Origin of the sequence: Paenibacillus favisporus, from assembly GCF_040545415.1 — a bacterium.
Taxonomy (GTDB): Bacteria; Bacillota; Bacilli; order Paenibacillales; family Paenibacillaceae; genus Paenibacillus_AQ; species Paenibacillus_AQ favisporus.
The window spans coordinates 1-57,257 of the sequence record NZ_JBEPLV010000010.1; the positions used below are offsets into that span (position 1 = coordinate 1).

A 57,257-nucleotide genomic window follows, 5' to 3' on the forward strand; every position below is an offset into this window, starting at 1 on the left:
TCTGACGAGATTGATTTAATCTCAATCGCTCCGGTCATAAGACCATCGCGTTTATACTCACTCGTTGTTCAGTTTTCAAAGATCAAACTTCGTTTTGTTGTCATCGCCGTGTTTCAGCGGCGACTTTTATAATATATCATATTGCCCATCTTTTCGTCAAGCATTTTTTTAATTTCTTTTAAAATCTTGTCGAATTATCAGGTTTCAAGGAAACCGTCATTGAATGGGGCGAGATATAATTTAACACATAAACAATAATGGAGTCAACCACTTTTTAAAATCCGCATGTCTTTTCAAATTTCCCCAATCTTCCCCTAACTATACCCTTAGAGAAGTATTAAACCGATATACACAGTGAGCCTGCATTTCCCGAACGCTTCACAGCTACACGCGATTGTTCGCAGCACTTCTTTGCCTTTGGATAACAAAAAAAGAGGGATCATCCCCTCTCTTCCGGACCTTCATATATGCCCTTACTAAAAACAGTTACTCGGCGGAATAGCGAATCCCCTGATTCCCGTAAGTCGCCCCTTCGCTCCAGACCGCCGTTTCGCGTACCAACGACCGGTTGACCAGCGTCCGCAGTACCAGCGGCAGCTTGTTGCTGATCATATCGAGCTCGGGATGATGAGCCAGCTCTTCCACGCTCCAGGGCTTCGGCCGGCTTCTCAAAATGTTCAGCAGCAGCACCGTGCACTCGGCCATTTTGGACATGACTGAAAACTCACAGGCAAGCATGACCAGCTCGACACGCTGAGCGAGCGTTTCCGTACTCTGGGTTAGTTCTTCATACAGTTTATGAATGGCCGTGTTAAGTCCGCGCACCTGCTCCCATACAGCTTTCTCCGGGAGAACCTTCTGCTCGATCAGCTCGATCTTGGCCCAATGCTTCAACGAATTCAGCACACTGTGGTAAGCATCCGTGTAAAAGCCCTCCTGCATATAGCGTTTGGCTTCCACGTACATCCATAGAAAATGGGAAAATTCATACAGCATCTTCCGGTCCCTCAGCGGCTGCCTGAATTCAATGAAATCCTGGCGAAGCTGCGCCAGCCGGGCATACGGATCGTGAACGATCTCTCCCTCCATGAAACATTTCACCAGGTCCCCCTTCTCGCCGGCCACCAGCCAACGCCGAAGCGAGCCCAAACTGACATGCAGCACTTGGCAGCGCAGTTCCCCTGCCATCGTATGTTCTACGGTTAACGGTTTATCTTCTTGTTCGCGAACGATTAGTATAATAAGATCAAAGTCATGTAGCAGCGATCCATCAAATTTATGACCCTCTTGGCGAAAAATAATAGTTCCCATGGCATCGACATAAACCGACTCTCCATAAAAAAAGGACAAATTGGACAAATTCACGTCTCCCTCCATGCATTCCTTGGCGAAAATGAGCCAATTCAGTTATAATATACTTCTACATGTCCATGTCAGTTCCTTCTTTTTGTAAATACAACAAATTTGATGATAGGAGCTAAAGATTCATGATTTTCAATCAAGCGAAAATTAACGCTTTTCGTCTTTGGGGCCTGCTGCTGACGATGCTGGGTATGGGTCTGATGGTTCTGGGGACGGCCGGTATCGTATTTTGGGGACATGCCGGTAAGGTGTTCGCAGCCATCGGTCTTGTGATTGGCCTGATTTCCATGATGGGCAGCCTCGGAATATATTTCTGGGCCGGCATGCTGTCGACCAGCGCGCTGCAGCTCGAATGTCCGGAATGTCACAAATTGACCAAAATGCTCGGAAAAACCGACCGCTGCATGTTCTGCCGCACGATCCTGACGTTGGATCCCAACCAGGCGAATATGACTCCCGAAGAGCTGCAAGCCGCTCAGCAAGGCCAGGGAGCCCAAGCAACGCCGCATCATCATTAAATACAAAAAATCGGTACGACCTGATCACAGGCTGTACCGGTTTTTTATTACATAAAGTATAAGTGCTGATCCAATGAGGTAATTACTGCTGTATTCCTTTTAACACTTTCCAGGCATCCTCCGTCCCGAAGCTTCGCGTCCAAGCCGCAACGCCGCCCAATTTGAGCGACTTGGCCAAGTCCACTCTCGCTTGCAGGGACACTGCGTCCTCAATCCATATTTTTTTCAGGACTCCGTCTTCCTTATACTCCACATAATGCTGCTTCACGTCTTTCAGGTATTTCGGCTTCAGTTTCTTTTCGGCCAAAATATCTTTGACGGTCTTCATGCCGACCGCTTTGGAGGACACTTCGACCTTTCCGTTCTTGCTCGCTTCCGACCAGATCCGCGTATACAGCGGCACGGCCAGTATCAGCTTCTGCGGCGGCACGTCGTCCTCATCCAAGATCTTTCTCGCAGCCGCTTCCGCCCATGGCAGGGAAGAAACTGAGCCGGCTTCGGGACTTGATGCCCAATGCTCATCGTAAGCCATCAGCATAATAAAATCCGCGGCTTCGCTCAGTGCACTGCGGTCCAGAAATTTGGACCACAGCTCGCTGCTCGATTTCGGCGTGACGTCAACCGATAAGATCAGTCCTCTATCCTGCGCCAGCGGCTTCAATTCACGCACAAACTGCGTAATATTCGGGCCGTCCTTCGTTTTTACATTTTCAAAATCGATGTTGATCCCGTCCAAATGATACATCTGCGCCAGCTCCAGCAGCTGGCTGATCGTATTCAGCCGCGTTTCGTAGGTGGCCATCGCGCTCGTAGTTATGTCGGCATCGAAGCTGTTATTGATCAGCCCCCATACCTCCATCTTAAGGGCATGGGCTTTATTCACATAAGCCATATCCGCATTGCTGCGCACGTTGCCCTTGCCGTCGATAATGCTGAACCAGGTCGGGCTGACGACGTTGACACCGTCCAGTCCGTCCAATACGGCCGGATCGGGTTTGTTCTGATAGACTGCTTCCCACGCCAGGTTGACGGGTTTGCCTTTCCAGCTGCGCTCCGCCCGGGTTGGCGGGATAGGCGGAATTTCGATCGTCTTTTTGTCCCCAAGTGAGACTTCATCCTTGCGGACATACCCGCTGTAGCCGTTATCCATCTGGGCGAAATACCAAGATCCCTCCGAATCCCAAATCCGCAGAGGAGTACCGCCCTTCATGTCAGCCAGAATCGGCGAATGGATGGAATCCCCCTTTCGGAGCTTCACCTTATCGTCAGGCTGACCTTTGGCCGCCCCCATCTGTATGGTATCCCCGGCTTTCATCAAAATGACGGCACCCGTAGCGGCATCCTCATGGATGTTAACCCCGTACAGTTCCTTAAGCGGCTGAATCGGCATGTACGGCACGCCGTCCTTTTCCTCCGGAGCAAACCGGAGCTCAACCGGCTTGTTGTTCAGCTGCGCCTTTTTCTGTCCTGTCTGCAGCCGCATGACCCGCACTGGCGTCGTCAAAATGATGGACTGGGTCCCTGATTCATATCGAATCGTCGGATCGACCACCTTCTGCAGTACCGGCAGCGGAAGCATCAGCTGTTCACCGGCTCCTTCGGCTGGTTCTGCCTGAAGCTTCCCTTCCACGAAAATAGGCTTGTCCATGCCGCGCCAATCCGGTTTTTCATGCAAAGGGTTCGGTAGAATTTCGGTCACCGTCAGATAGGCCCCGGCTATGATCAGGCACAAGCCCAGGAATATCGTAAAGCGCCTCCCCGCTGAGGGGCGGCGTCTGCGTCTTCTTCTGCTCACTCGCTAATCCTCCGTCATTTTATTCAATTCACGCCTTCCGGTATGTTCCGGATGTTCAGAAAGGTTCTGCCTGAAAAACAAAAACGTGAAGAATCCTTTGCAGGAGTCCGCACGTTTCAAAAATCATTGTTCTTTGCAAGAACTGCATATCCCATAAAGCTCCATCCTCAAGTCCTTGACCTTGAATCCAGTGCTCTGTTCCGCTGTATGCTCTACATCCTTCAGAGAAGGATATATGAAATCTTCAATTTTGCCGCATTTCTCGCAGATCACGTGGAAGTGATCCGACACGTTGGCATCAAAGCGGCTCGAATTATCTCCATAGGTCAGCTCATGGACCATTCCCGCTTCCATAAACATCTTCAAATTGTTATATACGGTCGCGACGCTCATGCTCGGAAACTTGGGCTCGAGCGCGCGGTATATCTCATCCGCCGTCGGATGGTTCATGGACTCCATCAAATAGGCCAAAATCGCATGACGTTGGGGCGTAATCCGAACACCTGTTGCCTTCAGTTGTTCTAGTGCATGTTGGACTCGCGTAGACATGATTCCCACCGCCTTTAATGTTTTAACATAGTCGTTAATAACTTTATTGTACGTTTATCTTTTGAGCTTTGTCAACGGACCCCGCCCCACAGAAGCCGTTAAATCTTCCATGTTCATCCTTTTTTAATATTTATTCACATTCAGTTCGCTGTTGCCTTCGACATGGATCGTATAGTCACCGGTGCCGATCTCGCCGGTTATGCTCTTCTTGTCTACGACAAACTCGGGGAACATATTATGAATATCGCCATAGCTGATCGTTCCGTCAATGGCGTAGTTGCCATCCCCAGGCAGATCAAGGATAAGCTCCCCGACAGCGCTGTAGATGTCCCAGTTTCCGCCGACGGAGTTCGATCTTGCCGTAATATCGCCGTTGAGCGACTCTGCCGTCAAATCCGATTTGATGTCATCCACATAAATGTTGCCGTTCTTGGTGCTTACATTGATTTTACCCTGGGCCCGAATGACCGACAGATTCCCGACCTGGGATGTCAGCGCAACAGAATCGGAAACATCGATCGCCTCCATATTCCCCCGGTTGGTCGAGAGATCAACCGAGCCGGTAACGTTCGCAGCCTGAACGGCCCCGTTCAGCGTTTTTCCTTTAACCTGCCCAAGAATATGATTCAGCTTAAGTTCGCCATTTGCACTTTCCAGCGTAATTTGCTCAATGGCCTCTACATGATTCAAGGTAATACCGCCGTTCATCGTCCGGATGGAAAAATTAAAGCGGCGGTCTTCCGGCAGCGTAATAGTCAGGTTCATCCGCGGCTGTCTTTTGCCGGATTGCCCGTAAGCCTTGCCTTTGGTTTGGATCGTAACGGTGGTTCCGTCGCTGACGTCAACCGTGGATTCCTGCCCGATCACATCCGCTTCCGGCCCCGTAATCTGATCCACCCACATCTCGGTATCCACCCGAATGTCGTCCACAGGTCCCCGCTGCAGCAAAATATCGCCGTTAATATTGTCGACATTCACCGCTTGGGTCTCGAAGGCGACAGGAATCGAAATCGGGTCCTTATCAAACCGCTTACCCTTAGCCTCACTGTAGTCCACACCAGCCGCCGTCAAATTCAAACTGACCTTATTCCACAAGTGCAGGTAGTGGTCCTGTTCGGTGACGACAAAGACGGAAGCCGACAGCAGTACAGCCACCAGCACTCCGCGAATATCCAGCCGGAAACGCCCCCAGCCGGGTGTTCGCGATTTCCGCATAAACCAGTACAGTACAATATATTCGGCACCCCACAGGACGGCCAGCAGCGGCCACCATTTTAGCAGGAGCAGCATGTATTCGGTCCCTTGAACCGCATCCGTCAACAGCAGTGCACCGGTCACAACCAGCAGCAGCACAGCAGTAAAACGCCCCACCCGCAATTTGGGTTTTCGGTTCACGTTGTCGATCACCTCTTTCCACGCTGCAGCACAGCCATAAACCAGGCTATGGCGCAGCGGTTCATCTTCCGCGTCTTTGGTTTAAAAACAGGAGCGTCTCCCGAAGCCCGAAAAACAAACCAAGGACGATCAAAACGACCGCAGCCGCGGTTTGTCCGTACTGTTCAATAAACATGCCAAGCCATTTGGGCTTCTGATAAAAGGCGATCATCAGCAGCCCGCCGGCAACCAGATATACGCCGAAAGCGATGCTGCGTTCCAAGGCAAAGGGATGCGCCCGTTCCGTCTCCTCTTCATCCGGCAGCTCAAGCCCAGCCCTTCTCCGGTGATAAATCACATAATCCGCAGCTTGAAGCACATCATAAACGCTATAAAAATAAGCGACAGGAAATAAAAGCGCGAGCAAAATAAGCAATGGTACGTTGATCTGGATGCCGATGGAAGAAAAATAGAGCAGCGCCGACGCATCCAGCATCAGTGCGAATATAAGAGAAACCCCTTTACGGTACAATCCCAGATAAATATGGCCGAGTCCCGGACAAATCGCTGCAAGAAGCCCTGCGGTAAATTTGCGCTTGCGGGAATACAGCCGGCGCTTGCGGACTCCCCGCTCCGCCTTGGAATGAATGCGTAACCGACGTTTACCTTTCTGCGGTTCGTCCGCTGAATTTGTTGAGTGATGTCCGGCAGAATGCATGCTTGCAGCTCCTTTCTTTAAATGGTTTGGCCGAGTCCTTTTTCCTGATAGTACCCTATTCTGTCCCCTAATTAACAGGTCAATATCTGGATTATCCGGCCTGTCAAAGCAAAAACCCCCGGTCACCCGGGAGCTTTCGGCGTTTTCGTCAGTCTAGGGACACCAGTGTAATTCCTTCCAGCTTCCGGATTTGCGAAGCCAGCTGCAGCGGATCAAAGGAATGCTTGATCAGGACGTGCATCGAGATCTCAAGCGTGGTGGAGGGAGGCTCCAGCTCAAAGGGCGCGGCCGCACTCCGTTCATTGATAATCAATTTTTTCACGGCGATGCCTTCCGCCTGCACCAATTCCGAGATCGATTCAAGCAGCCCCGGAACCGAAACGGCGTGGAACGTGAACAAGTGGAGCTTGCTCCCTTTGATATAACGCTGCTCCAGCTTATTAAATACCACGAGCGTCAGTAATATAAGCAGCGTGGCAGCGACGGACGCGAAATAAAACCCGGCGCCGACAGACAAGCCGACAGCAGCGACGACCCATACGGAAGCAGCCGTTGTTAAACCGGTAATGGATTTACCGGTAAACAGAATCGTTCCGGCTCCCAGGAATCCGATCCCCGTAATGACGGCCGATGCCAAACGGGCAGGGTCGATCCGGATGTTCACCTCGTGAACGAATTCGGAGAAGCCGTAAATAGACAGCATAATAATTAACGCCGATCCCATGCACACTAAAATATGAGTTCGGAGTCCAGCCGCGTGGTTGGACCGCTCCCGCTCCAGACCGACCAATCCGCCGAGCAGCATAGACAGCAGCAAACGCAGCAAAATATGCACATTATCGATATACCATGGATCCTGCAAGGGTCAACCTCTCCCATTCTGCTGAGGTATTTATTGTGACGAATCGGACGCTCTGTGAAAGGTCGTCAGTTCCACGCCCGGAGCTACCTCATACCGGTCAAAAGGAACAAAGCCATACTTGGTGTACAGCGCCACGGCCGGCGTGTTTTTGGTTCCTGTGGACACGATGAATAAGGGAACATCCGGATGAAGATCCAGCACGTGCTGAATCAGGCTGCCGGCAATCCCCTTGCGGAAATGACCGGGATGAACCATCATCCGGCTGATCGTAATCGTATCCGGCGCTTCCTGCTCCGTTGCTACCGCTCCGATTAGTTCTCCGTCCTCATTTAAGCATCCGTAAAAATCCTCTTTACACTTGCGTATCGTTTCATGGGTATCCATCAGCGGCGGAATATCGCGGAAACCGATCCGCTCCGCCTCCAGCCGGTAAGCCATATGCTGCAGACGCCAGATCTGATCGACCATGTCCTCGTCATCCAGAAACAGTCTGTTTATCATATTCGGAACCACCTCGAGCGCATGCGCGAAAATGAAAATGAATGCTAAATCAAAGGGGCTTGTCACACGGACAAGCCCCTAGGGAAGCTCAAGCTTTTATTGGCTCAATATTTCGGCCAGCAGCTTGTTGACAAGCGCAGGGTTGGCTTTGCCCTTGCTCTCCTTCATGACCTGGCCGACCAGGAAGCCGATCGCTTTCTGCTTGCCCGCCTTGAAGTCCTCAACGGATTGCGGATTTGCCGCGACAACCTGCTCGACGATCGTTTTGATCGCACCTTCGTCGCTGATCTGCACAAGTCCTTTTTCCTCGACGATCTGCTGTGGCAGCTTGCCGGATTCGAGCATTTCCTTGAATACCGTTTTGGCGATTTTGCTGCTGATCGTGCCCTTCTCGATCAATCCGATCATTTCGCCGAGACCGCGGCCGGTAATTTTGAGGGCCGGCAGTTCCAGGCCGGTACTGTTCAAGTATCCGAGGAGGTCGCCCATAATCCAGTTGGAAACCGCTTTGGCATCCTTTGTATAGTTCAGGCTGTCCTCAAAAAAGTCCGCCAGCGGCTTCGAAGATGTAATGACGCCCGCATCATAGCTCGGGAGGCCGTATTCGGAAGTATAGCGCGCCTGCCGGGCATCCGGAAGCTCGGGAATCGTTGCGCGGATGCGCTCCTTCCAAGCTTCATCGATATGAAGTCTGACAAGGTCGGGATCCGGGAAATAGCGGTAGTCATGCGCTTCTTCTTTGCTGCGCATCGACAGCGTCTTGCCGGCGGCCTCGTCCCAGCGGCGTGTCTCCTGCACAACTTTGCCGCCGTCGTCCAAAATTTCCGCCTGGCGGTACTCTTCGTACTCCAGGCCCCGCTGAACGCCGCGGAAGGAGTTCATATTCTTCAGTTCGGCGCGGGTGCCGAATTCCTTTTGCCCCACAGGACGGATACTGATATTCGCGTCGCAGCGCATGGAGCCTTCCTCCATCTTCACGTCGGAAACTTCGCAGTACTGCATGATCGCGCGGAGCTTCTCCAGGTAGGCTCTCGCCTCTTCCGGCGACGAAATGTCAGGTTCGGACACGATTTCGACAAGCGGCGTTCCGACGCGGTTAAAGTCGACCAGTGACGCAAATCCTCCGTCGACGTGCGTCAGCTTGCCCGCATCTTCTTCCAGGTGCAGGCGGGTAATGCCGATCCGTTTGGTTCGGCCGTCGACTTCGATGTCGATCCAGCCGTTCTCGCCGATCGGCTGGTCGTACTGGGAAATCTGATAAGCCTTGGGCGAATCGGGATAGAAATAGTTTTTACGGTCGAATTTGCTCACATCGGCGATCGTACAGTTCAGCGCCATGGCTGCTTTCATCGCGTAGTCGACAGCCTGACGGTTCAGAACAGGCAGTACGCCGGGATGTCCGAGGCAGATCGGGCACGTATGCGTGTTGGGCGGCGCGCCGAATTCGGTGGAGCAGCCGCAGAAAATTTTCGACTTGGTATGCAGTTCGACATGGACTTCCAGTCCAATGACAGTTTCGTATTTGGTTGATGACATATTGTTCTTGCTCCCTCCTGGTCCCGCCTGAGATTACAGCTTCGGCTGCAGCTTATGATGTTCGGTGTTCTGCTCGTACGCGTGGGCGACGCGCAGCACCGTCGATTCGTCAAAGGCTTTGCCGATGATCTGCAGGCCGACCGGCAGCCCGTCCGCCAGTCCGCAAGGAACGCTGATCGCGGGGACGCCGGCGAGGCTGACCGGAATGGTCAAAATATCGTTCAGATACATCGTCAGCGGATCATCCACCTGGGACCCCAGCTTGAACGCGGTCGTCGGTGCGGTTGGCCCGATTATAATGTCGTAGTTCTCAAAGACGTTGTCGAAGTCCTGCTTAATAAGTGTACGGGCTTTTTGAGCCTTCAAGTAATAGGCGTCATAGTAACCCGAGCTCAGCGCGTAGGTGCCGAGCATAATCCGGCGCTTCACTTCCGGACCGAAGCCTTTGCTTCTCGATTCGTGGTACAAATCGATCAGACTGCCCGCATGGTCGGCACGGGTGCCGTAGCGGACGCCGTCGAAACGCGCGAGGTTGGAAGACGCCTCCGACGAGGCGAGAAGATAATACGTTGCCACCGCGTATTCGGTATGCGGCAGGGACACTTCCTCCCACACGGCTCCGAGATCTTCCAGCACCTTCAAGGCAGCCAGAATTTTCTCTTTCACGGCCGGGTCGACCCCTTCGCCCATATACTCCTTCGGCACCGCGATGCGCAGGCCGCGGACATCTCCGGTCAATGCGCTCAGATAGTCGGGAATATCGACATTTGCTGATGTCGAATCCATATGGTCATGACCGGCGATGGCCTGTAGGACGTAAGCGGAGTCCTCCACGTTCTTGGTCAGCGGGCCGATCTGGTCCAGCGAGGACGCGAAAGCCACGAGCCCGAAGCGGGAAACAAGGCCGTAAGTCGGCTTCAATCCGACTACGCCGCAGTAAGACGCAGGCTGGCGGATCGATCCTCCGGTGTCCGATCCGAGCGTAAAATAAGCTTCGCCAGCGGCCACCGCCGCGGCCGAGCCGCCGCTGGAGCCGCCAGGTACGCGGTCCAGGTCCCACGGATTGCGGACCGGCCGGAAGCTGGAATTTTCGTTCGAGCCGCCCATGGCGAACTCATCCATATTCAGCTTGCCCAGCGTAACGGCATCCGCCTCACGCAGCTTGCGTGTCACGGTTGCGTCATAGACCGGGTTAAAATTCGCCAGGAACTGGCTGCCACAAGTCGTGCGCAAGCCTTCCGTCACGATATTGTCCTTAATTCCGGCAGGCAGGCCGAAGAGCAGGCCGCGCGCCTGACCGGACGCCAGTTTGTCGTCGAGCCGGCGGGCTGTGTTCCGCGCCTCCTCCTCATTCAACGTCAAAAAAGCCCCGATACGTTCGTCCCGCTCGGCGATGACCTGAAATGACTGGTCAACAAGCTCCTGCACGGACAGCTCCTTGGCATGCAGCTTGTTATGTAATTCTTGCAATGTATGGTTAAACAGGCTCAAATGAATGCTCCTCCCTTCAATGATTAGCCGCTAATCCAAGACAGCCGGCACTTTAAATTGTCCGTCTTCCTCTTCAGGCGCGTTGGCCATAACTTTCTCGATCGGCAGACTGTCTTTCGCTTCATCCTCGCGCATCACATTGCTGAGATGCAGCACATGCGTCGTCGGCTCCACACCGTCGGTATCGAGTTCATTCAATTTCTCGGCATATTGTAAAATGGCGTTCAGCTGCTCGGTCAGCATCTGCTCTTCTTCGGGTGTGAAATTGAGCCGGGCCAGCTTGGCCACATGCTGAACGTCTTGATTGGTAATACTCATCAGCGGTTCCTCCTTGTTCCTTCTTATCTAAGCATCCCTGCGGCATTCCATCCGGATCCGTTCAGCGAAGCAGCTTGTCCTGAAGCAGCCCGGAATTCGCGGCTCCATAGCCGCAAAAACGCATGGATATGCCCTTGCAGACTGCTGGTGTTTAAAGGATTAAAGCCTCAGGATAACGTTTCTAATTATATTGTAGAACCGGGGAAGATTCAATGCACCCGTTCAAAATGAAACGCACCGATATGTTGCCTGCCGGCGCCTTATATCATTCCTTGGCCTAAGCCCCTGCCGATATACCTTTCACTTAAAGGTCCATCGTCGTACATTCGAAGAAGCCAAACCGCACTAAGCGGAAGATTTCTTGCGGGATAAGGATGTCGTATCTTCGAAGTTAGAAGCTGAAATGGATGATGAGGGCAACCTTCAGCTTAGATATATATATCTTACAAACGCAAAAAAGAGCCGGCTAATAAGCCGACTCCTCTAAATCCAGGCGCGGAGATTTACCTGTTTGATAAATTCCGCCTGGGAGAGCACTTCAGGCGCAGTCTCTTCTTCCTTCTCATCCTGCTCAAGCTCGCCGTTCATAATCTGATGAAACAGCTTCTCGTTATATGTCGCAAGGGCGTAATCGATCAGCGCTTCCCGCGTGGTCATCTCGACTTCATGCTGTATGAGCAACTCTTCTGGCTCAACATCACTCGATGGCACGAAAAAGTTACGATTAATCTTCGGTACCCGAATTACGTAATCAAAAGCATTATCCGGGTTCCGGTCATAGGCAATCAGATAACCGTATTCCCCAATAGGAAGGTTCTGCTCAAAGGCGTCCGCGACGATTACAATTTTCTCCCCTAATTGCAGCATCGTCTACCTCCTAGATGTATGTCTTTCATTTGTCTGTATAGTCTACTAGAAAAACATAGACATGTAAAGCTGAAGAAAAAATATATATGGAGAAAAATAAAGTGAGATGAACATGAAATCTCCCAAAAATAAAAGAACGCAAACCGGGATCGGGCCACAGCTTGCGTGCTTCGCGAAAGTAACAAGGTTCATCAAATTAATCACATTGTATCAATCTTGTAACCGGTTGTCCAGACAAATTTGCTCAGAAATTGTCGGAAATGCTGACTCCCTATCGAATCTCTCCTTAACGGACATAGGGATTGTTCGCCCGCTCATAACCAATCGAGGTTTTAGGGCCATGGCCGGGATACACCTTCACGTCGTCCGGGAACGTGAACAGCGTATTTTGGATGGAGTCAAGCAGGTCCCTTTCTCTTCCTCCGTACAAATCGGTTCGTCCAACACCAAGCTTGAACAGGACGTCGCCGGAAAAAAGATCGTTTCCGCAGAGGAAGCTGACGCTTCCGGGCGAATGTCCAGGCGTATGGTAGACGGTAAACGTGCGGCCGATCAGCTGCAGCTGCTGGCCTTCATCCAGGCTGTATTCCGCGGGATCGGTCGTCAGCGGCGGAGTTACCTGCGGCCAGTTCTGCGAACCGTTCATCTTCGGGTTCACCAGCCATTCGCTTTCCAGGTCATGAAGATATACCGGCGCCTTGGTCAGCTTGCGTACTTCATCGACGCCGCCCATATGGTCGAAATGGGCATGGGTCAGCAGAATGGCTTCGATCTCGAGACCCTCAATGTGCCGGATCAGCGGAGCGGGATTCATGCCGGGATCAATGATGACGGCGCGGCCGGGATCGTCGCCGGTCAGGACATAACAATTAGTTTCCAGCGGCCCGAGGCTAAAGGATCGGATGTTCAGCATGGCCTCAGATCAAAATCCGGAAATCAGTTCACGCAGCTCTTTGATGATCGAGGCGTGAAAGCCCGTTCCTTCCCCGTAAGCTTCGACGATCTGTTTGCGGGTAACCGCCAGGTTGTCCTGATAGTCGGCAGCTTCCCGGTCCGGATTGTTCTGTTTGAATTCGACCATGAACTTTTGAACGTGAGCCGGACGCGGCCCCCAGGTGCCCAAGACGTATCCGCCCGTATCCGCAAAAATGACCACAGGCACACTCCGGCCGCCCATCGTCAAATACTGGTCCATCAAATCAAAATTCTCTTCCAGAATAAACACCTCGACCGGAATTTCCGCCGCTTCCAGCGCCCGGAATACGACCGGAACGTTGCGAACAACGTCACCACACCAATCGGCAGCCAGGATCAGCACGCGGAGGTCGTCGCGAAACTTCAGGCTTTCAAAAAACTCCTTGTCGCCTTCATCGCTCCACGCAAACTGCTCGTAACCGTTCTTGAAAGCCTCCTGGTTTTTCTGCATGCCGCTCACGAACTGTTCGGGGGAAATCCCGCGATTCAAATAATCTGCCACATTTTTAGCCATTAGTGAACGCCTCTCTTCCTTCTGTTATTGATCCATTTAATCAGAAAATACACGATCAGCAGCGCCAGCGCAATGAGCAGAATCGGCGTTATGTATGGAGCCGCCTTCTCATCGATATTTTTCCACTGGTCTCCGAGCAGGTAACCAAGATATACAAACAATGCGGACCAAGGAATGACAGCCAGGGTGGTCAGCAGCGTAAACCGTCCGAGATTCATCCGGGAGATCCCTGCAGGGATGGAAATGGCATGCCTTGCCACCGGGATGAACCGGGCCGTAAAAATGACGCCTGTCCCGTATTTGTTGAACCATTCCTCCGCGTAATCGATATGTTTTTTATGAATGAAAATGTATTTCCCGTACTTCTCAAGCACCGGGCGTCCTCCGTAGCGGCCGATCCAATAGATGAACAGCTGCGCGATCACGCCGCCGACCGTTCCAAAAACAACCGCGCCGATATAGTTGATATGGCCCGACGACACCAGAAACCCTCCGTACGCCAGCACGATCTCGCTGGGAATAACCTCGATCATCAGACCCAGCATAATTCCGAAATAGCCCAGACTTTGAATCCAGTCAAATAACTGATTAATGATATCCGATATAAAATGCACGCTGGCCCCCACTTCCCCAATGTACTCTTCTACTTCAAAGCTATTCTAGCACAGGGATGGACATGACTTCTACTTGGTGCCCAATCTGCTCCCGCCGGTGTCTTCACGTAAAAAAGCAGCATATGGTGTGGATAAAGGAGTGAGTCAGATGCCCCAGATCCCGCAAAACAAAAAGGCCGCTCTGCCAACGGCACGCGGCATCCGCAGGAAATGCAGCAACGAGCTCTACCGGGCGATCAAGCGAATGAAGGTGCATATTCCGGCAGATCTGGTCAAACAGGGGGAAGCGATGTACTACCGCAAGGTGGTAGGCAACCTCCTATGGATTCATGAAAACCGGAGCAACCGCAAGGTGCAGTGCGACTGGTGGGACAAAGAAGTCTGTCCGGAGCTCGCCGAACTGTGGCAGCTGGATCCCGGCAGGCTCAGCAGCGCGTTCCGTGACGCTTACGGCGGGTAACGCTTGGTCCACCCATCTAACAGCCATTGGGCAACGCGCACCATCGGGGCAGCCGGGCTTCATTACGGCTGTCCCCCATTTCAGCGCCGCAAGGAATAACACCTACGCACACTAGGAGAAGGGAAAGCAGTGACCACAAACCAGGAAGCGGCCGAACCGTTTGCATCCGCCTCCCCGCATACTGTCATTCCACCGTCCATCGAGCCCTCACACCGGACAATGCCGCAAGCTGCCTGCCCCATTCCCTGGCCTCGAACGTTAGGGCAAACTCCCGGTCATTCCGAATGACCCGGAGCCGGGTGTCCTCCGCAGCGCGGGCATAATCGTGGTACAGCCCGAAGCCAAAGCGGGCGATGCGCCGGGCCTCCGTTTCATGCCCGGCGGTATACTCGGCCCGCGCGAGCTGCAGCAGGCACTCCAAGCTGCGCGTCCGCTCCCCTGCATTGTATTTATCCTGGCGAAGCGCAGCGCTAGTCCAGTAAATAGCCTCTCCCGCATCGCCCCGCCGGCCGGCATTGTCGGCCAGAGCCCACAGCAGCCCGGGATGATGCGGCGTATAGGCGAGGCTGCGGTGGAGGATGGCCTCGGCTGCAGGCGGCGGGACAAGCCCTGCCAAATCCAGGGCGGCCGAATAGTCCGCCGGATTCCACCGCAGCGATGAGGCAAGACGGGCCGCTGCCGCCTGGTTGTCGCGGCTTCTCAGCGCCTGCATATGCTCGGCGTGGCCCATATAGCCGCGGTACGCCAGGCAGGAGCTCCCTACAGCGATGACAATCCAGAGGGACAGCAGCGCGGGGACATGCCTGCGGATGCGCTCCGGCGGTGAAGCTAGAACGCCGCCGGTCTTCTTCCCCACGAGGGAAGGCTCCGCCGCGGCCTGGGCAGCAAGCAGGAAAAACAGCAGCCACACCATCCCGTAGCTCCAATCGATATCGACTGCGACGTGCAGAAGGAACGCGATGTAGGAAGGCAGCAGGCGGCGGCACCTCCTGAAGATCAGCAGTCCGGCGGCGGCCAGCATGGAGGTCAGCAGGACGAGTCCGATGAGCCCTGTATTCAGCAGCACATCCACGTACCCGCTGTGCATTTGGCTCCCGACATAGGGAGACGATTGAACTGCGCGGTAGGACAAGCGCCACGTATCGCCCCCTTGGCCCAGCCAGGGGGCCTCTTTCACCAGCGCCCAGGCGTCTTGGACCATCGCCTGGCGGGCGGACATCGTGCCGAACTTGTGCACGATGCGCTCCCGCACGGTGCCGAAGACCACGGCGGCACCGGCGGCCAGCAGCGCGCCGCCTGCCGCCGTGCCCAGGCGGCGGCGCCCCGCGCCTGCGGCTTCGCCGCGCAGGCGCAGGCGCCATCGGCCGGCGAGCATGCCGCCGGCCCACAGCCCGGCCAGCGTGAGCAGGCCGGGCCACGGCTCCGCCGCCAGCTTGGCCGCGGCCAGCTGGCGGTACAGCAGCGCCGCGCCGGCCAAGGGAGCGGCGGCGAACACGAGCGGCGCGGCCATGCGCCGCCGCTCCATCAGCAGGCCGGCGGCGCATGCCGCGCCGGCCGCCAGCCAGGCGCCGCGCGACTCGCTGAGGAGGAGCGCGGCGGCGTACGGCAGCAGCGGCAGGCTGCCGAGGAACACGCGGCCGGGCGGTGCGGCCGGCTGCCGCTGCAGCAGCGGGCCGAGCGCGAACAGCCGCTCGAGCAGAAACAGCCCCATCACGGCGCCGAACGTGTTGGGATACTGCAGCATGCCTGCCAGCCGCGCGCCGGTGGCGCTGACTTCGGGATCCGCCGTATAGGCGATCGCATAAGGCAGCGGGAACCATCCGTACACCGACAGCAGCGCGGTCATAGCAAGAAGACCTCCGGTCATGTGCCATACCGCCGCAAGCACAAGCCTTCCCCTTTTGTCCGAACCCTGCACCCAGGCCAACACTACGAACGACCCATACAGTGCCCAGCGCAGCGCCTGATTCCCGTCCCCGAGCACAGACACGGAACCAATCGCCCCGTGAACGGCATAGAGAAGCATCATCAGAAACGGGCTGCACAGCACCCAGCCCGCAAGCGGTGACGCTTCGGCCATTCGGTTGATCAGTCGCTGTTCGCCTGTCTGGCCCCGGTTAAACCGGTACAGCCCCCATCCGCCCGCCCCGGCGCAGAATAGGCCAAAGCCGAGCCAAACCGGATATAGATCCGTCGAAAAATACAAGCCGGAACGCCAGACCGCAGCCGCCATCACGGCAAACAGCGCAGCCCCCATCATCCACCGTGCACACTCTTTCATGCTCTACATTTCACGCTCCCGTTCACTCGTTCTGTTAGCCAGTATTTCCCCAAGCTAACTTGCCGAAACGGGCAGCCCAAAAGCCAAGCCTTCGTCCTGTGCACTGCGATCATGGAAGCTGCGCTCCATATCGTCTGTAATATTTATGCGCTTCTTGTTCGTTTACGATTGGCGGGTGCCATTCTCTTCCAGCTCCTGCCGGAGTGAGCCTTCGGGCAGCAAATCGGCACATGCCTTCTCCAGATAAGGAGAAGTGCTGAGCAAATCGCGGAACGCGGTATACTCTTGCCACAATTGATCCCGGTTGCCGCTGCTGCCTTTGACCGCGCGGATCAAAATGTTCTTGGGCGTATGCTCCAGATCGATGAATTCCAGAAGCTGCGTCTTATATCCCATCAAGTCTAGCAGTTTGGCCCGAATGGCATCGGTCGCGAGCGCCGAGAAGCGTTCTTTCAGGATGCCGTGCGACAGGAGCGGTGACAGGGCGTCGTTCTTCACCTGGGAGAACAACTCATGCTGGCAGCACGGAACCGACAAGATCACCTGGGCGTTCCAGCGGACCGCCTTCTCGAGCGCGGCATCGGTCGCCGTGTCGCAGGCATGCAGCGTGACGACCATATCGACCTGCTCCAATTCGTCATAATCCGCAATGTCACCGACCAGAAACCGCAAATTTTGATATTCGAGCTTTTCCGCCAGCATACTGCAGTGTTCGATGACATCCGCCTTCAGATCCAATCCGACAACATTCAGCACCCTTCGCTCCTGGACCGCCAAATAGTGATAGAGGGCGAAGGTCAGGTACGATTTGCCGCAGCCAAAATCCACGATGGTGATCGGGCGGCTGTCAGGAAGAGAGGGAAGGATGTCCTCGACCATTTCCAAGAAGCGGTTGATCTGTTTGAACTTATCGTATTTGCGGGCAAGCACCTTGCCCTGCTCGTTCATGATGCCGAGCTCGACCAGGAAGGGTACGGGTTCCCCTTCTTCCAGCACGTACTGCTTCTTGCGGTTATGCGCCAGATCCGCCGTCGTTTTGGTCGGGGACTTGGTCAGGATCGATACTTTATATTTTTTGCTGATCAGAATCTGGTAATCCGCCTCGGGCGTGCAGATCAGCGCCTGCCGGAAGGTCTGCTCGAACAGCTCTATGATCGTCTGCTCGGCCTCTGCGGCCGTCAGATTCTGATGCACCACTTTGTTGGGATGAACATAAGCCAGCTGATAATGCACTTTTTTCTTTAATTCCACGGGTTTGATCTGGACTTTGGTGAAAGAAATTCCCTCACGTTTGCGAAGCTGGCTTAACGTCGCAGTAATCAAAGTCGACTCCCCGATGATGTCGTGAATCAATTTGCGTAATGCTTCCAAGAGAGTACATCTCGCTTTCAACTTAAGATAAGGCTCGCTTCAGGCATTGATCCTGCGCCGCAGCGTCTCCATGCCTTCCAGCACTTCGCTGCGCGGGAGCCCTCCTTGATTCAGGGCTTCGTCTTCCCGTTCAAGCAGCCTTTCATAGAAGGAAACACCTTCTTCTTCCGTGATTTCCCGCTGATCGAGCAGCCGGAAGAGCACGTTCTCGGCTTCGTCGAACCGGCCTTCCTTCTCCTCGTAGGACAGCAGAATCTTCTCGGTCTTGACCGGAAGACGGTATCCCTTCACTTCGTCCTTCAGCTCCGCCACGCGGTCCTGCAGCTGCAGCATGGAGCGCTGGGCCCCGTTCAGGTCGGCGTATATATAGAGGTGGAGCGATTTCATGAAACGTCTGAGCGCCTCATCCGCCTCTCCCATGTCTTTGTACACGCCGCCTTCCTCCTGCAGGAGCCGGGCTACGGTCTGCAGCTTGTCAGCCTCCACGCCGCCGCTCAGGCGAAACATATCAATAATATCTTCTACGGATAAGGAATTTAACAGACGGGTATTGAGACGGAAGTTCTTGCTGAGCAGATCGTCGATTTCCCATAGGGCTTCGGCATATTTCTTCTGCTGTTTCAATCCGAACACTTTACCAACCATTTCGACCATATCTTCAACCATCTGTACGAGGTAATCTTTGCGGAACATGGATCGTCCTCCGTCCTTCCTTCAGATCAGCTTGTCAGCTTCCCTTTGATTGTAAGGCATTCGGGAGGTCAAAGCCAGTTCCTGCAGGACTCATCAGAAAAAGGGAGGGGCCAGACCGGAGCCGGCATAGGGTAGACCCGGGGAAAAGAAAAAGCCGGAAGCCTGGGTCCGGCTTCCGGTTGAGTCATACGGATTATGCGTTCTTCGTCTGCTGCATATATTGAAGGATTACCCGCGCCAGTTCCTTCGGGGCTTCCATCATACTCATGTGGCCCGCCCCTTGGATCACGGCTTGGGTCACGTTCGGCTTATCCACCGTGAACACCCTCTCCGGCGGCGCGACGCTGTCATATTCTCCGGCAACCAGAAGCAGCGGCAGCACCGTCGCCGACATGACGTCCCGCCGATCCGGGCGCTCCCGCATGGCGAGGGCGGCCCCCGCCGCTCCCTGCGGCGGTGTCAAATAACCGATTTCCTTGGCCCGTTGGATCAGCTCGGGATGAGTCTGGTCTGCATCGGGTGCAAACAGCCCGGGGATCAACCCGTCGATAAATGCGGTAACGCCTTCCGTTTGGATCGTGCTGACTGCCTTCAGGCGCTTCTCCTTGCCTTCCTCGGTATCCGGATAGCCCGTCGAATGGATGAGGCCGAATCCGTTCAGCCGCGATGCGTAACGCTGTGCGAAGGATAGCGTCACATACCCGCCCATCGAGTGGCCGAGCAGCGTCACCTTCGGCAGGTCGAGCTCGTCCAGCAGCTTCAGGACGTCATCCGCCATCTGCTCCAGCGAGTAGGCGCCGAGCGGGGCGTCCGAGTGCCCATGGCCGCGCAGATCGACCGCGATGCACCGGTGGCTGCCCGACAGCAGCGGAACCAAAAGATCCCAGTATTCGGAGCTTCCGCAGAAGCCGTGAAGCAGCACAATAGGCTCACCTTGGCCATGATCGGTGTAACAAAGGGTATGACCGTCACAAATCAATTTTTCCATGATGACATCCTTCTTTCTATATCAGCTTGAATTTCGCCGGTATGATCGTAATAGATTTGCAAAAATGAAGCATATATTAATTATGTATATTATTAAGCCAAAGGCCATAACTTGAAACGGGCCTCTGCCTCCGCCCCGCTGAGTCCGAATCCTTCCGCCGCGGCATACGCGATCTGGCCGGCCATCGACATGACCTGGTACAGCGAGGTCATCTGCAGCGTCGAATACGGCCGCGGCCCGTTGACATTGACGACGGCCGCCACGCTGTAATGCCCGACAGCCGGCAGCATACGGCCCACCGATCTGGCGGGGAGCAGCGGCTCGTCCGACAGCAAGTAGCTTCCGACCGAACCCGGATGTCCCAGACAGGCGTCCACCGCTACAACGGTATGGTCCGCCGGTATCTCTGCGATGGCCGATTCCAAATTGTGCGCGTCGCAAGGAGAGGACAGCGTGCCGATGACATTCGGGACACCGTATAGGACCAGTTCGCTTCCCGTCAGCGGGCCGAGGGCATCCCCCGTAGACCGGTCGGTGCCGATACACACAAAAGTGATTTTATCCAGCGGATGGCTTTCATGAATCTGCCTGAAAAACGCGGTCAGCCCCTGCGCGTTCATCTGCTTGCTGCGCTTGGTGCCGCGGATGTGGTGGGGATCTTGAAATGACATGCCTGGCCTCCTCCCTGCTTCGTTCATTCTTCATTCGATAGAATGATTTTACTGCAAAATGATCCGGTTGGAAAACGGGAGCTTCTGGATGGGACAAAAAAACAGAGTAACGGACGTGAAGACATGCTACAATAGAACACAAGCTTAGGCACAGGAAAGGATGGGCGCTTGACATGGATTTATCCCAAAAGACACCTGAAAATATAGAGTATATGATTGAAGGCATTAAAACGAAGCTGAGAATGGCCAGCGGCGCGGCCATGAATGCATCGGCGTTCTCCGTCGACCGGTACGAGGACATTCAGGACGTCTACGACCTGGTGATGTCCAAGGACAATTTGAGTATTTCCGAGGTGGAAGCGCTGGTCTCAGAGCTGGGACGTCTGCGTAAAGCGTAAGGCTCCCCTTTACATTTCGAAAGCCCCCTGATGTCCGGAACCGCTGTAATCAGTCGATTCCCGGAACATCCGGGGGCTTTTCCGTCAAGGGACAGCAATTAAGGTATATCCACCAGTACAAATTCAGACTCTCCTTCGCTGCTCGTTCCTTTAATATGAAGATCGCATGATTTTTTTACCCTGGCCGAGTCTCCGGGCTCCAGATGGAATGTCCCGTCGTCGCAGCCGATTTCCAAGTGGCCCGAAATCAGGAACAGAAACGTCCTGCGTTCCTCTTTCTGCGGGAACACCAATTCCTGCCCGGTCTCCAGGATCGGAAAACAGATGGACACGTCGGCATGAATCTGAAGCGCATCCGGGGACTTCGGCAATTCTTCCGCCGATCCGCTGACAAGCGGAACCAGCTTGTTGATCCTCTCCTCCCTCGGAAAATGGTGAGCTTTCCATGCGGGCCTGTGGCCCGGTGTGGACGGCAGGAACCACATTTGCAGAAAGCGGACCGGTTCTTCTTCCGACGGATTGGTCTCAGAGTGCATAACACCGGACCCTGCGCTCATGGCTTGAACGGTCCCTGCCGGCAGCTGAACCTGATTTCCCATGTCGTCATTATGTTCAAGCGTGCCGGAGATGACGTAGCTGACGATTTCCAAATCATGATGAGGATGTTTCTTAAAGCCTTGTTTCGGACTTAGCTGATTGTCGTTATGGGCCAATAAGCAGCCAAAATGCGCATTGCTCGGATCATCATAATCGGCAAACGAAAAGCTGAATTCGCTGTGGATCCATCCCCGCTCCGACGTATGGCGCTCCGCTGAAGTCACTACTTTAATCATTTCCATCCACCTCCATGAACTGCATATGTTATTGGAATATGTAATTCTTACCCCCAACTTCGAGGGGCTAATCAACCCACCCTCGTTCTAGCCGCCAAAGACGGCATAGGCACAAAAAAAGCCCCACACTGCGCGCAGCGGGGGCCAAGGATTTCCTCCAAGGGCATTCATTTACTTCTTTTATATCAATCCAGACAGGCACCTCCGCCTCTAGCGGGACCGCTCCAGCTTAAATACGGTTTCAGCGTGACCTACCTTCCGGCCGGCATCATTGTAGATGTCTTTGGTAAATTCGGATTGCAGGCCCTCCAAAAGACGGCGGTTATCATACCCGATCTGCTGGAGAATGGATTCGACCACCCAGCCCCATTCTTCTTCCGATCCGTCCAGTATTTTCAGGGCGATGCCGAGCCGCTCCTTTTTCAGACCGAAACAGTACACGCCTTTGAAGCCGCCTTTGGCGACAATGTTCGGGTCCTGCAAAATGAATGTGTCCACCCGGCGGGTTCCGCCGACCATGGCCGGATAATGGTTCATGGCCGCTGTGATCGTTCTCACGGCCGTCCGCGTCGGTTCGTCCGGAATGAGGTCCGGGCAGGCCAGCTTCACATAAGCGTTAGCCATGGCGGACAAAGGCAGCGCAAAAACCGGAAAGCCGCAGCCGTCCGTTCCCAGTCCAATCCGTTCCGCTTCCATGCCGCTCATCATTGCAATCACATCCAGAATTTCCCGCTGCGCAGGATGATCCGGTTCCGCATACGTCTCCTCCGGGTTATGCTGCATCCGGCTGTAGCCCAGCACCCCCAAATGCTTTCCGGAACAATTGTGGTACAGGCGCCGCTTGTGTCCTTGTTCGCGAATGGTGTGCTCCTTGCTGTCTTCACTTAGAGGATATGTCGGCGCACACACCATCTGCTCCTCGTCCACCCCGATTTTCCGCTGAATGCTCTCCAGCACTTCGATATGCCGGGGTTCTGCCAAATGGGAAGCGGCCATAATGGCGATTTCCTCTTCATTCAGCCCGTAATAATCCGCGATCCCCGCCCGGATCCCGGGAATGGCCTGCAGCGGCTTGGCCGCCGAACGCGTAAAGGTGACAAAATGGGGATCTCCCGCCGACGCGTACACCTCGCCTTGATCATTTACGATACATATATGTCCATAATGGGTACTTTCCACGATTCCGGCCCGATACTCTTTCACCAATAAAGCGTCCATACAGCCTCTCTCCTTTTCTTGTTGCCTACCTATGATACAACTTATTCACAGCATAATAAAGTTGATTGTCTCTGCAGGCTTATATCCGGTTTAAAAAAGATGTGCACTCCACGATATTTGTAAAGCCACTTAAATGGCCAATTCATTAATAATATCCCATGTATTCGAAATCATTCCCCATATTTCGCTGATTATCTTCCTTTTTCACATCTGTTGTTTCACACCATTTCTCACCGTTTATATACGAAGTAAGATCGACGCGTTGACACCATGTCACAGCATTTAGAGAGTTCTATCAAACCTTATAAAAAAGGAGGCGATCGTCATGTGGGGTATTATCATCAGTATCGTCATGGCCATCATTATCGGGATTATCGGTGATGCCATCGCAGGACACAACATGCCGGGAGGCGTGATCGGCGCCATGATCGCTGGCTTTGTTGGCGCATGGGTTGGAGCTTGGCTGTTCGGCGACTGGGGTCCTGTCATCGGTAACTTCGCCGTAATTCCGGCGATTCTCGGGACGGCGATCTTCGTCTTTATCCTTGGCTTGATCAGCCGCTTGTTCTCGCGTACCACCTAAATTGATATACACCAATAATAATTTAAGGAGTGATTGGTATGAATAAAGCAGAGACGGAATATCCGGTTCAAAGTGGAAGCAACTTCTTAAAGGGCGTATTTATCGGAGGTTTGCTGGGGGCGGCAGCGGCGCTGCTGTTTGCGCCGAAGACCGGACGCGAGCTGCGCGGGGATCTCTCCGACAAGCTGAGCGTCGTTACCGACAAGACGAAGGAAGTGGCCTCCGTCGTGACGGAAAAGGCAACGGATCTGGCCAAGACGGTATCGTCCAAGACGACCGATCTCGCCAAATCCGTCAACGAAAGCAAAAATACGATTATGGAAAGCGTCAAGCAGGCTTCGGCCGACGTGGCGGATGACATGAAGAGCACATCCGGCGACGTTGCAGACGATGTCAAAAGCGCTTCGAAGGATGTCATGGACAAATCAGCCGATGCATCCAGCGATATCCGCCGGGAGCTTAATAAGACTTCTCACTAAGCTGCCGATTCACCCGATAGCCAGCTGACCAGCTGGCTATTTTTGTGCACAGGTCCGTGATCATTAAAGCCGGAATACCGGCTGAAGAAGGAAGGGATTCTGATGAGCAAAGCCAATCCTTATGACGTGGATGAACATCCTTTTGAGCTAAGGCACGAAGTAAAGAGGCTGAACAACCGCCTTGACCAGATTGCCGATTCCCTGGAGCGGTCCGAGCTTCAAGATATGATCGAAAACTATACGAACACCAAGAAGCGGCTGATCACCAACTTTACGGCCGGCTTGTCCCGCGGACTTGGCCTGTCTCTTGGAACCTTTGTGGTGCTTGGCCTGCTCGGATACGTCTTAAGCTTGTTTGTCGATATGCCGGTGATCGGCCAATACATCGCCAACCTGCAGGATTACATCAGCCAATACAAATCGCAGTAACGGATCGTTTCATGATACTTTACGGGATAAGAAGAACGTCAGTCGACGATTCATTGAAAAAGAAACGGATGGTTCCGGGGAATCCCGGGCCATCCGTTTTGGCGTTATGAAGGTGCCGGTTCTCCGTTCAACGCGAGGGTGACCGGTTCGATTTCCAGAAAGGCGCTCGTCTCAGCCGACTCCCTCGCCTTCAGGCAGATCAGGGCGCTCCGCAGACCGGCTTCGAGATCCGGGCCCGCCGCAGCCTGGCCTGCTAACCTTTCGACGAAGTGGCCGGCCAGCGCGGCGTCCCCGCCAAAATGGCGGCCATTTGCCTCAAGCTGGTATGTCTCGACCTGTGGCGTATGATGCAGATCGACCCGAACCGTCTGCGTGTAAAAATCAAACTCGAGCGTCCCTTTGTAGCCCAGCAGCCGGGCGCCGCGCCTTGCCGCACCCCGGCGGGCGAAGAAGTTCTGCGAATAGCTCACGTGCATACCGCTATCGTACATGAGCATGGCGCTTCCCGAATCCTCGTTGCCCGTGTCCCGGGCGAAACAGCAGTAATCCTGAATCCCGAAGCCGGAATCATCGGCAGTTACTCTTTCGGCACAGTCCGCCTCCTCGCACGCGGAGCAGCGCAGACCGGCCGGCTTGTCGCCCCGGAATACCCTCTTAGAGGTCATGGCCCCGATTCGGACAGGAGTCCCGCCGATGATATGGTGAATATAGTCAAAATCATGCGTAGCCTTCTGCAGAAACAAACCGCCCGTTTCCTGCTCGTCACGGTACCAGTCGTGGAAATAGACCCCTCCGTAGGGGACGTTGTTCACCGCCTGAACATGCTCCACCGTGCCGATTTTGCCCGAATCGACGATTTCCTTCACCAGCTGAACGATCCCCGACATCCGGAGCGGGAACGAGACGACGACCGGCGACGCGGATTGGCGGGCAGCCTCGTAGAGCCTGGTCCAGTCGGCCATTTGGGTGGCCACGGGCTTTTCAAGAAAAAGCGGAATGCCTCGGGCGAGCACCTTGACGGCCATTTCCGCATGCAGGCTGCAGCGAGTGCCGATCAGGACCGCATCCAGCTGTTCCCTCTCCAGCATGTCGTCAGCCTGCGCGTAAAACCGCGGGTCCCACTTGGCGGCAGCAAGCGGTCCCATTCGGTGCCTCACCTGAACTGGATCGACGTCGGTCACGGCGGCAACGTGCAGTCCCGGGACGAACGCTTCCATTTCGCGGATCATCAAGCTGATCCGAAACCCGTAGCCGATCACGCCGAGCCGCATCATCCAGCTCCTTGTTCCGAACCAGGAACCATCGCGCCACCTGGAGATTTCGAGGTGAGCCGGAAGCTGTCAAAGTACAGCCTAAACGGCTGCTCCAGCTGGAACATCCACAGCTCGATGCCTTTCATCTGCTTCAAATCCAGCCGCACTTCCCGCAGCGGCACGGTGATCGTCCGCGTCTGTCCCGCCGGCACCGAGACGAAGTGTGTATCATCCGAGCTGCCGTTCGTCTGATGAAATTTCACATAAAAGACTGCGGTCCGGTCAGGATTCGGATTCCGGACGTCAAACTGCAACGCGCCATAGGAAGACCAGTCGGCGGAGGCAAACCCGGTTCCCGCGCCAAACAGGCGGATGTTCGGGAACTTTACGCCCGAGGCAAAATCGGCCTGCAGCCCTTGACTGCCGCTGGTCGAGAAGGCATCTGTCAGGTGAAGCATTACGCCCGTCTTGGTCCAACGGGACACATCGGCTTCCGAATCCGCCTCGTTCAGCGGAGCCGCGTACGGATTGCTCTCAGCTACCTGCAGTTTGCGTACGGAAGTCTTCGTCTCTCCATCCTTCGTTACCGCTATCTCTACCTCGTGCATCCCCGGCTCAAGCGTTAAAGTCCGCTCAAATTTGTCGTAGCCTGCGCCGGTATCGGATGCCTCCAGGGGCTCCCCGTCAATCTGCACCTGCGCTCCCTTGGCCGTATAAACGGAGAACGTCCGGCTCAATTCGTCCGGCTTGCGGACCGTGACCAGCGGGACACCCTGGGGATTCTCTGTGAGCTGCGCAATGAGGCCCGCCACTTCGTTACGTACTTCCAGCAGTCGCTCCGGCTCCTCCGGATAATCCCGCATATTCGTGTACAGCTCGTCGAAAAACGGCTGAAGCACGTCACGCGCAGCGAATTCGTCTCCCAGGCCCAAGGATGCAGCCGTTTGCTTCACAAGCTGCTCCAGCCGCCACAAATATTCGTAATCCTCCGCGCCTTCGCGGAGATTCTCCAGCCGCAGCGTCGGTACCGGTCCGTCGATGCCCAGATCATAACCGGGATAGAACAAATAACCGTCGCCATTCGCTCCAGGAAAGGCGATCGGATCGGTCCATACGTCCCGGGGGACGTACTTCTGGCCGTTCCATTTCTGAAAAATGGTCGTCGACCAGTACAGCGTGCCTTCCACGCCATAATCCTTCTGCTCCCAGGACAGCAGCCGGCTGCCCAGCAGATCGTCGTCGGTATGGTAGGTCGGAAACGGATCCTTCGGCACGACGCTCGTATACCACCATACATGGTCCCCGCTTGCCTGGAGCTGATGCGCAAAACTCTCGTCGTATTTATTGACGAGCGCCACCCACGAATGAACGCTGCCCGTCAGCTCATCGACCGGCTGCGTCGTGTTAAAGCTGCGCACGTCCGGTGCCGCCTCCCTCAGCTGCTCGGCAATGCTGACGACCTGAGGATACCTCGCCGGTCCCGGTTCATCCACCATGCTCGGGTAGAAGTAGGCTTTGTCCAGCAGCCCCTTGGACCGGAGCAGGTCGACCAAGGCTTTGATTTTCGGCACATCTATCGATCCGTCGGTTTTGGTATATACCGGCAGTCGGTAGGCGGATACCTTCGGATTCTTAATATAAGGCTCGGCTCTCCGGACGAATTCTTCCACGTCGCCGGTCGGCACCGGGAGGTAGCTCGGGGTCAGCCTCTCCTCGACCGATGCCCAGTAATACTTATCCAGCAGACTCCAATAAGCTTCCCCTTCGACTCCTCCGTGCGCAGCGGCAACCTGGTCCCCCCATAGGGTAAACGCTGTTTCCGCATGGCTTTCATCGGTCAGCTCGAAGTCCCATACCGTAAACGAGATCGGGATCCGCACCGGGTTTCCCGTCTCGTGCAGCGTGATCTCCCCCGTGTAGCTTCCGGCGGGCAGCCCTTTCGGCACATGCACTTTAACGTAAATCCCCTGATTTCGTCCGGCTTCAACCTGCAGCGTCCCGTTCAGAGGGACAAGCGCATCGGGGTACCAGCCGGCAGGATACGCGCCGGTCGTCGGCTTCGTGACTTGTATGTAATGCTCTGTGAACAGCTCGATCTGATCCTTGCTGATCTTAGCGCTGCCCCCCTCCTGTTTCAGCTCGCTGATGCTGACCTGAAGACGGCTGAGCGCGTGATCCCCGGCGTGAACGATCACCTGTCCGCCTTCGTATTCGTTACGCGCTGCCGCCATCTGAAGTACAGGTGCCGCTTGCTGCGGCACCTGATCGTCCCGGAGAATTTTATCCATGTTCGTCGGAACGTACACCGCAAACGACGGAGAGCTCTCAGCTCGCGCAGCCGCCGGGCTCCACCAGCCTGTACCCAGCTGCATCCCGGCCAGCAGCATAGCGGCGGATACCGCCATCATCCTTTTCCCCTTCATCCAAACAGCCTCCTTAAGCAATAATGATGATCCTTCCTTGGGCAGGCCTATCATCTCCGAGTCAGCCGGATAACAAGGTCCCGCAACCTCTAACATTCATAACGTGTTATGTAAACTCCAGCTGGTTTTGATAGCAGTATTTTTTACAAATACACCTCCTGTCTATGTTTTTCTTCCCAATACCTTTGAACATAAAAAGTAACGAACGTTATTTTTCCTGATTATGGCAGGTAGAATATAACATGATAAATACCTGGGGTCAATCTTTTTGAAACTCTTTATTCAGACTGTAATTTCTATGTTAAATTCCAAAAAAACGCTTGACTTTTAAGTCCCGTACCCTAAAAATGTGGAATTAAAAACAGGCTCATTTTTATAACGCGTTATTAAATTGGTTTGGAGGCGCCGCTATGAGAGTGTTCAGGAAATACTGGGATTTGTATCTGCTCATCCTTCCCGTCTTGGTGTATGTGCTCGTCTTCCACTACTATCCGATGTTCGGCCTGCAGATCGCCTTCAAAAATTTTGTCGCCGTCAAAGGCATTTGGGGCAGTCCATGGACCGGACTCGACCACTTCCAGCGCTTCTTCGACAGTTATTACTTCTGGCGCCTCATCCGCAATACGCTGGGCATCAGCTTGTATGAGCTGGCCGTCGGTTTTCCGGCCCCTCTGCTCCTCGCGCTGATGATTCACGAAGTCCGTCACCGCTTTTTCCGCAAATTTGTCCAAACCGTCACCTATGCGCCGCATTTCCTGTCCATGGTCGTTCTGGTCGGTATGGTCCTCATGTTTCTGTCGCCGCAAAAGGGCGTCGTCAATCATCTGATAACCTGGTTCGGCGGCGAGCCGATCTCCTTCCTGACCGAACCCGAATGGTTCAAGACGGTGTATGTACTCTCAGGTGTCTGGCAGTCTGCAGGCTGGGGTTCCATCATCTATCTGGCCGCGCTCGCTGGCATTGATCCGGGCCTTCATGAAGCCGCTATCATTGACGGAGCCAGCCGCCTGCGCCGGATTTGGCATATTAACCTCCCCGGAATCATGCCAACCGTCGTGATCCTGCTGATCCTAAACCTCGGGAGCCTGATGGGGGTCGGCTTTGAGAAGGTCTATCTGATGCAAAACAGTCTGAACAAAGAAAGCTCCGACGTCATTGCCACCTATGTCTATCAAAGCGGCATTCTCGGTTCCCAATACAGCTTCTCGGCCGCAGTCGGATTATTCAATTCGGTGGTGAACTTTATTCTGCTGGTGATCGTCAACGCCGCCGCGCGCAGGCTGAACGAAACCAGCCTTTGGTGAGGAGGGATTCCCGTGGATCATCCAACGATCGGCGACCGCATTTCGGGGGCATTTATTTATGCCGCCTTGGCCGTCATTCTGGTCCTTGTGCTTTATCCGCTCATTTATGTGCTGAGCGCATCGGTCAGTGAGCCTTCCGCCGTGATCGAGGGCCGAATGTGGCTGTTTCCCGTCGACTTGACGTTTACCGGGTACAACAAAATTTTCCACAACGAAGAAGTGCTGATCGGCTACCGCAATACGATTCTCTACACTGTGGTCGGGACGGCCATCAACCTGTTCATGACGACCGCCGCGGCCTACCCGCTGTCCCGGAAGGACTTTGCAGGACGCGGTGTCATTACTGCCATCCTCGTGTTCACCATGTTCTTCAGCGGCGGCCTCATCCCTACATACCTGCTCATCAAAAGCCTTCATATGATCAACACCATCTGGGCGCTCATTCTGCCGGGTGCCGTGTCGGTCTATAACATCATTATCATGCGCACCTTCTTTCAGATGAGCATCCCGCCGGAACTTCAGGAAGCAGCGGCGATCGACGGCTGCGGCAATCTGCAGACACTGTGGCGGATCGTCCTTCCGCTGTCGATGCCCATTCTTGCGGTCATGGTGCTCTTTTACAGCGTTGGACACTGGAACTCTTATTTCAATGCCCTCATTTATCTGTCCGAGCGCAGCAAATTTCCGCTTCAGCTGTTTCTCCGCGAAATCCTCGTCAAGGGGGAAGTCGACAACATGGTTCAGGGCGGAGCGGCCATGATCGGCCAGGACCAGCAGATTCTGGATGCCGAGATTATTAAATACGCCATGGTGGTTGTCGCTAATGTCCCCATTTTTCTGCTGTATCCGTTCCTGCAAAAGTACTTCGTCAAAGGCATTATGATCGGCGCGATTAAGGGCTAATCCGCTCTTGTCGATAAATTTGATGTGTCCAGGGAGGTCTTATCCGTATGAAATGGAAAAAAGGCGCACAGCTGCTGACTACGGTTTTAATGGTGACCGGGATCCTCGCAGGCTGCAGCGGGGGTTCTGGAAGCGGGCAGGCGGAGGAAAAGCCCGGCGGTGAAAACAGCGGCAAATCATCCGTTAGCGCAACCGGGTTTCCTATCGTGCAGCAGCCGATTACGCTGAACTTCTTTGCCGGGCAAGCGGCCAGTGCGCCCCCGGACTGGAACAAGGTCGAGATTTGGAAGGAATATGCAGCGAAGACGAACGTCAACGTCAACTGGCAGCTTACGCCCGTGGACAGCCTGACCGAAAAACGCAACCTGCTGCTGGCGGGCGGGGACCTGCCCGACGCCTTCCATACCGCGAGGTTTACCAGCGTCGATCTGGCCAACTACGGTGCCCAGGGGCTCCTGATCCCGCTGAACGACCTGATTGACCAATACGCCCCTAACTTTAAGGCGCTGATGGAAAAGCATCCGGAAATCAAGAAAGGACTGACGATGCCCGACGGCAACATCTACTCCCTCCCCACCTTCTATGATCCCGATTTCAAATCCGTCGTCATCGGCTCGGAGCTGTGGATCAACAAAAAGTTCCTTAGCGCACTCGGAATGAAAGAGCCGACCACGACTGAGGAGTTCTATCAGTATCTGAAGGCTGTGAAGACAGGCGACCCAAACGGTAACGGCAAGAACGACGAAATTCCGTACGCAGCCAGCGGAGTCGGAGGACTGTTCGATCAGCTGAAGGGCTCTTGGGGTCTCGGCAATCGTGGGAACACCCACCCCCGCGTAGATATGGACCCGGATACCGGCAAGCTGAGATTTATTCCGGCGGATCCGAAGTACAAGGAGCTTCTGCAGTATGTGAACCGGCTGTATAAGGAGAACCTGTTCATTCCTGAAATTCTGACGATCAAAGGCAATGAGGTGCTCGCCAAAGGCAAGGACGGTCTGTACGGCTCCTTTATGTACACCAATGCCGATACGTTCGGCGACCATAAAGACGATTATACGGGCGCAAACGCCTTGACCGGTCCCGGTGGGGAGCGGCTGTTCTCCCGGGCGCGCTCCCCGCTCGTGGATGCCGGCGCCTTCGCCATCACCAGCAGCAACAAGTACCCGGAAGCGACGATGCGGTGGGCGGATTACTTCTACAGCGAGGAAGGCAGCACGATGTTCTTCATGGGCATCAAGGACAAGAGCTATATCGTCAAACCGGACGGCTCCGTGGACTACACCGACGAATACAAGGCCGATCCGGAATTCGGGAAAAAGTACGTCACCTGGGCCGGCGGATATTATCCGGCGATGCTGACAGCCAAGACGTTTAAGGGCGGCGAGAGCTCGCCGGCGAACCTGGAGGCTGCGAAAAAAATCGAGCCTTACTATCCCGAAGAGGTATGGCCTCCATTCACCTACACCCAGGATGAAGTGGCCCGCTTCACCTCGCTTGAAACCGACATCAGTGCCTATGTCGAAGAAATGACGACCAAATTCGTGACAGGGGATGCCCCGTTCTCCGAATGGGACAATTACGTGGCCACGCTCAAAAAAATGGGGCTGGATGAATACATGGACATCTATAACCAAGCTTACGAACGGTACAAGAAGGAATAGGCAGCTTTTTTCAACGGAAATCGACCTATGCTATAATACAGCAAAGAACAGCCCGCAAGGCAGCCCATGTCTCGCCGCCACGGTTACAAGGAGAGTGTAATACGCATGTCCGTTACAAAAAAAGAAATTGCCGAGTACCTCGGCGTGTCCCGCTCCGCGGTTTCCCTCGTTCTCAATAACGCGCCGGGCAGTACGATTTCGGAAAAGACGCGCCAAAGGATCCTTCAGGCCGCCAGGGAACTCGGGTACGACGGGGCGGATGTCACGCCGAAGCTGTGCTTTATTTTGTACGGACGCGCCCCCGACGACCCCAGGTACATGTACGACCTCGCGACGATTGAGCAGGCGGCAAGCCGCCACCATTTCTCGCTGCTGTTTATGAACGTGCAGGCGGATGCTGAGGGGCTCGAAAAGATGCGCAAGGCGGTTCTGAGCAAGGAAGCGGAGGGCTACTTCGTGACAGGCGATCTGGACGATAAAGTGATCGACCTGATTATCGAAGCCAAGGTACCCTATCTTTTCTACGGGGGCATCCCCCGTGAAGGCACGAACAGCATCGTGATGGATCATGAAAAAGGGGCTTACGAGGCCGTGAAGTATCTGCTGTCGTTCGGGCACCAACGGATCGCCTTCTTCAGCGGGAATTTGAACATTCCCATTCATCAGAAAAACCTGAACGGCTACTACCGCGCGCTGGAGGAAGCCGGGATTCCACTGGACAAATCGCTGGTCCAGGCCAGCAGCGGTGAAGACGGCTACGAGCTGTGCGCCCGGATGAATGTGCTCGATATCGGCTATACGGCGGTATTTTCCGTCAATACGGTTATTCAGTTCGGTGCCTTGCAGTGGCTGAAGGAGCATGGCGTGCAGGTTCCCGGCGAGGTCAGCCTCGTCGGATACGGCTTCTCAGAGCTGGCGAAGCTGAGCAAGCCGCCGCTGACCACCTTTTACGTCGCCCCTGCGAGCCGCGAGCTGGCGGTTAACCGGATGATCGAAATGATCCGCAGGAAGGATCTGGAGCCCCAAGTGACCTATTTAACCGAGATGGAGTGCTTTCCCGGAGAGACGGTTGCCGCGAACACGGCGAACACGAAGTTTTAAGCAATGACAAGCGTAAGGTCGGGACTGGTGTTCCGCCCATCGAAGTAGACAGCTATAGGAATAAACCAGGCAGCCTTAGTACGGTACTCCACCGGACTAAGGCTGTTTCATTTTAGGCGCTTCCTGTTTTCGTTCTATTCGTTGTGAAAGGCTCCCTTGAACGATGCCGCATGCAGAAAATGCCCCGTCACTCTGCCCGCTCTTCCCCATAAAGCTCCTGCAGGTGAGCAATGTGATTGACCCCCCAGTCATTCATCGCCTGCAGCAATGGCGTCATGCGTTGGCCGTAGTCAGTAATGGAATATTCGACCCTTGGCGGGATCTCCTTATAGACCTCACGATGCACGATATCGTGATACTCCAGTTCCCTTAACTGTTGGGTCAGCATTTTCTTCGTGATGTCCGGGATCGATTTCTGAAGCTCGCTGAACCGCATCGTTCCATGGTTCAACAGACGGAGCAAAATCACGGGCTTCCATTTCCCGATCAGGATATCCAGCGCCGTTTCAAACTTACAGTAAGTATTCACGCACATCCTCCTATCCCTTGATTGGCTTAAGGTATATTTTTCGATACTACGTTTATTTAAAGTGCCTACTTCCATCATCCCACCCTTACTCCCTATTATATATCCATGGTTAAAGACGAAACAGAGCCAGGATAAGGAGCAGTGAAGACATGAACGTTGTACTTTGGATTGTGCAAGGAATCTTGGCAGCCGGATTCCTATATTCCGGTTGGATGAAGGCGTTTCGGCATGAACAAGCGCGAACGGCCTGGCCGTGGGTTGGAGACGTACCTAAACCGCTCGTTTGGGGGATCGGCTTGATGGAACTGGCCGGGGTTCTCGGGGTGATTTTGCCTTTGGCCACGGGGATCGCACCAATATTAACACCGATCGCCGCACTCAGCCTGGCCGTGACTGTACTGCTCGGCGCCGCTTTCCATGTGAGTCGGAAGGAATATAAAGAGATTGGCATCAATATCGTGTTTCTGGTGCTGGCGATCGTAGTCGTTATCGGCCGTTGGTAGCGTCGTTAAATGAACAATCCCCTCCAAGCATACGGCTGTGCGCTAATTCAGCCTTTGTTTGCTTGCAGGGGATCTATCCGTCGTGCGGGATTAACCGATTAACTCGGGTCCTGTTCTTGATATTCGGCGGGATGCTAGATCTTCGATTTTTTGGATTTGACCTTGAGCAAATCGCCGGTCCATCCCTTCCGGTGCATCCAAAGGTACATGATGGTGGTGCTGAGGAACGTAATCAGCATGATCCCGACGAATCCCCATGGCACCTTGATGCCTGGCAGGTTCTCGAAGTTCATCCCCCAAATTGCACCTACTACCGTTGCCGGCGTAAAGATCGCCGTCAGGATCGTCAGCGTCTTCATGATTTCGTTGCCGCGGAACGCCGAAATGGCATCATCGATGGATATCAGTGTATCAATCTCATCTTCGTAATGGCGGAACGCCCGGTCCATCCGCTCGATCCGGTGCAGCAGCTGCATGAACGGCCGGCTGTTCTCCAGCTTGTCCAAATACCCCTCTCTGGCAGCCGCGATCAGCTCCTGAAACGGCGTAAACAAATTGCTCCAATACAGCAAAGCAAATCGCGAGTTTAGGATTTTGTCCATCAAGTACCGCTGGTTATCCATCTCCATCGCATGCTCCAGCTTGCGGAGGTTCGCTTCGAAATGATCCAGCCCGAGATGAAAATAGTGCAGAATCGTCCGGGCCAGCACGAACATGCCGTCCACCGCGCTGTGGCATTGGTGCAGCATGGCCGTACGTTCTTCGGTAGCCATGATTTCGCGGGTATTCTGATCGAGGTTGATCGTAATCAGCTTGTCGCGCTGGACGTAAAAGTGAACCCGGTCCACGTGACCGCTGTCCTCCACTTCCGCTTTGACCGAGTAGGGCAGCGTGCCGAACATAACGGCATCCACGCCGTTGGGAAACCGGACGGACATATAGTTCTGTGCGATGTTCGGGATGACTTCCAGCCATTCCTCGATCAAAGGGCACGCTTCCTGCAGCTGCCTGAAGTCTTCCGATGACCAGTCCTCCACCACCAGATCATGCCATGTCCAGTGGCCTGCAAAAGATAATATATTGCTTGAAACCTCAGCCGCCATATGACCCACCTCCTCTATCTCACCATCCATATCTCTGTTCACCAAAAAGGACACGCCGTATATTCTCAAGGGAGAACTGGCGTGTCCTTACGAACTTCCGGTTGACTCGTTACCTAACATAAGCTTGTCCGTCATTGGTATGAATTAGACATGATTTCTTTCAGCTTTTCTGTTGCACGCTTCTGAATCCGCGATACGCTCATCTGGGAAACCCCCAGCTTCTGGGCGATTGAGCGCTGGGATTCACCGTCCTGGAAGGCAAGCAGCAGCACTTTCTGCTCCTGTTCCTTCAGCTGGCTCATCGCCTGCTGGAGGTCCATCCGTTTTTCCACCGAATCATAGTCGTTGACGTCCGAACTGATCAGTTCACCGAGCGTTGCACCCGTTTCTTCCTGGGACAGCGGAGAGTCCAATGAAACATAGTGGTAGCATTCGCGTCCGGCGAGGACCTCTACCGTTTCTTCCACCGACAGATCCAGGAATTCGGCGATTTCGCGGACGTCCGGCGAACGCTCCAGCTTGACGGTTAACTCATCAATAGCCTGCTGGACGAGTGCGCCCTTCTCTTTGATCCTTCTTGGAACCTGGATATACCAGGACTTATCCCGTAAAAAGTTTTTCATATGCCCGATCATGCTCTTCATGGCATACGGTTCAAACGGAATGCCCAAGCTGATGTCGTACTGCTGGAGCAGCCGGATCAGAGCCATCTGGCCGACCTGGTACAAGTCCTCGTAGAGGTCCGGGCGGTTACGGGCGATTTTACCCGCGGCCATCTTGACCATCGGTTCATATTTTTGGATAAGCACGGTGGCGATATCGTTGTCTTTCGTCTGCTGGTATTCCCAGATCAGACCGACCGCCTCGCTCATGGACTCGGGGGGAGTCACCTTATCATTCATACTTTCTCCTCACTTCTCATGAGCCGTTTGGTCATAACCACCTGGGTGCCGCGTCCGGCCTCATTATCTACCATCACATCGTCCATGAGCGCCTCCATCAAGTAGAAGCCGAGTCCCCCGATTTCCACATCATGAAGGTCTTTGTCATGCAATGTCACGGTGTTTTCGGTACGGTTCATCCGGTCAAAGCTCTCCCCGTCGTCCTTGACCTTGATGGACAATTGGTCATTGCCGATTTCGAACGTTACTTCCACCATGCCGCCTTCCTGACCATAAGCATACAAAACGGAGTTGTTACAAGCTTCCGATACGGCTACCTTCATATCTTCAATGTCCTCATAAGAAAAGCCCATCTTCGATGCGATTCCATACAAGTTCAATCTTACGATATCTACAAAATCAGCATTGGCCGGTAATGTTATTACGACTTTTTGAACTTCAGCATTCATACTGTCTTCGATCCTTTCCTATTGGGAATTCCTACTCGCGGCAAAAAACTTCGCAATACCCGTCATGTCAAACAGCCTTTGGATTTGGGAAGGAACCTCTTCCACAACAAAACGGGCATCCATCCCATGTCTGGCCTTCAATATGGACAATAGAATGCCGATCCCTGTGCTATCGATATATTTCAGATCCTTCAAGTTAATCACTAGATCGATTTCGGAATCCCCAACAAGCGGTTCCATGACAAGCCTGAAGTCAGGCGCCACCGATAAATCCAGTTCCCCGCTCAGGTAGACCGTGCAGGAACCTTCACGGCGTTCTGTCGTTGCATTGAATTTTTCGTTCTTATTCGTATTCATAGACATTCTCTCCCGAATTTTTTGTTTTTCTTGTATAAGAACAGTTAACCCTAAATTCCCCCGTTTGAATCAGCTTGTACGCAAGCTTATGCCTGGCAATATTTGGACACCGTCACATGGAGTTGGCATCGGAGGTCTGCAAGCCTTTGCTTTGTGCAGGAACCGGATGCTTCATCAGAATCTCCTTCACCGATTTCATATTGACCGGCTTGCTGATATAATCGTCCATCCCGGCTTCCCTGCACCGGCTTCGGATGCCTTCCATCACATTGGCGGTCATGGCGATGATCACCGGACGGTATCCCGGTGGCTGCATCTCGCGGATAAGGGCCGTGGCCTCCAGTCCGTCCATGACCGGCATTTGCAAATCCATGAAGATCAGCCGGTACACCGGATTGGCGCGGATTTTATCCACCGCCTGCCGTCCGTCCTCGGCCACTTCTGCTCTCAATCCCAGCTTGCCCAGCATGCTCACCATCAGCTTCTGGTTGACCGGATGGTCGTCTACCACGAGGATCAGCGGTTCTTCGTCTTTTGCAGAAGGCAGGGAAACAAGCAGGTCGTCGCCCATGCCCATCATGCCGTCATCCGATTCAGGCTCGCTCGTCCGGATCGTAAAGATAAACGTGGCACCCTTCTCCTCGGTCGATTCCACGTGAATGCTGCCGCCCATCATTTCAACGAGCGATTTGCAGATGGCCAGTCCCAGCCCCGTGCCCCCATATTTCCGGGTCATCGAAGAATCCAGCTGGGAGAACGGCTGGAACAAGCGGTTTTGCTTATCCGGCGTAATGCCGATACCGGTATCCTTCACCGCAAATTCGATCATGAGGCTGCCGTCTTCAGCTCTTTCCCGAAGGGACACCATCAGATAGACTCCGCCCTGATGCGTAAACTTCACCGCATTGGAGATCAGATTGATCAGCACCTGACGCAGGCGGGCCATATCCCCGTAAATGATAGGCGGGATTGCTTCATCGATAAAGTACACCAGCTCCAGATCCTTTTTCCCTGCTTCCATAGAAAAGAGGCTGAATACTTCCTTGATGCAGTTTTGCAGCTCAAACGGATGCTCCTCCATCTCCATTTTCCCGGATTCCATCTTGGTAAAATCGAGGATGTCGTTGATCACCGTGACCAGTGCGTCGGCGCTTTTGCGGATGATCTCCGTATATTCCAGCTGCTCTTCCTTAAGCTCGGTTTCCATCAGCAGATCCACCATACCGATCACGCCGTTCATCGGCGTGCGGATTTCATGGCTCATCATCGCCAAAAATTCGGTTTTGGCCTTGGCCGCGATTTCAGCCGCCTCTTTGGCTTTAATGAGCTCCTGATTGGCTTTTTCCAGCTCCTGCGTTTTTTGCTGCAGCAGCATGGACTGGGTTTTATGCTTTTTGTTGGTCAAGTACATTTCCACAAAACCTTCAATTTTGGACTTCAGAATTTGCGGGATAAACGGCTTCACCATATAATCAATCGCACCGGCTGAATAACCGGCGAATAAATGCTCGGCTTCTTTACTGTTCGCTGAAATGAAGATGATCGGAATGTCCTTCGTTTTATCCCTTGCCTTGATCAATTTGGCTGTTTCAATCCCGTCCATACCTGGCATTTGAACATCCAGTATTATCACAGCAAACTCATCCTTCAGCAGGCACCGGAGCGCTTCCTCACCGGAGGTCGCCTTCACAAGATTATATTGCTCACTCTCCAGCACTGCTTCCAGGGCGAGTAAGTTCTCCGGACGGTCATCTACCAGCAGAATATGAATCGGTTCTTGAGACCCCATGGAATCCTCCCACTTCTCTAGTTAATCTTCCTGTAGATTTTCTCCACACGATCCAGCGGTTCGTAAGAATCACTGTATTCCGTAAACTGTATCGACTCTTTTGCTCCAAGAACCAGAATTCCGAAACGGCTTAAGCTTTCATAAAACAGGCCGTGGACATGATCCCTGAGCGTGTCGTTAAAGTAGATCATCACATTACGGCAAAATATAACGTTAAACTCGTTGAAGGAGCGGTCCGTTGCCAGATTATGCTCCGCAAAGATCATATTTTTGCTTAGAAAGGGCTGGAAAATCACCGAGTTATACTTGGCGGTATAATACTCGGAAAAGGAACGGGTTCCGCCCGCCTCAATGTAATTTTTCGTATACAGCTTCATTTTCTCAATCCCGAAGATCCCCTGCTTCGCCTGCTCCAGGGAACGGTCGTTCATATCCGTGGCGTAAATCCTCGCCTTGTCCAGAAGTCCTTCTTCATGCAGCAGAATCGCCATGGAGTAGACCTCTTCTCCGGTGGAGCAGCCTGCATGCCAGATGCGGATATACGGATAGGTTCTCAGCAGGGGGACGATCTTTTTTCGAAAAGTCAGAAAGAGGTTCGGATCGCGAAACATCTCTGTGACGGGAATCGACAGATTATGAACCAGCCGCTCAAAAACGGGCCGGTGATGCAGCACCTTCTCCTGAAGCTGGGAAATATTGCTTAAACTTTCCGCGCGTATAAAATGCCATATCCGGCGCCGGAGCGACGGAATCGCATAATTGCGGAAATCGTAACCATATAAACGGTGAATGCCTTCCAGAAGAAGCTCAAGCTCGATATCTTCCCGTTCCGTCTCATCCTTTACGGGGATGTCTTGATCTGTATGCCCCAAATCCATTCTCTTTCCTCCTGCTTACGTTTGCTTCAAAGATGAAAATGTAGTGCTATTATCTATTACCCCGTTATTGCCCTTACGAATACAACCAAACCCTCATCAGGGATAATAACTGTTCCGTTTGGATCGGCTTCTTCACGTAATCGGAAGCACCGGCCTCGATACACTTGGAGCGGTCTTCTTTCATCGCCTTGGCGGTCAAGGCAATAATCGGAAGCTTATGGAACTGAGGCATCTGGCGAATTTGCCGCATCGCTTCATAGCCGTCCATCTCCGGCATCATCATATCCATCAGCACCAAATCGAACGGTTGCCCTCCGGTCAGGATATCGATCGCCTCGCGTCCGTTCTCGGCGAAGGTCACCTCCATGCCGTAATTCTCCAGAACGCTCGATAGCGCAAAGACGTTCCGGATATCGTCGTCGACGAGGAGGATTTTCTTCCCTTCAAACAGCGCTTCCCTGTTATGAAGCTTCTGCAAAATTTTACGCTTGTCCTCAGGCAAATTGGCTTCCACCCGGTGCAGGAACAAGGTAGTTTCGTCCAGAAGGCGCTCAGGCGATTTCACGTCCTTGATAATAATGGACTCGGTGTATTGGCGCAGGCGCATTTCTTCCTTGCTGTCGAGGTCTTTGCCGGTGTACACAATGATCGGAAGGTAGCCCAGGTTCTCGTCCTGCTGGATCTGATCCAGCAGCTCGAAGCCGGTCATATCGCTCAGCATCAAATCGAGCACCATGCTGTCGTAGCGTTTCTTCCGCAGCTCGCTGAGCGCCTCCTTGCCGGTGGACACGGCGGTGATGGCCACGTCATCGTGATCGATAAGCTCAATTATCGAACGGCGCTGGATGTCATCATCCTCGACGATGAGGAGATGCTTCAGCGACTGCTCGGTATACGATTCAATATGCGAGAAGGCATGCTCCAGGGACGCCTTGGTGGAAGGCTTCTTCAAGTAGGCGATAGCCCCCATTTTCAGCCCTTGCTTCACTTCATCCGATACCGAAATGATGTGAACCGGGATATGGCGGGTTGCCGAATCCCCCTTCAGCTCGCCCAGGATCGCCCAGCCGTCCATGACCGGAAGCTGGATGTCCAGGATGATCGCATCCGGCAGGTAAGTCTTCGCCATATCGAGGCCGATATCGCCCTGCATCGCCACGAGGGCCTTAAAGCCTCTCCCCCGCGCCATATCCATCAGAATACGGGCAAATTTGACGTCATCCTCAATGATGAGCAGTACCTTATCTTTATCGGCAATCCGCTCGCGGTCGTCTTCCAGAGGCTCCGCCGCGTTGATGGCGGATTCCTCTTCATCCACCATGTTCTGCGCCGGCTTGGGCAGCATCAGCTCGCTGGAAACGGCAGCCTCGTCCTGAGCGGAAGAAGACGCCTCCGGCTTCTCCTCCGTGACCGGCAGATACAGCGTAAAGCAGCTGCCATGCCCTTCGACCGATTCGACTTCGATCCCTCCGCCAAGCAGGCGGGACAGCTCACGGCTGATGGAAAGGCCAAGTCCGGTACCGCCATACTTGCGGCTGGTCGTACCGTCCACCTGCTGGAACGCCTCAAAAATCAGGTCGGTCTTATCTTTCGGTATGCCGATGCCCGTATCCTTAACGGCCGCCGCGATATATTCCTTGTTCCGGTCCAGATAACCCGGCAGGGCTTCCGGATCCGCCCGGCGGACCGTGAACACGACCGAACCCTGGCTGGTGAATTTAAAGGCATTGGACAACAGGTTGCGCAGGATCTGCTTGACCCGGTATCCGTCGGTAACGACGGAATCCGGCACATCGTTGTCCACGTGAACGTGGAGCGCAACCTGCTTCGAATTGGCCAGCGGCTTGAAATTCTGGTTGACGAAGGTCTGCCATTCCTCGATCGGCACCGTTTCGGAGTTGATCTCCATTTTGCCGGCATCGACCTTGGACAAATCCAGAATTTCATCAATCATCTTGAGCAGATCGGCGCCCGACATGTAAATCGTATGAGCGTATTCCTTCTGCTTATCGCTCAGGTTTCCTTCCTTATTCTCGGACAGGAGCTGCGACAGGATCAGCAGACTGTTGAGCGGCGTGCGGAGCTCGTGGGACATATTCGCCAGGAACTCCGACTTGTATTTGCTGGTCACCGCCAGCTGCATCGCCTGCTGCTCCAGTCTGGCCTTCGCATCCTCAACCTCGATGTTCTTCTCCTCAAGCTGCTGCATCTGCTCTTCCAGCGCGCGCGTCTTGCCGATCAGCTCGGTATTGTAATGCTCGAGCTCCTCCTGCTGGCGCTGCAGCAAATCCTCGGAGCGCTTGAGCGCTTCGGTCTGCTCCTCCAGATTTTCGTTGGAGCGGCGCAGCTCCTCCTGCTGGGTCTGCAGCTCCTCGGATTGGCACTGCAGCTCCTCGGTCAGCGCCTGCGATTCACGCAGAAGCTCCTCGACGCGAACGCGGCGGTTAATGTTATTAATAATGACGCCCAGACTCACGGTGAGTTGGGACAAGAGCTGTCTGGCCAGCTCGCTGAACGGCTCGAACGACGCCATTTCAATGACGCCGAGCAGCTCGTCTTCAAACACGACCGGGTAGATCAGCAGATGTGCCGGCTTCGCCGAACCAAAGGCCGAGTCCACTGACAGGTAGTCTTCCGGCAGCTCGGTGATAATCGGTTTGCGGTCCAAGGCGCTCTGCCCGACCAAGCCTTCTCCGATTTCGACTCTGCCCCTCGCCGAGCGTTCCCCCTGGCCGGCGTATGTTCCGCCGAGAGACAGCGTATTCGGATTTTGATCATCGTCCTGAATATATATAGCTCCATAGGCCGCCCCGATGATCGGAGCAAACTCGCTGATGAACATTTGGGACACCTGCTTGCTGGAATTGATGCCGCGAAGAAGCTCGGTGACCCGGCTCGCATTGGAATTGAGCCAGTTCTGGTCCTTCTGGGCCTGGAGGTAGTTCTGCTCCAGCTCCTGCTTCTCTTCCAGGTCTTCGGCAATCTCCTTGAACACATGGGCCACCTGGCCGATTTCATCTCTTGAGGTCACCTTAATCCGGCGTATAGCCTGGATCCGGCCTTTGGCAAAGCTGTTGATCATCATGTTCACGACGCCGAGTCCCCTCGTGATGGTGGAGATGACCCACAGAATAACGGCAAGTCCAAGCAGCAGACCGGCAATCATAATGGCGGTCGTGATTTGAACGGACCGGTTGTAGGCCGCTTTGGCATTACTGATCTGCTCATCGACCAGCAGATCCTGATATTCGGAAAGCGCATTGATGCTGTCTATCGCTTCCTGCTGGATCGGGGTTCCGCTCCCATTTCGATAGGTGTTGGCTTCGTCCATCATCCCTTTGGATAACAAGGCGGACTGCTTGTTGATATATTCCTTGTAATCCGACCACGCCTTCTGAACGCGGTTCAGCATTTGTTTTTCCTCAGGAGAGGTGGTGGTTGCATTCAGCTTCTGCAAACTTTGTTCGCCCTTGGCGATCATATCGTTGATCTGGGAAGTGCTGTTATCTGTCGCCACGTTGTGATTCAGCATCATACTCATAACGAACCTGGACATATCGTTCACTTCGCTCCGGACCCCGGTGGAATACCGCACTTTCAAATACCGGTCCTCATAGATACGATCCATTTGCTTGTTCATATAATTCATGCGGTCGTAGCCGACCACCGTCAAAGCAATCAAAATGAGCATGAGCGAACCGAAGCCGATCACCAGCTTAGTCTTCAGTTTCATTCTTCATTCGCTCCCTCTTTTAACGAAATCCAGACGAGACATTTATCGTCTTCCCGCTCCTGGGTTCCGTGGTCTTCAAAAAATGCCTGGTACATCTTCTCTTCATTCCATTCATGCGATTGCTTCAGGTGGCTGACCAAAAAGTCGACTTGTTCGTCATGATCGCCCTGAACCAGTTCCAGCAAGCCGTCGGTGTACAGCGCAATATGGCCTTCCCCTTCGTAAGACAAGGTCTGCGGATCGATGTCCATCTTGTCGAATAGGCCGACAGGACAGCATGCTTGGTCAAGCAGCAGCATGTCTCCGTTCTGTTGGAAAAATATAGCCGGGGGATGCCCGGCGTTGACGTAGTCAATCCGTTTCATTGAGGTATCCACGACTAAATAAATCGCCGTAAAATAATATTGGACAAGCTGATTTTCGATGTGAAGCTGGTTGAACCGGCGGTTCAGCTCCTGGATCACTTTCTCCGGCTCTACATAGGTCGTTACCGTATCCTTCAGGACCGACGCGATGAACATCGTAAACAGGGACGACGAAATGCCATGGCCCATCATATCCAAAAGAATGACACCGTAACGGCCGTTGCCGAGGGAATACCAGGCATACAGATCACCGGCAAGCTCGGCGGAAGGCTGATAAATGGCGTGGACCTCAAACAGCTCGTCCTCAATAGCGGGACTCAGCACCGCGTTCTGAACCAGCGCAGCCAATCTCAGCTCCTCCTGGATCCGCTGATCGCGCTCCTTATGCCAGTCCTTCTCATGTTTGAGACGGAGTGCCAGGCGGATCCGGGCCATCAGCTCCACTTTGTTGATCGGTTTGGTCACATAGTCGACCGCTCCGGCATCCAGCGCCTCGGCTAGCTTTTTGGAATCTCCCACCGCCGTGACCATGATGATCGGTATATCCTTGAGATGCTCGTTTTTCTGGATCACCTGACAGGCCTCGATCCCATCCATTTCAGGCATCATCATATCGAGCAAAATCAAGTCAAAATCGGACGCCTTCGGCTGACCCTCTTTGGCATAGCCTTCCGCTCCCAAGATTTCAAACATTTCTCTTGCCGATGAGGCTTTATCGATATCCCGGTAGTTTTCTTTCTTTAAAATCTCCCGGATGATTATGACGTTAGTCGGATTGTCATCAACAATTAATATTCTCATAACCCTCTCCTTACGATCCTATGAAATTGTTGAAATCTCTATTTATATACTATATACCATACCGTGTGAATATTTCAGCATCTAAGGTCTATCAGTCGTTGGAACTCGGGGCATGATATCCCACTTGTTCCAAAAACATAGATAAGGAATGGGAAGCGTTATCCCATTCCTTATCTATGTTTTTGACATGCATCTGTATGCGGGAAATACCGGTCTCATGCCTTTTTGGCAACCACCAGCACCTTGCCCAGATCCAGTTCCTTTTCATAAAATTGAGCCTCAGCCTCCGTGAAGCCCAGCGACGTGATTTTGGCCCGGAGCTCGTCTCCGCGTGAACGGAACAGATTAGCAAGAGCATCAAACATGCCTTCTTCTTTAATGCCAACCTCACTTGCCCCTGCCGTGTCCGCAATCCGGTCGGTCCGGTCGCCGTCATGGGCCAGTACGAAAATATCATCGTACACATAACCCGCGCTGCGCAGCTGATTGACTTCTTCCACCGCTTGGACGCCGTTTTCCACAACTTTCGCAAATGATTTGGTATTGGTTGATGAATTCATCGTTCTCACTCTCCTATTCTTTGTTGATCCCGTACATGTTCTAATTAACCTCTGCGGGTATCGTTGAAACGCCGATTCCAGGAAACGGCGGGTTATTCACTCGCTTGGTCAAAAAAGTCGACTCCCGCGAGCCTTCCCGTTTCCGGATCCGTGTAAACCTTGACGGCATGGTGTCCGCGAAGGTAGACGTCACCATCCTCCGCACGGAACTGCGGCTGCCCTAAAGCATCGGCAACCCGGTATTTGCTCAAAGGGATCCAGGAACCGTTGATTTGCATCTTCCCTGCAGCCGCTCCCACATGGACGTAGTCCACGATGCCGTCGCAGAGCACGACCGCCGCATCCTGGTAGACGTAAGCCGAGCAGCCGGTGAACGGATCGGGCGTCACTTTCAGCGGCTTGCCCTTGTGGGCGAGGACCTCCTGCTTGGTATCGTTCAGGGAAACCCCGTTCATCGTATCAAACGCGCTAAAGCGATCAGGGGTTTGCTGGACGGCCTGCCGGACAGTCTGGGCATTCGCCGTATGGCCCGGGTCAGGCTGGGCAGCGGACACGAAGGACAAGGGTGACAGCATTCCAAGCAGCAGCGTAATCATTTTCAACATGATTCTCATCCTTTCTGTTGTCAATGGATCCAGCCTGAGCCATAGGTCCTACCGGCGCAGTCTCTGCCAGACCGTCGCGGCGGTGTCGATCCACTTCACCACGTTAGCCGCAGGCTTGGCCTTTGCTCCCGTTTCATATACAGCCGAATAGGACTCAATCGTGCGCTCTTCCGGCGTCGACGCGGAGGCAAGCATGTGCCGCGGACGGGAGTCTACCTGATGTTTAGGCTGCTTGAACTTGTGAATCAAGGTTGTGGAAGCCTGTTTCGCAGCCAGGGTTAACTCGCTGAGCACTTCACCCAAGTTTTTCACCGAATTCATGACCGGATCAATCTGTTTCATCTTATGCTCGACATCCGCCGTAATATCGTTGGCGTGCCGGACGATTTGCTTGATCTCATAGCTGAGTTCGTCGATCGTCTGCTGAACCTCCTGCAGCGTTTGCGTCGTCTTCTCGAGCGAACTTTTCGCGGCTAGCAGCGTTTTAATGAGATAAACGACCAGGACCGCAAAAGCGACCGCGATTAACGCGACACTAAGTGACATAATCATGTGCATAACCTCTCTTTCTTGTCTCTTCAAGATGCCTTCCATGCTTCCTGTAAGGCTCGCTTAAGCGTTAGTTACCCTATCGCCCAAATGACGAAACAGCGCCGTTTTTTACCAAAGGCAGGGCTTGTTTCATTCCCCTTGGGCCCGGTTAAGTATGACTACGAGGGTGAACGGGACCCGCTGGTTTATCGGCGTATGTCCGGTCATTTATCGCCCAAACTCTACAGGAAAGAAAGGTGAGCAAGATGTTGAAATGGTCGATTATCTTCTTAATTATTGCGATCGTCGCCGGAATCTTCGGATTCTTCGGAATCGTATCTGCGGCGGCTACGATTGCCAAGGTGCTGTTCTTCATTTTCCTGGTTCTCTTTATCATCTCCCTGTTTACCGGCCGCAGCCGAACGCCTTAACGGTATAAGGGCAGCTGATACGAGAAGACGAACAAGCCCAAAGAGATAAGAAAAAGGTTAGAATGAGCAAAAAAACCAAGCGGTCCTTCGGATAGAAGGCGCTTGGTTTTTTTAATGCCCGCAATCTTTTGTTTCATTAAAAGAGCGACGGCAGATCCAGCCAGTTCAGCTTGAACGTCAGCTTGACGCCATCATCCAAGAACTGAACATCGTCCACTCTAAGGATGTCCGGCAGGTGCTCCTTGAGCGGCACGGAAAGGGTGCCTAGCCCCCAGGTCTCCGCCGGGACGCGGATCGACTTGATCCTCGTGGATTCATGCTTCAGCACAATGACGCTGCCGTCCGCATCCATCGTGAAGGTCAGCTCAGCACCAAAAGGGATAAACTCCCACTTGCCGTTAATATCCGCCGTAACCTCCTGCCCATGGAACCGGAACTCGGCTCCGGTAACGGTAACCTGCGGGGGCATATCACCCATGTGCTTGATGAGCTCTTTCTTGGCCAGCTCATTCAATTCCTCGTTGTTCAGCGTAATTTCCGGTTTCTTCGTCTTCAGCATCTGCATCGCTTTATCCTGGATATTCAGATCCGTATAGTTCAAATTCAGTTTGCGGTCCGGAGCGATGTACCAGATCAGCACGCCGGCGGCGATAATGACCACGATGATGATCGTTGTTATGAACCGAAACAAAAACTTCCCCAGGCGCATGTCCGCCCCCTTTCTGCCGAAAAGCAAGTTCACTCCACCATTCGGCGCATTTCTAAAGTTTTATTTTTGGCCTATTTCAAAAGCAGGCAGCCGGGATTTTTGGTACCATCCTCCCTGACGCTTCTACCATATTTATGGTAAACTAAAACAATCTTTTTTTCTACGATCTACTAGATAACTTGGTTCAATTGTCTGTAAGAGGGTTATTTGGATAGTGTAGAAGCATACTATATCCAAGGAGGAACACAGTCTATGAAAAAAATCATCACTATTGCAGCAGCACTCGGATTAATGGCTTCCATGGGAACCGCAGCGTTCGCGGACAGCGCATCCACAACGTCCACAACGAACAGCACTCCGTCCACCACGACTTCGGTCACAGGCTCGTCGGAAACGGTTGCTGAACCTACCAAGCTGGTACCTGAGCCGATCATTTCGGCAGGAGAAGAAGTAACAACGCCTACGGTGCCTCTCATCCTGACGGTAAATACACCGTTTTACTTTGAGCCCGGCGGTAAAGTCGCAAGCGTCCTGGCCCCGCAAGTGGTGGACACTACAGGCAACCGCGTTGGATCGCTCCTCGGTGAGTGGGTGGAAGTTTACACGTGGCTCGGAACGGCCTGGATTCTCGTAAAATAAGACATCCAAAAAGCAACATGCCAGTACTAGAAAGAACTAAGGGTTTTACTAACGGGTGTCAGCGTCATTTAGTTCCTTCTACATAGAATATCATCAAACCTCCCGTACAGCGAAGCCTTTGCGGGGGACGACAAAGGACCGGAGAATTCTCCGGTCCTTTGCATTTACGCGGCCTTTATTTCAGAACGCTGCCACCGTACAGAAATCTCAGCTTCCAAGAGTTGCTGAAATCCGATACCGTAACGCCGCCAGCCTGATTGGAGTAGGTATGCAGCAGTTTGCCGTCGCCCAGATACACCGCTACATGGGTAATCCGCTGGCTGGACTTATCAACGCCTTGATAGGCGGAAGCGCTGGATCCGCGGTAACTCATAAAGAACACGAGATCTCCCCGCTTCAGCTGGTCCGTGCTGTATACGGCTCCGCTGTGTTCCTTCACCCAGGAGCCCTGCTGTCTGGAATCTGCCGGAAGCACAACGCCTGCAGCCTCTTTGAAGATTTGGCGGGTAAAATCCGAACAGTCGAACGTGGTCGTCGTATTCCGGTTGGAACCAAACTCGTAAGGGGTTCCCAGATACTTCATGCCGGTCTGGATCACCTTTTCGATCATGGCATTCGTATTTTCCGCGGAGACGGGTGGTGCCGCTTCAGAGGATCCGGTACTTGGCTGGGATGCCGAACCAGTGCCCTTAACGGCTATGTATTTTTCGCGGGTGCTGACGTAGCCAACCTTGCCCGACGAAGTTTTCACTTTATAATAATAAGCCGTGCTTTTCTCCAAAATCTGCACGGTCTCTCCTTTTTTCACATAACCGAGCACGTTGCTGGACAGGGAAGGCTTGTCCCGAAGATTCACCGAGGCCTGGATAACGCCGACCTGGCCCTGTGCCTGAACCTGGCTGGATGCCGACGCCGCTTGAGCCTCATGTCCGGTCGGGATGATGACGGCTGCAGAAATGGCAGCGGATAATAGCAGGCATCCGAGTAAGCTTTTCTTGATGTTAATCATTTCATTCCTCCTTGAGATGTCTGAGTCGCTTGTAGAAACCGGGGAACGCCGGCCTGCTTAGCGCTTGCTCTCATTATAGGCAGGAGGATCGAGAAACCGCATGGCCCTTTTTACACAAATAAACACTCCAAATGTTGGTATAAAACAGGTCTATGGTCTTAAATACGCCTGGTCCCTGGAAATCAGGGAACATTAAGGAAATGCCTGCAGCGCCCAAATAGTAGAACAAAGCCGGCCCTGCTCAGACCAGCCTTGTTCATCCATGTTTCCACCAGACGAAACTTTACACGATTATTCCTCTACTGAATTCTCCAGATCCTTCCCGCTATCCGTCCCGCCTTGATCCGGAAGGTCATTTCCGATTGGAGCAGCAGCGCGGACGACCTGGACAGAGGCCATCGTTATGCCTGCCCTATATTGAGCAGAGATCTGGGTCAAGCCCGGCTTATGACCGATCAGATTTCCTTCCCCGTCCACCTCAGCGACTTCCGGATGACTGCTGCTGAATTGAACCTGCTTGGTAATATCCGATCTCGTCTTTGTCAAATAGTCATGCAAAAAAACCTTGATATCCAGCGTTGAACCTTCCGAAAGCGAGTATTGGGACGAATCCAGCTCGAGATAGCCGTTCAGGGGATCATACTCCCCCGTATCTTCCGGCAGCACAGTCACGTTCAATCTGGCGGTATAGCCCTCGTAAGATGCTTCCACATAGGTGTTCCCCGGCTCCTTTCCCGTGAGCCGGCCCAATGCGTCGACTTCGGCAATCGCAGCGTCCCCGGAAACGTAGACCGCGGCGTTGGACAAATCGCTTCGGGTTCCGTCGTCATATACAGCTTGCAGCACAGTGGAGACGCCGGAACCTGTTTTCAATCTCTTTTCCTTTTCCATAAATGCGATGCCTGTCATCGTTCGCTCAGCAGGCGGCTGATCCGCCGGCGGCGTGAGCTTCATCAGCTGGAATTTTCCTCCATCCCCCCGCTGAACGGTTCCCGGGAAAATATAACCTCCGTCCGGCGTTCCCGATGCGGTACCGACCCTGTAGATCGGAGGCCCCTTGAACAATTCCCTGCTGATCAACTCTCCGTTCCGATCAACGCTTAACACGCTATACTGATGCTTCCACTCTGAGCTCCAGTCCAAGTATGTAACATGTTCCCCCAGCATCGCGTAGCCCTCTTCCGTCCGGACCAGACGATTGAAATTCTGAGAATTGGCACCATCCGGATATGTTTTCTCCCATTGCACCTGTCCGGTCAGATCCGTCTTGGTAAGTACCGGTACGCCGTTACCGTTAACGGATTTACGGCTCAAGATCATATAGCCTCCGTCCTCGGCCGGAATGACCGAGTAGGCAGTCCAGCCGCTGCGCGGCTCGACCGATTGCTTTGACCACACCTCTTTGCCTTGATCATCGATCTTCATCACCAGCATCGCATCATGTTCTCTCGATTCATAATCCACCATACCCGCATGGCCGACAGCGATGTAACCCCCGTCGCTTGCGGGAATCAGATCGGTTAAATAGTCGCTTCCCGAAAAATTGTACTGATTGTACCACAGCGTATTCCCATTTTGATCGATCTTGGCGATATAAGCTCTGTCATAAGCAACCCAGTGGACGATCCCGCTTCCGGCGATCAGAAAGCTGCCATCCTCCGTCTCGACGATGGCTTTCGGGTTTTGATCATACCCCTGTGCATCCAAGACCTTCTGCCACACCACATTCCCCGATGCATCCAGCCTGATCAGGAACAGCTGCCGAATCGGCTCGAACTCTTCACCCGTGTTCCCCACGATGAGGTAACCCCCGTCCTTGGTCTCAATAGCCCGGTATGCCGTACTGGACCCCCAGTCATAATAAGCCAGCTTCTGCTCCCATTCCACCTGCCCTTCTCCATCCAGCTTTACGATATAGGCCTTTTGAAATGAGTCATAGATATCGCCCAGGGCTAGATAGCCACCGTCTGACGTAGGGATGACCCCCTCCCCGCCGGAATAGCTTCCGTAATCCCTGGACCATTCAATCGCCGACCGCGTCGGTTCGGCAGCCGCAAGGCTGAATCCGGGCCACATCCCAACCATTACCAGCAATCCGGCAGTGCAAGCAGTCCACAATCGCCAAAACGTTCTGTTCACAGCCTTACCCCTTTCCATCGTAAGCATGATTTGACGCAGGAATTTGTAAAATCCCTCCATCTATGTCATTATTCATCGAATTTCTCCAACTGGATATCCCACAAACCTCATAATTACCTGCTACGTTGGAACCGTTTTCCAATTTTTATTTTCACGCTTCGTCAGACCCATAGCTGAGACAATTTTTCGGAAAGGCAGCGGGCGGACGCAAAAACAGCCACAATGCTTATGCACTGTGGCTGTTCACCGAAGCTTATCAAGAACACGGGAGCTTTTCACAGGAACCGGCCTTCACAAGCTTTTCTCCCGAGGCTCCACGTGGACGTGGACGTTCATAATATTATGAATCCTCTTCATCCGCTCTTCGATCTTATCGCTGATGGCATGCCCTTCGATCAGGCTGAGGGTGGGGTCAACCACAATGACGACATCGACCAGGACATGATTGCCGTGAACCCTGGCCTTCACATCGTTGATGCCTTCAACGCCGGGTGTTTTGGCAATGGTGCCCCGCAGATCGCGGAGTTCCTCCTGATCGAACCCGTCAGTCAAGCGGTAGGTGGAATCGCGGAAAATATCCCAGGCCGTCTTGCAGATCAGCAGACCTACGGCAAACGCCGCCACCACATCCAGCCATGGCAGGCCGAACTGTGCCCCGACAATCCCGACCGCCGCCCCGATACTGACCAGCGCGTCGGACAGATTGTCTTTGGCGGCCGCCATCAAGGCCTGGCTCTTAATCTCCTTGGCCAGCTTTCTATTATATAAATAGACGAACAGCATGCATACAGCGCAGACAGCCGCCACACCGGCCGACCATAAATCCGGCGAGGCTTCTTTGCCCATAAACAGGGATTTGACCGCCTCCACCAGCACCTGAATACCGACTATGCCCATAATAAACGAAGCGATCAGCGATGCCACCGTCTCCGCGCGAAAATGACCGTACGGGTGGTCTGAGTCCGGCGGTTTCTGCGATATCCGCAGGCCGATCAGCACGGCAGCCGATGCCACGATATCGGTCAGATTGTTAAACCCGTCTGCAAGCAGGGCGCTGGACGCAAAGAAGTAACCGCCGACCAGCTTGCCCGCGGAGAGGATCAAATACGCCGCAATGCTGATCCAGGCGCCGCGTTCCCCTTTTCGGATATCTTCATAGATATGATCCAAGTTCGTTGGCCCCTTTTCACCGTTTCATGCCCAAAGGCACTTTTTTATCCTAGCAAACGAAAGTCGTGTGGGTCTAGAGAAACATAGTTGCTTATGTTCAAGAGGTTTTGTCTCTCCCATCTCTTGTGGGGAGCCGCAAAAACAGCTAGAATAAGGACACAACCCCAAAGGGAGGAACCCTACCCATGACGGATAATCAGGACGCCAAAAAGGTCAATTTGGCCGACGCCATCCGCGCGAAGCTGGAGCAGAAGAAGCAGCAAAACAAGGGCGGCAAGCCCGGCGGCTTCCAAAGCAATGCCCCGCATGCGATGAAGAGCCAAAACACGAAAAAGCCCAACAATCAGCGCCGCCGCACTGGCGGGTCCTAAACAAGCCACGAGCTTTACGGACAACACAAAAAAGCTGCCACCCCCGCTTAAGGGAATGGCAGCTTTTTTTCATCGCTTGAAGTGTTAAACTTCCTGCGGATACATCTGCTCGCGCAGCGCCTTGATTTCATCGTTTTCCAGATACTCGTCGTATGTCATGACTTTGTCAATGATGCCGTTCGGCGTAATTTCGATGATCCGGTTGGCGATCGTCTGAATGAACTGATGGTCATGCGACGTGAACAGGATCGTTCCGTCGAAGTCGATCAGCCCGTTGTTCAGCGCGGTGATGGACTCGAGGTCCAAGTGGTTCGTCGGCTCGTCGAGGAGCAGCACGTTCGCGCCGTTCAGCATCATCTTGGCCAGCATACAGCGCACCTTCTCTCCCCCGGAGAGAACGCTCGCCTTCTTCAGTGCTTCTTCGCCGGAGAACAGCATCCGGCCCAGGAAACCGCGCAGGAACGTCTCGTCCTGATCCTTGGAGAATTGGCGAAGCCATTCCACCAGGTTGAGGTCCACCCCGTCAAAATATTCGGAGTTGTCTTTCGGGAAGTACGCCTGTGTCGTCGTAACGCCCCAGGAGAACTCGCCCGCGTCCGGCTCCGCCTTGCCCATCAGCACTTCGAACAGCATCGATTTCGGCAGTCCGTTCGGGCCGACAAAAGCGATCTTGTCGCCTTTGTTTACGACGAAGCTCAGCTCATCCAGTACCTTCTCGCCTTCAACCGTCTTCGTGAGGCGGTCTACCGTCAGCAATTGCTTGCCTGCTTCACGCTCCGGCTTGAAATGAAGGAACGGATATTTCCGGTTGGAAGGCCGGATATCGTCCAGCGTAATTTTATCCAGCTGCTTCTTCCGGGAAGTCGCCTGCTTGGATTTGGAAGCATTCGCGGAGAACCGCTGAATAAATGCCTGCAGCTCCTTGATTTTCTCTTCCTTCTTCTTGTTGGACTCGCGCTGGAGCTCCAGCGCCAATTTACTGGATTCGTACCAGAAGTCATAGTTACCCACGTACAGCTGGATTTTGCCGAAGTCGATATCCGCGATATGCGTACATACCTTGTTCAGGAAGTGACGGTCGTGGGATACGACGATGACAGTGCCTTCGTAGTCCATCAGGAAGTTCTCGAGCCACTGAATCGATTCGAGGTCCAAGTGGTTGGTAGGCTCGTCGAGCAGCAAATTGTTCGGACGGCCGAACAGCGCCTGTGCCAGCAGGACGCGGACCTTCTCGTTGCCGGAGAGCTCCACCATTTTCTTGTCATGCAGCTCGCGCGGAATGCCGAGGCCGATCAGGAGCGCGGCCGCGTCAGGCTCGGCGTCCCATCCGTTCAGTTCGGCGAATTCGCCTTCAAGCTCACCCGCACGAAGTCCGTCCTCCTCGGAAAAGTCAGCTTTCGCATACAGCGCATCCTTTTCCTTCATAATGGTATACAGACGGCTGTGACCCATGATGACGGTTTCCAAAACCGGATACTCGTCGTATTCAAAATGGTTCTGCTTCAGCACCGCAAGGCGTTCGCCCGGTGTCATGTGAACCTCGCCCTGGTTCGGCTCGATTTCGCCGGAGAGGATCTTGAGGAACGTCGATTTGCCGGCTCCGTTGGCGCCGATCAAACCGTAGCAGTTGCCTGGCGTAAATTTTATATTTACATCTTCAAAAAGTGCGCGTTTTCCGTAACGGAGTGTCACGCCGCTTGTACTGATCATGAAGTATTACCATTCCTTTCGCTAGTAGGCTTCAGCACATTATAGCATAAATCAACGTGCGTTCGAAGCCCATTTCATAATAGAAGGAACAAAGTATAGCCCGCGGATTCGGCCGAGCCCGGGTATTCATTCCCCTACCCGGACGTTTGTCCTATCATTGCCTATCTCTATCAATATAATCGTTTTTATCTATTTCTATTCCCGCTAGCGCTAAGAGATAATCAAAAGGACCCCAAAATGGAAGGATGGGGACCATTTCCACATGGGAGGTGAATGCCCTTGGTAACGTCAACCAACGGAAGCGAGCTCTATATGACGGAGCTCTGTAATGGTACGGTGGCCATTCAGGCCGATGTCAGCCCCGAAAAAGGCGGCAGCGGCAAGCATTTCCGCCCACATGACCTGATTGAGGCCGGCTATGCGGCTTGCCTGAATATCACGGCACGGATGGTATTGGAGCGGCTGAACCTGCCCTATGAAGAAGTCCGGGTGACGGTCGAATTGCAGCGCAGGGAAGAAGCGACGGCATTTCATTACCGCATCGACATCTCCGGCGAGCTGGAAGAAGCGTCGAAGCAAAAGGTCCTCCGCTTAGTAAGGGAGTGCCCGGTATACCAAACGTTGTCCAAACCGCTCGAATTCACCATGGTGTAAGGGTCCATGCAAAAACACCGGAAAGAAGCCGCCCGGCGGCCTTTCCGGTGTTTCGTATGGATCTATCGACGTATCCGATTCCTGTTCGTTATCCGGAACTACCTCCGCTCCGGGTGGATCGTCAGCGTCTCCCCGTAATGCATCACTTTAATCCGCTCCTCACTCAGACCGAGCCGGATCCGTTCCGCCTCCATCCGGTCCAGTGCCTCCCTGGCCGTATCGTCGGCCAGACGGAACGTACCGTAATGCATCGGGATCATCATATCGGCCCCCACATCCAGAAAAGCCTGCAGCGCCTCTTCGGGATTGACGTGCTGCGACGTCATAAACCACTCGGGCTCATACGCCCCGATCGGCATCAGCGCCACGTGCAGATTGAAGCGCCGGCCAATCTCTTGGAAGCCGGCAAAATACCCGCTGTCCCCCGCAAAATAGACATTGGGCGGCAGCATCCTGGTGCCGTCTTCCGCTTCGGCGTTACCGGCTTCCTCTGTCTCATGCGGCTCCAGCACAAAGCCGCCCCAGTGCGAGGTGTTGGTGTCAAACGGCGTGCGGCGTGTCCAGTGCTGCGTCGGGACGAAGCTGATCTTCACCTGGCCGATGACTACATGCTCCCACCACTTCAGCTCCCGGCAATTGTGGAACCCTTTGCGGATCATCTTCGCGCGGAGGCCGACCGGAACGATCAGTATCGTGCCCGCCCGGTACAGCTTCCGGATGGAAGCCATGTGCATATGGTCATAGTGGGAGTGCGATATGAGAATGATGTCCACCGGCGGCACATCATCGATCAGGAGGCCGGGCGCACCGAGGCGCCGCTCAAAACCCATTCTTTTGGCCCAGACCGGGTCCGTCATAATGTTGAGGCCCTCATACTGGATGAAAAAAGTGGAGTGGCCGATCCAGGTAATCGACGTATCCTGCCGGTTGCCGTGCAGATACTCCAGATCCGGCGGCATATTCGGGATTTGGAAGCTGTAGTCTTTTTTCTTCTGCCGCCGCTCCTGGCGCCACTGTCTGAACTGCTTCAACGTTTTATCCGTACTGACATTATCCATGTTATTGTAACGGATCTTCGGCAATAGTCCCCCTCCTTCCCGGGTGTAATCGCTGTTTATTCCATTTTACCCGATCCGAAACCCTGTGTACCACTAGCGCTGACGCTCGAATGCATCCCTCTTTCCCAAGCTTGCTTACCGCTAAGTCTATGAATTATTCGTCATGCAGGTCGGAGTAATGAATGACGTACAGCGCCAAAAGCATCATCGTCACGACGACAATCAGCATCGGCGCGAAATAAATGGTGAATATCACGCGGCAGTACAGCTCCTTCTATGCAGCTTGGTAACCTCTTAGTCATTGTCGTCTTTCCATCCGTTTTCTATCCGCGGCAAAAGGTTTATGTTTGGGGGCAAAGTGAGGTAAACTGTAGTTAAGATGGTGGTTTCATCTATATAGGAATGAGTTGTATCATTTTTTTCAATAGTAAAAGTATTGAAGAAGAAGGAGGTCTTTATCTGTGAAGATCAAATTTATCGAGCCAACGCCGAGCCCGAACTCTATGAAGCTGCACCTGGATGAGAGTCTGGAGCCCGGTATCCGCAAAACATATACGCTTGACAATGAACGCTCCGCCCCGGCATGGATCCGGGAGATGCTGCATATCCAAGGGGTCAAGAGCGTGTTTCATACCCTTGACTTTGTTGCCTTGGAACGCCAGGGCAGCGCGGACTGGTCCGCCATCCTTGGCGAAGTGCAGGAGCGGTTCGGCCAGGAGGGCCTGACAAGCCAGTTCACGGAAGAAGACGCGGAAGCCGGCAGCCACTATGGCGAGGCGGAAGTGTTCGTGCAGTTTTTCCGGGGCATCCCGATGCAGATCCGCGTCAAGTCCGGCACTCAAGAGGTTCGCCGGGCGCTGTCCGACCGCTTCACGAAAGCCGTAATGGAAGTCACCGCGGCGACGATGATCAAGGAGCGCAAATTGAAGGATTACGGCGTCCGCTACGGGGAGCTGGAGGATATCGCCGGTGAGGTCGAGCAGGAGCTTGAAGCGGCGTTTCCCGAGGATCGGCTGAAGCAGGTCATCGAGCAGGCGATCGCCCATGGCGCCAGCGAGAGCGAGTTTGAAGAGGAGCGCCGCGAGCTGAGCGACGCCGAGCTCGCCGAGGCGATGCAGAGCGCCGACTGGAAGGTTCGCTACGCCGCCCTGGACGGCATGCAGCCGACCGAGGAGCGGCTGCCGATCATCCGTCAGGCGCTGCATGACGAGAAGAT

Annotated in this window: 57 protein-coding genes (1 of these 57 running past the window's edge); 16 read left to right on the top strand and 41 right to left on the bottom strand. The window is 53.8% G+C overall.

Annotated features, from left to right (window positions below; genetic code table 11):
* Positions 1-486: 486 nt before the first annotated feature.
* On the bottom strand, positions 487-1,365 hold the full coding sequence (locus ABID47_RS31955; RefSeq protein ID WP_089549871.1) for a nucleotidyltransferase-like protein: 879 nt from the start codon (positions 1,363-1,365) through the stop codon (positions 487-489).
* A 122-nt stretch (positions 1,366-1,487) separates the two neighbouring features.
* On the opposite strand from ABID47_RS31955, the gene ABID47_RS31960 reads away from it, so the two are divergent.
* Complete coding sequence (locus ABID47_RS31960; protein ID WP_354503122.1) at positions 1,488-1,880, top strand: DUF2614 family zinc ribbon-containing protein; 393 nt, start codon at positions 1,488-1,490, stop codon at positions 1,878-1,880.
* 82 nt (positions 1,881-1,962) lie between these two features.
* On the opposite strand, the gene ABID47_RS31965 is transcribed toward ABID47_RS31960, so the two are convergent.
* The 13 genes from ABID47_RS31965 to uptA all read right to left on the bottom strand — a co-directional run bounded on the left by ABID47_RS31965 (position 1,963) and on the right by uptA (position 13,994).
* The gene (locus tag ABID47_RS31965) at positions 1,963-3,675 is read right to left on the bottom strand and encodes a glycosyl hydrolase family 18 protein (RefSeq protein WP_354503124.1); all 1,713 of its coding nucleotides are present in this window, start codon (positions 3,673-3,675) and stop codon (positions 1,963-1,965) included.
* A gap of 123 nt (positions 3,676-3,798) precedes the next feature.
* On the bottom strand, positions 3,799-4,224 hold the full coding sequence (gene perR / locus ABID47_RS31970; RefSeq protein WP_116234434.1) for a peroxide-responsive transcriptional repressor PerR: 426 nt from the start codon (positions 4,222-4,224) through the stop codon (positions 3,799-3,801).
* 123 nt (positions 4,225-4,347) lie between these two features.
* Positions 4,348-5,619 (bottom strand): DUF4097 family beta strand repeat-containing protein, encoded by a 1,272-nt coding sequence (locus ABID47_RS31975; protein WP_354503126.1) that lies wholly within the window; start codon positions 5,617-5,619, stop codon positions 4,348-4,350.
* Between the two features lie 61 nt (positions 5,620-5,680).
* Positions 5,681-6,316, bottom strand: a complete 636-nt coding sequence (locus ABID47_RS31980; protein WP_354503129.1) for a hypothetical protein — start codon at positions 6,314-6,316, stop codon at positions 5,681-5,683.
* Between the two features lie 148 nt (positions 6,317-6,464).
* Positions 6,465-7,178 carry an MgtC/SapB family protein gene (locus ABID47_RS31985; RefSeq protein ID WP_076176028.1) on the bottom strand — a complete coding sequence of 238 codons (714 nt, stop codon included), beginning with the start codon at positions 7,176-7,178 and terminating at the stop codon, positions 6,465-6,467.
* 30 nt (positions 7,179-7,208) lie between these two features.
* A complete protein-coding gene (locus tag ABID47_RS31990; RefSeq protein WP_354503131.1) occupies positions 7,209-7,679 on the bottom strand; it encodes a GNAT family N-acetyltransferase in 471 nt (156 codons plus the stop codon).
* Positions 7,680-7,775: 96 nt separating this feature from the next.
* Complete coding sequence (gatB, locus tag ABID47_RS31995; RefSeq protein WP_076176032.1) at positions 7,776-9,215, bottom strand: Asp-tRNA(Asn)/Glu-tRNA(Gln) amidotransferase subunit GatB; 1,440 nt, start codon at positions 9,213-9,215, stop codon at positions 7,776-7,778.
* Positions 9,216-9,248: 33 nt separating this feature from the next.
* The gene (gene gatA, locus ABID47_RS32000) at positions 9,249-10,706 is read right to left on the bottom strand and encodes an Asp-tRNA(Asn)/Glu-tRNA(Gln) amidotransferase subunit GatA (RefSeq protein WP_354503133.1); all 1,458 of its coding nucleotides are present in this window, start codon (positions 10,704-10,706) and stop codon (positions 9,249-9,251) included.
* 30 nt (positions 10,707-10,736) lie between these two features.
* The gene (gene gatC / locus ABID47_RS32005; protein WP_076176038.1) at positions 10,737-11,024 is read right to left on the bottom strand and encodes an Asp-tRNA(Asn)/Glu-tRNA(Gln) amidotransferase subunit GatC; all 288 of its coding nucleotides are present in this window, start codon (positions 11,022-11,024) and stop codon (positions 10,737-10,739) included.
* Between the two features lie 483 nt (positions 11,025-11,507).
* Entirely contained in the window at positions 11,508-11,891 is a 384-nt protein-coding gene (locus ABID47_RS32010; RefSeq protein ID WP_076176040.1) for an ATPase, read from the bottom strand.
* A 286-nt stretch (positions 11,892-12,177) separates the two neighbouring features.
* Complete coding sequence (locus ABID47_RS32015; protein WP_145949833.1) at positions 12,178-12,804, bottom strand: MBL fold metallo-hydrolase; 627 nt, start codon at positions 12,802-12,804, stop codon at positions 12,178-12,180.
* 9 nt (positions 12,805-12,813) lie between these two features.
* Positions 12,814-13,380: a thioredoxin family protein gene (locus tag ABID47_RS32020; RefSeq protein ID WP_251679192.1), complete on the bottom strand. Its 567-nt coding sequence runs from the start codon at positions 13,378-13,380 to the stop codon at positions 12,814-12,816.
* The gene (uptA, locus tag ABID47_RS32025; RefSeq protein WP_076176260.1) at positions 13,380-13,994 is read right to left on the bottom strand and encodes an undecaprenyl phosphate transporter UptA; all 615 of its coding nucleotides are present in this window, start codon (positions 13,992-13,994) and stop codon (positions 13,380-13,382) included. Before uptA ends, ABID47_RS32020 begins: the two co-directional genes overlap by 1 nt.
* Positions 13,995-14,142: 148 nt before the next feature.
* Between uptA and ABID47_RS32030 the strand changes: the two genes are divergently transcribed.
* The gene (locus ABID47_RS32030) at positions 14,143-14,454 is read left to right on the top strand and encodes a dehydrogenase (RefSeq protein ID WP_116234426.1); all 312 of its coding nucleotides are present in this window, start codon (positions 14,143-14,145) and stop codon (positions 14,452-14,454) included.
* A 184-nt stretch (positions 14,455-14,638) separates the two neighbouring features.
* Here ABID47_RS32030 and ABID47_RS32035 read toward each other — a convergent pair whose 3' ends face one another.
* From ABID47_RS32035 to yyaC, 5 genes are all read right to left on the bottom strand, one after another.
* Complete coding sequence (locus ABID47_RS32035) at positions 14,639-16,735, bottom strand: O-antigen ligase family protein (protein WP_354503136.1); 2,097 nt, start codon at positions 16,733-16,735, stop codon at positions 14,639-14,641.
* 162 nt (positions 16,736-16,897) lie between these two features.
* On the bottom strand, positions 16,898-18,106 hold the full coding sequence (locus ABID47_RS32040; protein ID WP_354503138.1) for a class I SAM-dependent methyltransferase: 1,209 nt from the start codon (positions 18,104-18,106) through the stop codon (positions 16,898-16,900).
* Positions 18,107-18,145: 39 nt separating this feature from the next.
* Positions 18,146-18,799 (bottom strand): DUF6483 family protein, encoded by a 654-nt coding sequence (locus ABID47_RS32045; RefSeq protein WP_326105703.1) that lies wholly within the window; start codon positions 18,797-18,799, stop codon positions 18,146-18,148.
* A gap of 193 nt (positions 18,800-18,992) precedes the next feature.
* Positions 18,993-19,787 carry an alpha/beta fold hydrolase gene (locus tag ABID47_RS32050; RefSeq protein WP_145029868.1) on the bottom strand — a complete coding sequence of 265 codons (795 nt, stop codon included), beginning with the start codon at positions 19,785-19,787 and terminating at the stop codon, positions 18,993-18,995.
* A 92-nt stretch (positions 19,788-19,879) separates the two neighbouring features.
* Positions 19,880-20,458: a spore protease YyaC gene (gene yyaC / locus ABID47_RS32055; protein ID WP_435530691.1), complete on the bottom strand. Its 579-nt coding sequence runs from the start codon at positions 20,456-20,458 to the stop codon at positions 19,880-19,882.
* A gap of 173 nt (positions 20,459-20,631) precedes the next feature.
* Between yyaC and ABID47_RS32060 the strand changes: the two genes are divergently transcribed.
* Positions 20,632-20,856: a DUF1128 domain-containing protein gene (locus ABID47_RS32060; protein WP_076176065.1), complete on the top strand. Its 225-nt coding sequence runs from the start codon at positions 20,632-20,634 to the stop codon at positions 20,854-20,856.
* 98 nt (positions 20,857-20,954) lie between these two features.
* Here ABID47_RS32060 and ABID47_RS32065 read toward each other — a convergent pair whose 3' ends face one another.
* On the bottom strand, positions 20,955-21,689 hold the full coding sequence (locus ABID47_RS32065) for a pirin family protein (protein WP_354503142.1): 735 nt from the start codon (positions 21,687-21,689) through the stop codon (positions 20,955-20,957).
* Positions 21,690-21,899: 210 nt separating this feature from the next.
* Positions 21,900-22,907: an asparaginase gene (locus tag ABID47_RS32070; protein WP_354503144.1), complete on the bottom strand. Its 1,008-nt coding sequence runs from the start codon at positions 22,905-22,907 to the stop codon at positions 21,900-21,902.
* A 325-nt stretch (positions 22,908-23,232) separates the two neighbouring features.
* Here ABID47_RS32070 and ABID47_RS32075 point away from each other — a divergent pair, with 325 nt between their 5' ends.
* From ABID47_RS32075 to ABID47_RS32085, 3 genes are all read left to right on the top strand, one after another.
* A complete protein-coding gene (locus tag ABID47_RS32075) occupies positions 23,233-23,490 on the top strand; it encodes a GlsB/YeaQ/YmgE family stress response membrane protein (protein ID WP_076176073.1) in 258 nt (85 codons plus the stop codon).
* 38 nt (positions 23,491-23,528) lie between these two features.
* Positions 23,529-23,969, top strand: coding sequence for a YtxH domain-containing protein (locus ABID47_RS32080; protein ID WP_354503146.1), 441 nt, complete (start codon positions 23,529-23,531; stop codon positions 23,967-23,969).
* Between the two features lie 102 nt (positions 23,970-24,071).
* Positions 24,072-24,398, top strand: a complete 327-nt coding sequence (locus tag ABID47_RS32085) for a DUF5665 domain-containing protein (RefSeq protein WP_116234417.1) — start codon at positions 24,072-24,074, stop codon at positions 24,396-24,398.
* Between the two features lie 104 nt (positions 24,399-24,502).
* Here the strand turns inward: ABID47_RS32085 and ABID47_RS32090 are convergent, their stop codons facing one another.
* A complete protein-coding gene (locus tag ABID47_RS32090; protein ID WP_354503147.1) occupies positions 24,503-25,672 on the bottom strand; it encodes a Gfo/Idh/MocA family protein in 1,170 nt (389 codons plus the stop codon).
* Entirely contained in the window at positions 25,669-28,074 is a 2,406-nt protein-coding gene (locus ABID47_RS32095) for a DUF4091 domain-containing protein (RefSeq protein ID WP_354503149.1), read from the bottom strand. The genes ABID47_RS32090 and ABID47_RS32095 overlap by 4 nt, the downstream gene beginning before the upstream one ends.
* A gap of 410 nt (positions 28,075-28,484) precedes the next feature.
* Between ABID47_RS32095 and ABID47_RS32100 the strand changes: the two genes are divergently transcribed.
* The 4 genes from ABID47_RS32100 to ABID47_RS32115 all read left to right on the top strand — a co-directional run bounded on the left by ABID47_RS32100 (position 28,485) and on the right by ABID47_RS32115 (position 33,046).
* Positions 28,485-29,378, top strand: a complete 894-nt coding sequence (locus tag ABID47_RS32100) for an ABC transporter permease (RefSeq protein WP_354503152.1) — start codon at positions 28,485-28,487, stop codon at positions 29,376-29,378.
* A 12-nt stretch (positions 29,379-29,390) separates the two neighbouring features.
* A complete protein-coding gene (locus tag ABID47_RS32105) occupies positions 29,391-30,281 on the top strand; it encodes a carbohydrate ABC transporter permease (protein WP_212971464.1) in 891 nt (296 codons plus the stop codon).
* A 47-nt stretch (positions 30,282-30,328) separates the two neighbouring features.
* A complete protein-coding gene (locus ABID47_RS32110; protein WP_354503154.1) occupies positions 30,329-31,945 on the top strand; it encodes a type 2 periplasmic-binding domain-containing protein in 1,617 nt (538 codons plus the stop codon).
* A 105-nt stretch (positions 31,946-32,050) separates the two neighbouring features.
* Positions 32,051-33,046, top strand: a complete 996-nt coding sequence (locus ABID47_RS32115) for a LacI family DNA-binding transcriptional regulator (protein ID WP_354503156.1) — start codon at positions 32,051-32,053, stop codon at positions 33,044-33,046.
* Between the two features lie 187 nt (positions 33,047-33,233).
* On the opposite strand, the gene ABID47_RS32120 is transcribed toward ABID47_RS32115, so the two are convergent.
* A complete protein-coding gene (locus tag ABID47_RS32120; RefSeq protein WP_145029849.1) occupies positions 33,234-33,575 on the bottom strand; it encodes a winged helix-turn-helix transcriptional regulator in 342 nt (113 codons plus the stop codon).
* Between the two features lie 149 nt (positions 33,576-33,724).
* Here ABID47_RS32120 and ABID47_RS32125 point away from each other — a divergent pair, with 149 nt between their 5' ends.
* On the top strand, positions 33,725-34,078 hold the full coding sequence (locus tag ABID47_RS32125; protein WP_354503158.1) for a DoxX family protein: 354 nt from the start codon (positions 33,725-33,727) through the stop codon (positions 34,076-34,078).
* 134 nt (positions 34,079-34,212) lie between these two features.
* Here the strand turns inward: ABID47_RS32125 and ABID47_RS32130 are convergent, their stop codons facing one another.
* The 11 genes from ABID47_RS32130 to ABID47_RS32180 form a co-directional block, all read right to left on the bottom strand.
* Positions 34,213-35,181 (bottom strand): magnesium transporter CorA family protein, encoded by a 969-nt coding sequence (locus ABID47_RS32130; RefSeq protein ID WP_116234410.1) that lies wholly within the window; start codon positions 35,179-35,181, stop codon positions 34,213-34,215.
* Positions 35,182-35,312: 131 nt separating this feature from the next.
* On the bottom strand, positions 35,313-36,083 hold the full coding sequence (locus ABID47_RS32135; protein ID WP_076176089.1) for a sigma-70 family RNA polymerase sigma factor: 771 nt from the start codon (positions 36,081-36,083) through the stop codon (positions 35,313-35,315).
* Positions 36,080-36,532, bottom strand: coding sequence for an anti-sigma B factor RsbW (gene rsbW / locus ABID47_RS32140; protein WP_076176092.1), 453 nt, complete (start codon positions 36,530-36,532; stop codon positions 36,080-36,082). Before rsbW ends, ABID47_RS32135 begins: the two co-directional genes overlap by 4 nt.
* 18 nt (positions 36,533-36,550) lie before the next feature.
* The gene (locus ABID47_RS32145; RefSeq protein ID WP_116234409.1) at positions 36,551-36,889 is read right to left on the bottom strand and encodes an STAS domain-containing protein; all 339 of its coding nucleotides are present in this window, start codon (positions 36,887-36,889) and stop codon (positions 36,551-36,553) included.
* 112 nt (positions 36,890-37,001) lie between these two features.
* Positions 37,002-38,678: a response regulator gene (locus ABID47_RS32150; protein WP_354503162.1), complete on the bottom strand. Its 1,677-nt coding sequence runs from the start codon at positions 38,676-38,678 to the stop codon at positions 37,002-37,004.
* A gap of 17 nt (positions 38,679-38,695) precedes the next feature.
* Entirely contained in the window at positions 38,696-39,556 is an 861-nt protein-coding gene (locus ABID47_RS32155) for a CheR family methyltransferase (protein ID WP_076176101.1), read from the bottom strand.
* A gap of 73 nt (positions 39,557-39,629) precedes the next feature.
* Positions 39,630-43,289, bottom strand: a complete 3,660-nt coding sequence (locus ABID47_RS32160; RefSeq protein ID WP_354503166.1) for a response regulator — start codon at positions 43,287-43,289, stop codon at positions 39,630-39,632.
* On the bottom strand, positions 43,286-44,455 hold the full coding sequence (locus ABID47_RS32165; RefSeq protein ID WP_354503168.1) for a PP2C family protein-serine/threonine phosphatase: 1,170 nt from the start codon (positions 44,453-44,455) through the stop codon (positions 43,286-43,288). The genes ABID47_RS32160 and ABID47_RS32165 overlap by 4 nt, the downstream gene beginning before the upstream one ends.
* Positions 44,456-44,670: 215 nt before the next feature.
* Positions 44,671-45,015 (bottom strand): YflT domain-containing protein, encoded by a 345-nt coding sequence (locus tag ABID47_RS32170; protein ID WP_076176109.1) that lies wholly within the window; start codon positions 45,013-45,015, stop codon positions 44,671-44,673.
* Positions 45,016-45,107: 92 nt separating this feature from the next.
* Positions 45,108-45,620, bottom strand: coding sequence for a hypothetical protein (locus tag ABID47_RS32175; RefSeq protein ID WP_145142425.1), 513 nt, complete (start codon positions 45,618-45,620; stop codon positions 45,108-45,110).
* Between the two features lie 48 nt (positions 45,621-45,668).
* A complete protein-coding gene (locus tag ABID47_RS32180) occupies positions 45,669-46,172 on the bottom strand; it encodes a DUF948 domain-containing protein (RefSeq protein ID WP_251679178.1) in 504 nt (167 codons plus the stop codon).
* A gap of 245 nt (positions 46,173-46,417) precedes the next feature.
* Between ABID47_RS32180 and ABID47_RS32185 the strand changes: the two genes are divergently transcribed.
* On the top strand, positions 46,418-46,582 hold the full coding sequence (locus ABID47_RS32185; protein ID WP_076176112.1) for a DUF1328 domain-containing protein: 165 nt from the start codon (positions 46,418-46,420) through the stop codon (positions 46,580-46,582).
* Positions 46,583-46,718: 136 nt separating this feature from the next.
* Here ABID47_RS32185 and ABID47_RS32190 read toward each other — a convergent pair whose 3' ends face one another.
* On the bottom strand, positions 46,719-47,318 hold the full coding sequence (locus ABID47_RS32190; protein WP_354503171.1) for a hypothetical protein: 600 nt from the start codon (positions 47,316-47,318) through the stop codon (positions 46,719-46,721).
* A gap of 225 nt (positions 47,319-47,543) precedes the next feature.
* On the opposite strand from ABID47_RS32190, the gene ABID47_RS32195 reads away from it, so the two are divergent.
* The gene (locus tag ABID47_RS32195; RefSeq protein WP_251679176.1) at positions 47,544-47,930 is read left to right on the top strand and encodes a hypothetical protein; all 387 of its coding nucleotides are present in this window, start codon (positions 47,544-47,546) and stop codon (positions 47,928-47,930) included.
* Positions 47,931-48,105: 175 nt separating this feature from the next.
* Here ABID47_RS32195 and ABID47_RS32200 read toward each other — a convergent pair whose 3' ends face one another.
* From ABID47_RS32200 to ABID47_RS32210, 3 genes are all read right to left on the bottom strand, one after another.
* A complete protein-coding gene (locus ABID47_RS32200) occupies positions 48,106-48,939 on the bottom strand; it encodes a C40 family peptidase (protein ID WP_116234402.1) in 834 nt (277 codons plus the stop codon).
* Between the two features lie 291 nt (positions 48,940-49,230).
* Positions 49,231-51,078 carry a hypothetical protein gene (locus ABID47_RS32205; RefSeq protein ID WP_354503174.1) on the bottom strand — a complete coding sequence of 616 codons (1,848 nt, stop codon included), beginning with the start codon at positions 51,076-51,078 and terminating at the stop codon, positions 49,231-49,233.
* Between the two features lie 291 nt (positions 51,079-51,369).
* Positions 51,370-52,248 (bottom strand): cation diffusion facilitator family transporter, encoded by an 879-nt coding sequence (locus tag ABID47_RS32210; protein WP_116234400.1) that lies wholly within the window; start codon positions 52,246-52,248, stop codon positions 51,370-51,372.
* 185 nt (positions 52,249-52,433) lie between these two features.
* On the opposite strand from ABID47_RS32210, the gene ABID47_RS32215 reads away from it, so the two are divergent.
* Positions 52,434-52,619, top strand: coding sequence for a hypothetical protein (locus ABID47_RS32215; RefSeq protein ID WP_076176128.1), 186 nt, complete (start codon positions 52,434-52,436; stop codon positions 52,617-52,619).
* An 84-nt stretch (positions 52,620-52,703) separates the two neighbouring features.
* Here ABID47_RS32215 and ABID47_RS32220 read toward each other — a convergent pair whose 3' ends face one another.
* Positions 52,704-54,329 carry an ABC-F family ATP-binding cassette domain-containing protein gene (locus tag ABID47_RS32220; protein WP_076176130.1) on the bottom strand — a complete coding sequence of 542 codons (1,626 nt, stop codon included), beginning with the start codon at positions 54,327-54,329 and terminating at the stop codon, positions 52,704-52,706.
* 279 nt (positions 54,330-54,608) lie between these two features.
* On the opposite strand from ABID47_RS32220, the gene ABID47_RS32225 reads away from it, so the two are divergent.
* Positions 54,609-54,983, top strand: a complete 375-nt coding sequence (locus tag ABID47_RS32225; RefSeq protein WP_354503177.1) for an OsmC family protein — start codon at positions 54,609-54,611, stop codon at positions 54,981-54,983.
* A gap of 98 nt (positions 54,984-55,081) precedes the next feature.
* Here the strand turns inward: ABID47_RS32225 and ABID47_RS32230 are convergent, their stop codons facing one another.
* On the bottom strand, positions 55,082-56,065 hold the full coding sequence (locus ABID47_RS32230) for an MBL fold metallo-hydrolase (protein ID WP_354503180.1): 984 nt from the start codon (positions 56,063-56,065) through the stop codon (positions 55,082-55,084).
* Positions 56,066-56,502: 437 nt separating this feature from the next.
* Between ABID47_RS32230 and ABID47_RS32235 the strand changes: the two genes are divergently transcribed.
* On the top strand, positions 56,503-57,257 hold the 5' portion of the coding sequence (locus ABID47_RS32235; protein WP_076176134.1) for a virulence factor. Its footprint extends 382 nt past the window's final position; 755 of the gene's 1,137 nt are visible here — the first part of the coding sequence; the start codon lies at positions 56,503-56,505; the stop codon falls past the right edge of the window.

Excerpts from the sequence above, each read along its gene's own strand:
- ABID47_RS31960 (WP_354503122.1), top strand. The coding sequence starts at position 1,488 with ATGATTTTCAATCAAGCGAAAATTAACGCTTTTCGTCTTTGGGGCCTG.
- perR (WP_116234434.1), bottom strand. The coding sequence starts at position 4,224 with ATGTCTACGCGAGTCCAACATGCACTAGAACAACTGAAGGCAACAGGT.
- ABID47_RS31980 (WP_354503129.1), bottom strand. The coding sequence starts at position 6,316 with ATGCATTCTGCCGGACATCACTCAACAAATTCAGCGGACGAACCGCAG.
- ABID47_RS31990 (WP_354503131.1), bottom strand. The coding sequence starts at position 7,679 with ATGATAAACAGACTGTTTCTGGATGACGAGGACATGGTCGATCAGATC.
- gatB (WP_076176032.1), bottom strand. The coding sequence starts at position 9,215 with ATGTCATCAACCAAATACGAAACTGTCATTGGACTGGAAGTCCATGTC.
- gatC (WP_076176038.1), bottom strand. The coding sequence starts at position 11,024 with ATGAGTATTACCAATCAAGACGTTCAGCATGTGGCCAAGCTGGCCCGG.
- ABID47_RS32010 (WP_076176040.1), bottom strand. The coding sequence starts at position 11,891 with ATGCTGCAATTAGGGGAGAAAATTGTAATCGTCGCGGACGCCTTTGAG.
- ABID47_RS32015 (WP_145949833.1), bottom strand. The coding sequence starts at position 12,804 with ATGCTGAACATCCGATCCTTTAGCCTCGGGCCGCTGGAAACTAATTGT.
- ABID47_RS32020 (WP_251679192.1), bottom strand. The coding sequence starts at position 13,380 with ATGGCTAAAAATGTGGCAGATTATTTGAATCGCGGGATTTCCCCCGAA.
- ABID47_RS32030 (WP_116234426.1), top strand. The coding sequence starts at position 14,143 with ATGCCCCAGATCCCGCAAAACAAAAAGGCCGCTCTGCCAACGGCACGC.
- ABID47_RS32035 (WP_354503136.1), bottom strand. The coding sequence starts at position 16,735 with ATGAAAGAGTGTGCACGGTGGATGATGGGGGCTGCGCTGTTTGCCGTG.
- ABID47_RS32045 (WP_326105703.1), bottom strand. The coding sequence starts at position 18,799 with ATGTTCCGCAAAGATTACCTCGTACAGATGGTTGAAGATATGGTCGAA.
- ABID47_RS32050 (WP_145029868.1), bottom strand. The coding sequence starts at position 19,787 with ATGGAAAAATTGATTTGTGACGGTCATACCCTTTGTTACACCGATCAT.
- yyaC (WP_435530691.1), bottom strand. The coding sequence starts at position 20,458 with ATGTCATTTCAAGATCCCCACCACATCCGCGGCACCAAGCGCAGCAAG.
- ABID47_RS32060 (WP_076176065.1), top strand. The coding sequence starts at position 20,632 with ATGGATTTATCCCAAAAGACACCTGAAAATATAGAGTATATGATTGAA.
- ABID47_RS32065 (WP_354503142.1), bottom strand. The coding sequence starts at position 21,689 with ATGATTAAAGTAGTGACTTCAGCGGAGCGCCATACGTCGGAGCGGGGA.
- ABID47_RS32070 (WP_354503144.1), bottom strand. The coding sequence starts at position 22,907 with ATGGACGCTTTATTGGTGAAAGAGTATCGGGCCGGAATCGTGGAAAGT.
- ABID47_RS32075 (WP_076176073.1), top strand. The coding sequence starts at position 23,233 with ATGTGGGGTATTATCATCAGTATCGTCATGGCCATCATTATCGGGATT.
- ABID47_RS32080 (WP_354503146.1), top strand. The coding sequence starts at position 23,529 with ATGAATAAAGCAGAGACGGAATATCCGGTTCAAAGTGGAAGCAACTTC.
- ABID47_RS32085 (WP_116234417.1), top strand. The coding sequence starts at position 24,072 with ATGAGCAAAGCCAATCCTTATGACGTGGATGAACATCCTTTTGAGCTA.
- ABID47_RS32090 (WP_354503147.1), bottom strand. The coding sequence starts at position 25,672 with ATGATGCGGCTCGGCGTGATCGGCTACGGGTTTCGGATCAGCTTGATG.
- ABID47_RS32095 (WP_354503149.1), bottom strand. The coding sequence starts at position 28,074 with ATGAAGGGGAAAAGGATGATGGCGGTATCCGCCGCTATGCTGCTGGCC.
- ABID47_RS32100 (WP_354503152.1), top strand. The coding sequence starts at position 28,485 with ATGAGAGTGTTCAGGAAATACTGGGATTTGTATCTGCTCATCCTTCCC.
- ABID47_RS32110 (WP_354503154.1), top strand. The coding sequence starts at position 30,329 with ATGAAATGGAAAAAAGGCGCACAGCTGCTGACTACGGTTTTAATGGTG.
- ABID47_RS32115 (WP_354503156.1), top strand. The coding sequence starts at position 32,051 with ATGTCCGTTACAAAAAAAGAAATTGCCGAGTACCTCGGCGTGTCCCGC.
- ABID47_RS32125 (WP_354503158.1), top strand. The coding sequence starts at position 33,725 with ATGAACGTTGTACTTTGGATTGTGCAAGGAATCTTGGCAGCCGGATTC.
- ABID47_RS32130 (WP_116234410.1), bottom strand. The coding sequence starts at position 35,181 with ATGGCGGCTGAGGTTTCAAGCAATATATTATCTTTTGCAGGCCACTGG.
- ABID47_RS32135 (WP_076176089.1), bottom strand. The coding sequence starts at position 36,083 with ATGAATGATAAGGTGACTCCCCCCGAGTCCATGAGCGAGGCGGTCGGT.
- rsbW (WP_076176092.1), bottom strand. The coding sequence starts at position 36,532 with ATGAATGCTGAAGTTCAAAAAGTCGTAATAACATTACCGGCCAATGCT.
- ABID47_RS32145 (WP_116234409.1), bottom strand. The coding sequence starts at position 36,889 with ATGAATACGAATAAGAACGAAAAATTCAATGCAACGACAGAACGCCGT.
- ABID47_RS32150 (WP_354503162.1), bottom strand. The coding sequence starts at position 38,678 with ATGGGGTCTCAAGAACCGATTCATATTCTGCTGGTAGATGACCGTCCG.
- ABID47_RS32155 (WP_076176101.1), bottom strand. The coding sequence starts at position 39,556 with ATGGATTTGGGGCATACAGATCAAGACATCCCCGTAAAGGATGAGACG.
- ABID47_RS32160 (WP_354503166.1), bottom strand. The coding sequence starts at position 43,289 with ATGAAACTGAAGACTAAGCTGGTGATCGGCTTCGGTTCGCTCATGCTC.
- ABID47_RS32165 (WP_354503168.1), bottom strand. The coding sequence starts at position 44,455 with ATGAGAATATTAATTGTTGATGACAATCCGACTAACGTCATAATCATC.
- ABID47_RS32170 (WP_076176109.1), bottom strand. The coding sequence starts at position 45,015 with ATGAATTCATCAACCAATACCAAATCATTTGCGAAAGTTGTGGAAAAC.
- ABID47_RS32175 (WP_145142425.1), bottom strand. The coding sequence starts at position 45,620 with ATGTTGAAAATGATTACGCTGCTGCTTGGAATGCTGTCACCCTTGTCC.
- ABID47_RS32180 (WP_251679178.1), bottom strand. The coding sequence starts at position 46,172 with ATGATTATGTCACTTAGTGTCGCGTTAATCGCGGTCGCTTTTGCGGTC.
- ABID47_RS32185 (WP_076176112.1), top strand. The coding sequence starts at position 46,418 with ATGTTGAAATGGTCGATTATCTTCTTAATTATTGCGATCGTCGCCGGA.
- ABID47_RS32195 (WP_251679176.1), top strand. The coding sequence starts at position 47,544 with ATGAAAAAAATCATCACTATTGCAGCAGCACTCGGATTAATGGCTTCC.
- ABID47_RS32200 (WP_116234402.1), bottom strand. The coding sequence starts at position 48,939 with ATGATTAACATCAAGAAAAGCTTACTCGGATGCCTGCTATTATCCGCT.
- ABID47_RS32215 (WP_076176128.1), top strand. The coding sequence starts at position 52,434 with ATGACGGATAATCAGGACGCCAAAAAGGTCAATTTGGCCGACGCCATC.
- ABID47_RS32220 (WP_076176130.1), bottom strand. The coding sequence starts at position 54,329 with ATGATCAGTACAAGCGGCGTGACACTCCGTTACGGAAAACGCGCACTT.